Origin of the sequence: Agromyces sp. CF514 (assembly GCF_900113185.1) — a bacterium.
Taxonomy (GTDB): domain Bacteria; phylum Actinomycetota; class Actinomycetes; order Actinomycetales; family Microbacteriaceae; genus Agromyces.
This window is the reverse complement of record NZ_FOZD01000001.1, coordinates 2,058,656-2,116,326: the sequence shown is the minus strand read 5'-3', so window position 1 is coordinate 2,116,326 and position 57,671 is coordinate 2,058,656. Positions and strand designations below refer to the sequence as shown.

The 57,671-nt window shown below is 71.0% G+C and carries 43 protein-coding genes and 3 tRNA genes (2 of these 46 running past the window's edge); 7 read left to right on the top strand and 39 right to left on the bottom strand.

Translation table 11 applies throughout. The features are described 5' to 3' along the window. The 12 genes from leuD to BM342_RS09320 all read right to left on the bottom strand — a co-directional run. A protein-coding gene (gene leuD / locus BM342_RS09375) for a 3-isopropylmalate dehydratase small subunit (protein WP_092965101.1) crosses the window boundary here: on the bottom strand, nucleotides 1–130 show its 5' end (the start). 491 nt of this gene lie to the left of the window's left edge; 130 of the gene's 621 nt are visible here — the first part of the coding sequence; its start codon is at nucleotides 128–130; its stop codon lies beyond the left edge, outside the window. Then, nucleotides 130–1,575 carry a 3-isopropylmalate dehydratase large subunit gene (gene leuC / locus BM342_RS09370; protein WP_092965099.1) on the bottom strand — a complete coding sequence of 482 codons (1,446 nt, stop codon included), beginning with the start codon at nucleotides 1,573–1,575 and terminating at the stop codon, nucleotides 130–132. The genes leuD and leuC overlap by 1 nt, the downstream gene beginning before the upstream one ends. Before the next feature lie 122 nt (nucleotides 1,576–1,697). Then, nucleotides 1,698–2,282, bottom strand: a complete 585-nt coding sequence (locus BM342_RS09365) for an FHA domain-containing protein (protein WP_092965097.1) — start codon at nucleotides 2,280–2,282, stop codon at nucleotides 1,698–1,700. 9 nt (nucleotides 2,283–2,291) lie between these two features. Further along, entirely contained in the window at nucleotides 2,292–4,583 is a 2,292-nt protein-coding gene (locus BM342_RS09360; RefSeq protein WP_092965096.1) for a transglutaminaseTgpA domain-containing protein, read from the bottom strand. Beyond that, nucleotides 4,580–5,878, bottom strand: a complete 1,299-nt coding sequence (locus BM342_RS09355; protein ID WP_092965095.1) for a DUF58 domain-containing protein — start codon at nucleotides 5,876–5,878, stop codon at nucleotides 4,580–4,582. The genes BM342_RS09360 and BM342_RS09355 overlap by 4 nt, the downstream gene beginning before the upstream one ends. Next, a complete protein-coding gene (locus tag BM342_RS09350; RefSeq protein WP_092965094.1) occupies nucleotides 5,875–6,843 on the bottom strand; it encodes an AAA family ATPase in 969 nt (322 codons plus the stop codon). The genes BM342_RS09355 and BM342_RS09350 overlap by 4 nt, the downstream gene beginning before the upstream one ends. 46 nt (nucleotides 6,844–6,889) lie before the next feature. Then, on the bottom strand, nucleotides 6,890–12,271 hold the full coding sequence (locus BM342_RS09345) for an Ig-like domain-containing protein (protein ID WP_092965093.1): 5,382 nt from the start codon (nucleotides 12,269–12,271) through the stop codon (nucleotides 6,890–6,892). Nucleotides 12,272–12,450: 179 nt separating this feature from the next. Then, nucleotides 12,451–13,173 (bottom strand): FHA domain-containing protein, encoded by a 723-nt coding sequence (locus BM342_RS09340; protein WP_092965092.1) that lies wholly within the window; start codon nucleotides 13,171–13,173, stop codon nucleotides 12,451–12,453. Next, nucleotides 13,161–14,912, bottom strand: a complete 1,752-nt coding sequence (locus BM342_RS09335) for a serine/threonine-protein kinase (protein WP_092965091.1) — start codon at nucleotides 14,910–14,912, stop codon at nucleotides 13,161–13,163. Before BM342_RS09335 ends, BM342_RS09340 begins: the two co-directional genes overlap by 13 nt. Next, nucleotides 14,912–16,237 (bottom strand): FHA domain-containing protein, encoded by a 1,326-nt coding sequence (locus tag BM342_RS09330; protein ID WP_092965090.1) that lies wholly within the window; start codon nucleotides 16,235–16,237, stop codon nucleotides 14,912–14,914. The genes BM342_RS09335 and BM342_RS09330 overlap by 1 nt, the downstream gene beginning before the upstream one ends. Next, the gene (locus BM342_RS09325) at nucleotides 16,218–17,102 is read right to left on the bottom strand and encodes a PP2C family protein-serine/threonine phosphatase (RefSeq protein WP_255368641.1); all 885 of its coding nucleotides are present in this window, start codon (nucleotides 17,100–17,102) and stop codon (nucleotides 16,218–16,220) included. Before BM342_RS09325 ends, BM342_RS09330 begins: the two co-directional genes overlap by 20 nt. A 104-nt stretch (nucleotides 17,103–17,206) precedes the next feature. Then, nucleotides 17,207–18,229, bottom strand: coding sequence for a TerC family protein (locus BM342_RS09320; RefSeq protein ID WP_255368769.1), 1,023 nt, complete (start codon nucleotides 18,227–18,229; stop codon nucleotides 17,207–17,209). A gap of 222 nt (nucleotides 18,230–18,451) precedes the next feature. Between BM342_RS09320 and BM342_RS09315 the strand changes: the two genes are divergently transcribed. Next, nucleotides 18,452–19,159: a TIGR00645 family protein gene (locus tag BM342_RS09315; protein WP_255368640.1), complete on the top strand. Its 708-nt coding sequence runs from the start codon at nucleotides 18,452–18,454 to the stop codon at nucleotides 19,157–19,159. A 363-nt stretch (nucleotides 19,160–19,522) separates the two neighbouring features. Continuing rightward, nucleotides 19,523–21,208: a YhgE/Pip domain-containing protein gene (locus BM342_RS19475; RefSeq protein ID WP_143109804.1), complete on the top strand. Its 1,686-nt coding sequence runs from the start codon at nucleotides 19,523–19,525 to the stop codon at nucleotides 21,206–21,208. Between the two features lie 139 nt (nucleotides 21,209–21,347). Here the strand turns inward: BM342_RS19475 and BM342_RS09305 are convergent. The 3 genes from BM342_RS09305 to BM342_RS09295 all read right to left on the bottom strand — a co-directional run bounded on the left by BM342_RS09305 (nucleotide 21,348) and on the right by BM342_RS09295 (nucleotide 22,562). Further along, nucleotides 21,348–21,420: transfer RNA gene (locus tag BM342_RS09305), tRNA-Glu, on the bottom strand. Nucleotides 21,421–21,498: 78 nt separating this feature from the next. Next, nucleotides 21,499–21,571 (bottom strand) — tRNA-Glu (locus BM342_RS09300). Nucleotides 21,572–21,656: 85 nt separating this feature from the next. Beyond that, the gene (locus tag BM342_RS09295) at nucleotides 21,657–22,562 is read right to left on the bottom strand and encodes a diacylglycerol/lipid kinase family protein (protein ID WP_092965088.1); all 906 of its coding nucleotides are present in this window, start codon (nucleotides 22,560–22,562) and stop codon (nucleotides 21,657–21,659) included. A gap of 62 nt (nucleotides 22,563–22,624) precedes the next feature. Between BM342_RS09295 and BM342_RS09290 the strand changes: the two genes are divergently transcribed. Next, entirely contained in the window at nucleotides 22,625–23,263 is a 639-nt protein-coding gene (locus BM342_RS09290) for an MBL fold metallo-hydrolase (protein WP_092965087.1), read from the top strand. 91 nt (nucleotides 23,264–23,354) lie between these two features. Here BM342_RS09290 and BM342_RS09285 read toward each other — a convergent pair whose 3' ends face one another. From BM342_RS09285 to BM342_RS09275, 3 genes are all read right to left on the bottom strand, one after another. After that, nucleotides 23,355–25,769: a transglycosylase domain-containing protein gene (locus BM342_RS09285; protein ID WP_092965086.1), complete on the bottom strand. Its 2,415-nt coding sequence runs from the start codon at nucleotides 25,767–25,769 to the stop codon at nucleotides 23,355–23,357. 143 nt (nucleotides 25,770–25,912) lie between these two features. Then, nucleotides 25,913–26,209: a DUF2277 domain-containing protein gene (locus tag BM342_RS09280; RefSeq protein ID WP_092965085.1), complete on the bottom strand. Its 297-nt coding sequence runs from the start codon at nucleotides 26,207–26,209 to the stop codon at nucleotides 25,913–25,915. 126 nt (nucleotides 26,210–26,335) lie between these two features. After that, nucleotides 26,336–26,407, bottom strand: a tRNA-Gln gene (locus BM342_RS09275). Nucleotides 26,408–26,582: 175 nt separating this feature from the next. Here BM342_RS09275 and BM342_RS09270 point away from each other — a divergent pair. After that, nucleotides 26,583–27,356 (top strand): NYN domain-containing protein, encoded by a 774-nt coding sequence (locus BM342_RS09270; protein ID WP_092965084.1) that lies wholly within the window; start codon nucleotides 26,583–26,585, stop codon nucleotides 27,354–27,356. A gap of 70 nt (nucleotides 27,357–27,426) precedes the next feature. Here BM342_RS09270 and gltX read toward each other — a convergent pair whose 3' ends face one another. Further along, nucleotides 27,427–28,941 carry a glutamate--tRNA ligase gene (gltX, locus tag BM342_RS09265; RefSeq protein WP_092965083.1) on the bottom strand — a complete coding sequence of 505 codons (1,515 nt, stop codon included), beginning with the start codon at nucleotides 28,939–28,941 and terminating at the stop codon, nucleotides 27,427–27,429. Nucleotides 28,942–29,031: 90 nt separating this feature from the next. Further along, a complete protein-coding gene (locus BM342_RS09260) occupies nucleotides 29,032–29,976 on the bottom strand; it encodes a LysR substrate-binding domain-containing protein (RefSeq protein WP_255368638.1) in 945 nt (314 codons plus the stop codon). An 81-nt stretch (nucleotides 29,977–30,057) separates the two neighbouring features. Here BM342_RS09260 and BM342_RS09255 point away from each other — a divergent pair, with 81 nt between their 5' ends. Beyond that, nucleotides 30,058–31,107, top strand: a complete 1,050-nt coding sequence (locus BM342_RS09255; RefSeq protein WP_092965081.1) for an aminotransferase class V-fold PLP-dependent enzyme — start codon at nucleotides 30,058–30,060, stop codon at nucleotides 31,105–31,107. Between the two features lie 81 nt (nucleotides 31,108–31,188). Here the strand turns inward: BM342_RS09255 and BM342_RS09250 are convergent, their stop codons facing one another. From BM342_RS09250 to BM342_RS09235, 4 genes are read right to left on the bottom strand one after another with little or no spacing between them, the layout of a single operon-like run. Next, nucleotides 31,189–31,959, bottom strand: coding sequence for a fumarylacetoacetate hydrolase family protein (locus BM342_RS09250; RefSeq protein ID WP_092965080.1), 771 nt, complete (start codon nucleotides 31,957–31,959; stop codon nucleotides 31,189–31,191). 10 nt (nucleotides 31,960–31,969) lie between these two features. Continuing rightward, the gene (locus BM342_RS09245; RefSeq protein ID WP_369823125.1) at nucleotides 31,970–32,431 is read right to left on the bottom strand and encodes a GNAT family acetyltransferase; all 462 of its coding nucleotides are present in this window, start codon (nucleotides 32,429–32,431) and stop codon (nucleotides 31,970–31,972) included. 4 nt (nucleotides 32,432–32,435) lie between these two features. Continuing rightward, nucleotides 32,436–33,551 carry a branched-chain amino acid aminotransferase gene (locus BM342_RS09240; protein ID WP_092965079.1) on the bottom strand — a complete coding sequence of 372 codons (1,116 nt, stop codon included), beginning with the start codon at nucleotides 33,549–33,551 and terminating at the stop codon, nucleotides 32,436–32,438. Nucleotides 33,552–33,574: 23 nt separating this feature from the next. Continuing rightward, the gene (locus BM342_RS09235) at nucleotides 33,575–34,636 is read right to left on the bottom strand and encodes a 3-isopropylmalate dehydrogenase (protein WP_092965078.1); all 1,062 of its coding nucleotides are present in this window, start codon (nucleotides 34,634–34,636) and stop codon (nucleotides 33,575–33,577) included. 125 nt (nucleotides 34,637–34,761) lie between these two features. Between BM342_RS09235 and BM342_RS09230 the strand changes: the two genes are divergently transcribed. After that, entirely contained in the window at nucleotides 34,762–35,022 is a 261-nt protein-coding gene (locus tag BM342_RS09230) for a DUF6458 family protein (RefSeq protein ID WP_092965077.1), read from the top strand. Nucleotides 35,023–35,104: 82 nt separating this feature from the next. Here BM342_RS09230 and BM342_RS09225 read toward each other — a convergent pair whose 3' ends face one another. Then, nucleotides 35,105–36,706, bottom strand: a complete 1,602-nt coding sequence (locus BM342_RS09225; RefSeq protein WP_092965076.1) for an MFS transporter — start codon at nucleotides 36,704–36,706, stop codon at nucleotides 35,105–35,107. A 115-nt stretch (nucleotides 36,707–36,821) separates the two neighbouring features. Here BM342_RS09225 and BM342_RS09220 point away from each other — a divergent pair, with 115 nt between their 5' ends. Further along, nucleotides 36,822–37,385, top strand: coding sequence for a TetR/AcrR family transcriptional regulator (locus BM342_RS09220; protein WP_092965075.1), 564 nt, complete (start codon nucleotides 36,822–36,824; stop codon nucleotides 37,383–37,385). Nucleotides 37,386–37,524: 139 nt separating this feature from the next. On the opposite strand, the gene serA is transcribed toward BM342_RS09220, so the two are convergent. The 14 genes from serA to BM342_RS09155 form a co-directional block, all read right to left on the bottom strand. After that, entirely contained in the window at nucleotides 37,525–39,114 is a 1,590-nt protein-coding gene (serA, locus tag BM342_RS09215) for a phosphoglycerate dehydrogenase (RefSeq protein ID WP_092965074.1), read from the bottom strand. 183 nt (nucleotides 39,115–39,297) lie between these two features. Then, on the bottom strand, nucleotides 39,298–39,693 hold the full coding sequence (locus BM342_RS09210; RefSeq protein WP_092965073.1) for a hypothetical protein: 396 nt from the start codon (nucleotides 39,691–39,693) through the stop codon (nucleotides 39,298–39,300). Next, nucleotides 39,690–40,220: a hypothetical protein gene (locus tag BM342_RS09205; protein WP_092965072.1), complete on the bottom strand. Its 531-nt coding sequence runs from the start codon at nucleotides 40,218–40,220 to the stop codon at nucleotides 39,690–39,692. Before BM342_RS09205 ends, BM342_RS09210 begins: the two co-directional genes overlap by 4 nt. A gap of 27 nt (nucleotides 40,221–40,247) precedes the next feature. Next, nucleotides 40,248–40,997, bottom strand: a complete 750-nt coding sequence (locus BM342_RS09200; protein WP_255368637.1) for a copper homeostasis protein CutC — start codon at nucleotides 40,995–40,997, stop codon at nucleotides 40,248–40,250. 28 nt (nucleotides 40,998–41,025) lie between these two features. Further along, nucleotides 41,026–42,831: a gluzincin family metallopeptidase gene (locus tag BM342_RS20190; protein ID WP_255368636.1), complete on the bottom strand. Its 1,806-nt coding sequence runs from the start codon at nucleotides 42,829–42,831 to the stop codon at nucleotides 41,026–41,028. A 30-nt stretch (nucleotides 42,832–42,861) separates the two neighbouring features. Next, on the bottom strand, nucleotides 42,862–43,698 hold the full coding sequence (locus BM342_RS09195; protein WP_092965070.1) for a copper chaperone: 837 nt from the start codon (nucleotides 43,696–43,698) through the stop codon (nucleotides 42,862–42,864). Beyond that, the gene (locus BM342_RS09190; RefSeq protein ID WP_092965069.1) at nucleotides 43,695–45,092 is read right to left on the bottom strand and encodes a tyrosinase family protein; all 1,398 of its coding nucleotides are present in this window, start codon (nucleotides 45,090–45,092) and stop codon (nucleotides 43,695–43,697) included. Before BM342_RS09190 ends, BM342_RS09195 begins: the two co-directional genes overlap by 4 nt. Nucleotides 45,093–45,249: 157 nt before the next feature. After that, a complete protein-coding gene (locus BM342_RS09185) occupies nucleotides 45,250–48,648 on the bottom strand; it encodes a lamin tail domain-containing metallophosphoesterase family protein (RefSeq protein ID WP_143109803.1) in 3,399 nt (1,132 codons plus the stop codon). A 178-nt stretch (nucleotides 48,649–48,826) separates the two neighbouring features. Then, complete coding sequence (locus tag BM342_RS09180; RefSeq protein ID WP_092965067.1) at nucleotides 48,827–50,713, bottom strand: 5'-nucleotidase C-terminal domain-containing protein; 1,887 nt, start codon at nucleotides 50,711–50,713, stop codon at nucleotides 48,827–48,829. 175 nt (nucleotides 50,714–50,888) lie between these two features. Continuing rightward, nucleotides 50,889–51,917: a ketol-acid reductoisomerase gene (gene ilvC / locus BM342_RS09175; protein ID WP_092965066.1), complete on the bottom strand. Its 1,029-nt coding sequence runs from the start codon at nucleotides 51,915–51,917 to the stop codon at nucleotides 50,889–50,891. 66 nt (nucleotides 51,918–51,983) lie between these two features. After that, the gene (ilvN, locus tag BM342_RS09170; protein WP_092965065.1) at nucleotides 51,984–52,493 is read right to left on the bottom strand and encodes an acetolactate synthase small subunit; all 510 of its coding nucleotides are present in this window, start codon (nucleotides 52,491–52,493) and stop codon (nucleotides 51,984–51,986) included. 2 nt (nucleotides 52,494–52,495) lie between these two features. After that, on the bottom strand, nucleotides 52,496–54,298 hold the full coding sequence (locus BM342_RS09165) for an acetolactate synthase large subunit (RefSeq protein ID WP_092965064.1): 1,803 nt from the start codon (nucleotides 54,296–54,298) through the stop codon (nucleotides 52,496–52,498). A 44-nt stretch (nucleotides 54,299–54,342) separates the two neighbouring features. Then, on the bottom strand, nucleotides 54,343–56,037 hold the full coding sequence (ilvD, locus tag BM342_RS09160) for a dihydroxy-acid dehydratase (protein WP_092965063.1): 1,695 nt from the start codon (nucleotides 56,035–56,037) through the stop codon (nucleotides 54,343–54,345). Between the two features lie 10 nt (nucleotides 56,038–56,047). Next, a protein-coding gene (locus BM342_RS09155) for a bifunctional alpha,alpha-trehalose-phosphate synthase (UDP-forming)/trehalose-phosphatase (protein WP_369823152.1) crosses the window boundary here: on the bottom strand, nucleotides 56,048–57,671 show its 3' portion. It continues 584 nt past the right edge of the window; 1,624 of the gene's 2,208 nt are visible here — the last part of the coding sequence; its start codon lies off the right edge, out of view — the gene reads right to left on this strand; it ends in the stop codon at nucleotides 56,048–56,050.

The window sequence follows — 57,671 nt, the reverse complement described above, 5'->3', positions numbered from 1 at the left end:
AGAAGAGCGCGTCGTCGAAGCCGGTCTTGGTGACGCGCTTCAGGAACACGGCCGGGATGATCTGGTCGGTGTCGACGTTCGAACGGCGCAGCGGTGCTGCGATGCCCGTGACGGTCGTGAACTTCTCCATCAGCGCGCCTCTCCTTCGGTCTGCAGATCCCACGGGCTCGACAGCGTGCCGCGGATCGCGGTCGCCGCCGCGACGAGCGGCGAGACGAGGTGCGTGCGGCCGCCCTTGCCCTGCCGGCCCTCGAAGTTGCGGTTCGAGGTGGATGCGCAGCGCTCGCCGGGAGCCAGCTGGTCGGGGTTCATGCCGAGGCACATCGAGCAGCCCGCGAAGCGCCACTCGGCGCCGAACGCCTCGAAGACCTTGTCGAGGCCCTCGGCCTCGGCCTCGAGCCGGACCCGGGCCGAACCCGGCACGACCATGACGCGTACGCCCTCGGCCTTCTGCTTGCCCTCGATGATCGAGGCGAACGCGCGCAGGTCTTCGATACGACTGTTGGTGCACGAACCCATGAATACGGCGTCGACGCGGATGTCCTTGAGCGGCGTGCCGGCCTCGAGGTCCATGTACTCGAGGGCGCGCTCGGCGGCGGCGCGCTCGTGCTGGTCCTCGATGGCGGACGGATCGGGCACGGTCTCGGAGAGGGAGACGCCCTGCCCGGGGTTCGTGCCCCAGGTCACGAAGGGCTCGAGCGTGTCAGCGTCGATGAAGACCTCGGCGTCGAACTCGGCGCCCTCGTCGGTGCCGAGGGTCTTCCAGTACTCGACGGCGGCGGTCCAGTCCTCGCCCTGGGGCGCGTGCGCCCGGCCCTCGAGGTAGTCGAACGTGGTCTGGTCGGGCGCGACCATGCCGGCACGGGCGCCGGCCTCGATCGACATGTTGCAGATCGTCATGCGACCGTCCATCGACAGTGCGCGGATCGCGCTGCCGCGGTACTCGAGCACGTAGCCCTGCCCGCCGCCGGTGCCGATCTTCGCGATCACGGCCAGGATGATGTCCTTCGCCGTGACGCCGGGGCGCAAGGTGCCCTCGACGTTGATCGCCATGGTCTTGAAGGCCTTCAGGGGCAGCGTCTGCGTGGCCATGACGTGCTCGACCTCGCTCGTGCCGATGCCGAACGCCATCGCTCCGAACGCGCCGTGCGTCGACGTGTGCGAGTCGCCGCAGACGACCGTGATGCCGGGCTGGGTGAGGCCGAGCTGCGGGCCCACGACGTGGACGATGCCCTGCTCCTTGTCGCCCAGCGAGTGCAGGCGGATGCCGAACTCCGCCGCGTTGCGCCGCAGCGTCTCGATCTGCGTGCGGCTCGTCAGATCGGCGATGGGCTTGTCGATCGCGAGCGTCGGGGTGTTGTGGTCCTCGGTCGCGATCGTGAGATCGGGACGCCGCACCGGGCGGCCGGCCATGCGCAGTCCGTCGAAGGCCTGCGGGCTCGTGACCTCGTGCACGAGGTGGAGGTCGATGTAGATGAGGTCGGGCGTGCCGTCCTCGCCCTTCTTCACCAGGTGGGCGTCCCAGACCTTCTCGGCCAGGGTGCGCGGGCGTGCGGTTGCGTTGCTGTTGTTCATGCGTTCGTCTTCCTCGGGGACAGGGAACGGCCGACGACGGACTCCGCGACGGGAACGGCCTAGATCGAGGCCCCGCCGCGGCACCGAAGGAGAAGACGTCGTGGGGCGCGCATCTTCACAGGCTACACCGTGGTGGCGGTGGTGCGGCGCAAGGTCAGGGCGAGGTCGCCCAGCCGCAGCGTGGATCCGGGCTCGACGTCGGCGGGCGCGCCCGGGTCGAGCACCGTCGGTTCGCCACCGGCGGCTTGCACCGCCACGCCGTTCGTCGAGTGCAGGTCGGTGATCACGACGCGCCCCTGCCGCACCTCGACCAGCGCGTGGGTCTTGGAGACCGTGCGGGTCGGGTCGACCAGGGCGATCGGGCGGGCATCCGGCCGGGTGACGTCGGCGCTCGGGTTGCGACCGACGATGACGCGGCCGGCGAGCTCGACGGTCTCGCCGGCCGCGGAGACGAGTTCGAACAGCGCATTCGCGGCGGGCGCCTCGGCAGGGGCCGGGCGGAGCGATTCGGGCACGGCGACGGATGCCGCGGGCGGGCCGTTCGGCACCGGCGTGAAGGTCGGCAGGGCCCGCCCTGGCAGCGCGCGAACCGTGCTGTCGGTGCGTTCGTCGGCCCGTGCCGGGCGCAGGGCCGGATCGGGCGTGGTTGGCTGCGGCGCGTCGGGGATCAACCCCGGCGGCGGAACGATGAACTCCGGTACGACCACGCAGGCAGTCTACCGACGTCGGTTCAGCCGGTAGCGGGCGATCAGCCGGCGCGAGCGTCCGACGGCAGCGGACACCGCTGCGGCCGCGGCATCCGCCTCGCTCCACCGCTTCACGACGGTGTCGGAGGCGACCTGCTGCCCGTCGAACACGTCGCGGTCGACGCTCGCGGCGAGCGAGGTCAGGCGCAGCGCTCCGGGATCGCTCGTCGGCACGACGCCCTGCTCCGCGACCTGGTGCTCGAGCGCGCGGGCCGTCTGGAGTCGGGACGATCGCTCCGGCGGCTCGAATCCGAGCTCCGCGTAGCGGTCGATGAGCTCGTCCCACGCGGCCGCCGCGGCGATCTCGTTGGCACGCCCTCGACGACGCCGCCGTCGCCGGTCCTTCGCGAGGCCCACGAGGAGCATCGGGACGAACACGATCGCGAGGGGGATGCCGATGGAGGCCGACACGGCCCACACCCAGCCCGGAACCCGGAACGGCCGGTCCTTGTCCTCGTCGTCGGTGTCGTCGATCTCGACCGTCGAGAGCAGGTCGTCTTCGACGGCCTCCGCGCGAGGCGGTTGGCGGACCTGCGGCTGCGGCTCGGACTGGGGCTTCGGCGTCTGCTCCTGCGGGGCGTCGGTCTCATCGGGCGTGGGATCGAACGAGATCCATCCGACGCCCTCGAACGGCACCTCGACCCAGGCCGTGACGTCACCGCCGAGCACGTCCACCGAGTCCTGGCCCTGGGCGATCTCGGGAGCGAAGCCCATCACGACCCGAGCCGGGTAGCCGAGCTGGCGCACCATGAGTGCCATGGCCGCCGCGTACTGCTCCTCGTCGCCGACCATCGACGAGCGCGTGAACAGCTCGATGAGGCGGTCGGCGCCGTGCCCCGCGCGGGAGGCGACGGCATCGGAGGCGAGGCCGTGGCTCAGGAATCCGTTGGTCTTGAGGCCGCGTTCGATGTTGCGGAGTTGTTCGATGGGGGTCGTCGCGTCGCCCACGTACTCCTCGCCCTTGGCGGTGACCACATCGGGCACGTTCTCGATCGGGGGCAGCTCGATCGCCGCGACCGGGACGTCGGCGAGGGCCTCGTCGCTCGGCGTGTCCTGCACCTTCGCGTCGAGCCGGTAGCGAGCACCGTCGGCGAGGCCGCTCGTCAGCACGGCCGTGCCGGCGGCCGCGTTGTAGCGGAGGTCGCCTGCGCGATCGGCGCTGCCTGCGTCTTCGAGCCGCAGTTCGCTGCCGTAGCCCACGGTCGGGAGCCACACGTCGTCGTAGGCGAGCGTCTCGACCTCGATCGAGCGGCGGCTCCCGAGATCGGCGAGCGGCGGCTGCGGCAGCGTCTCGCCCGTGATCGCATAGCCTCCGTCGTCGTCGGAGTCGCCGGGTCCGGCGACGTTCCAGAGGCGTCCGGTGTAGGAGTTCATCGACGCGAGCCTCAGCGTGTCGCCGGGCCCGAGCCCGGTGACGGTGAAGAGGGGCTCCTCGGCGAGGTCCTTCGTGTAGTTGCGGAATCCGGCGAGCGGACTCGAGAACTCCAGGGGGTCGAACGGCGGAACGACCTGGTCGCGCAGCACGAACCGTTCGGGGGCCACCGGGGCGAGGGCCAAGCCCGCGACCGCGCCGATCACCACCGCTCCCGCGACGACGACGATCGATCCGCGGAGCTTCTGCGCCCGGAGCCGTCGGGCGCCGGCCTCGTCGGTCTCGACGTCGGAGCCGCGCCGCCAGGCGAGCCAGACGAGTGCGATCACCGCGAACGCGACGCCTCGCACCCCGGCGTAGAACGCCTCGTCGGTGCCGAGCAGGATGCCCGACACGAACAGCAGGATCGGGCCGATCAGGAGGACGGCGCTGCGCATCACGGTGCGACGGCGCGGCAGCCAGCGCAGGACGAGCATCGACCCGACGAGGGCGACGGCCCAGCCGGCCACGTAGGGCACGACCGCGACGTAATAGGGCGCCTCGACCGGGGTGCCGATGGTCAGGATGTCGGCCCAGCCGTAGACGGCGCCGATCGCGAGGCCGGCGAGCGAGGTCAGACTCGGCAGGACCCCGAAGATGGCGGAGTCGGGCATCGTGAACGGCGTGCCGAGCACGAAGTACATGGCGAGCCCGAGCACCGCCGTGGTGAGCACGCCCAGCCGGAAGAGGGACCCCAGCACCGCGGCAGCAGTGCCCACGACGATGCCGGCGGCCGCAGCGAGCAGGAAGTCGAGGTCGCCGAAGCTGGTCTCGTAACCGAGGATCGCGACGACCGAGAGCACCGAGAGCACGACGAGGTCGGTCACCGCAGAGCGCGGGATGCGGTTCACGGGCGGACCCTCCCCACGAGCCTGGCGAGATCGTCGAGTGATCCGACGGTGACCACCGTCGTGCCGGCGACCTTGGCGATGCGCGACGCGGTGCCGAGCTCGACCCGGAATCCGATGGTCTGCGTATCTGCGCCGAAGACGGTCTCCGCAGCCCGGAACTCCGCGAGCGGCACGGCGGATCCGGCGACGATGATCGCCACGCTCGGCGCCGAGAGTCGCTTGGTGCGCTCGCGGACGAAGGTGCGCACCGAGTCGAAAGCACCGGATGCCGCGGCGATGCGGCTCGTGTCGTCGAGCAGCGCCGTCGGGGTCGCCGTGCGCAGCGAGAGCTCCTCGGTGATGACGTCGACGCGCGTCGCATCGCGGATCACCTGGACGCCGAGCGAGGCGAGCACCGAGACGCCGAGCTCGAACTCGTCGTCGGATGCGTAGTGCGCGCGCTCGGTGCACTGCATGAGGGCGAGCTGGGAGCGCCGGGTCTCCTCGTACTGGCGCACCATGAGCTGGCCGGTGCGGGCCGACGTGCGCCAGTGCACGTTCCGCAGGGCGTCGCCCGGCTGGTAGGCCCGCAGGGCGTGGAACGAGATGTCGTTGTCGGTGATGGTCTTCGTGACCTCGCCCTCGAGGTCGCGCACGAGACCGGCGGCCGAGGGCTTCAGACGCGCCGTCACGGGGTGCACGAACAGCTCGACCGGCTCGCCCCATCGCACGATGCGGCGCAGGATGCCGAGCTGATCGCCCCGTACCGAGATGGCCGGACCCGCCACGATGACCGCGCGCCGATTCGTCGGGACCGCGAACAGCTCCTCGTGTTCGTCGTCGGCCTGAAGGGCCGGAACGACGAACTCGGCGAGCCCTGCTCCGACCGGCAGCTCCACGCGCGACGGCGCGGAGACCTTGGCGCCGGTGTTCGTCACGGCGAGCCGACCGAACGCCCGCTCCCCCGCGACCACGCGCGTCGGCTGCAGGTCGATGTCGACACGGTAGCTCATGCGGCCGAGCGTGTAGGGGACGCTCACGAGCACCGCGGCGAGCAGCGTCGCGCCGAGGAAGGCGAGCTCGATCCACCCGAGGGCCCACGCGGCCGCGAACGAGACGAATGCGGCGAGCAGCACGAGCCAGCCGGTGACGGAGATCACGTCGGTGACGGGTGCGCTCCAGTCGGCGACCCGGCGCGCTGCTCCTGCCGCGAGACCCGACGCGGAACGGGCGGATGCCGCGAGCGATCGTCCGACCGCCCGTGCGGCGAAGTGCGCCTGCGACGGGGGTCGGGGCGCACGCGGCTCAGCGCTCATGCGGCGCGGTAGGCGGGCGGTGCGACGTCGACGACGACCGAGGCGACGATGTCCTCGGCCGTGGCGCCGGCGAACTCGGCCTCGGGGTCGACGATGATGCGGTGCGCGAGCACGGGCGTCGCGAGCTCACGCACGTCGTCGGGCGTGACGTAGGTGCGGCCGTGCGCGATGGCCCAGGTCTTCGTCGCGCGGGCGAGCGCGAGCGCGCCTCGCATACTGACGCCGAGCGCCGAGTCCTTGTGCGTGCGGGTGCCCGTGACGAGTTCGTTGAGGTACGAGAGCACCGAGGCGTCGACGTAGACCTCAGAGGCGAGCTGAGCCATGGTCGTCACCGAGCTCGAAGCGATGATCGGCGTGACCTTGGCCGCGCGAGCGCGATTGGCGGAGTCGAGCAGCAGCGTCACCGCCGTCTCGTGATCGGGGTAGCCGAGCGAGGTCTTGATGAGGAACCGGTCGAGCTGCGCCTCGGGCAGCGAGTACGTGCCTGCCTGCTCGACGGGATTCTGAGTCGCGATGACCATGAACGGGCTGCCGACCTCGTAGCCGACGCCGTCGACCGTGACGCGCCCCTCCTCCATGACCTCGAGCAGTGCCGACTGGGTCTTCGGGCTGGCTCGGTTGATCTCGTCGGCGAGCACGATCGACGCGAAGATCGGGCCGCGGTGGAACTCGAACTGCCCCTTGCCCTGGTCGTAGATCGTCACGCCGGTGACGTCGGAGGGCAGCAGGTCGGGCGTGAACTGGATGCGCGAGTGCGTGCCGTCGAGCGTGTTCGCCAGCGCCTTCGCGAGCACCGTCTTGCCCGTGCCGGGGAAGTCCTCGAGCAGCACGTGTCCGTCGGAGAGCAGCGCCGTCACGACGAGCTCGATCACCTGCCGCTTGCCGAGGATCGCCTGGTCGACGTTGTCGACGAGCTTCGAGAAGGCGTCCTGGAACCACTGCGCCTGTTCCTGCGTTACTGCCACGGGTACTCCTTGTATGCGTGAGGTCTGGTCTGTGCGGCGATGGTCGTCACCACGTGTTGTAGCCCTTGGCGTTCCACTGGCTGCCGCTGATGCCGCCGAGCGTTCGGCTGGTGCCACCGCTGATCGCGTCGAACTGCACGTCGATGGTCTCGCTCGCCTGACGGATGCCGAGGTGGTTCTGGAGCTGGAGCTGGCCGCTCGAGCCGATCGTGTAGGTGCCCTTGTAGGAGCCGACGGCTCCGCCGTTCACGCGCGCATAGATCCGATAGGTGCCGGGATCCATGTTCGCGAAGGTGATGCGCACCTCGGCGCAGCCGTTGCCGCCGCTGCCGCAGGCCATGCTGCCGCCCTTGCCGATCGAGCCGGACGGCTGCGGTGGCGGCGCGTTCGAGACGCCCACGCTGGTCGAGTCGGCAGGACCGGTGCTGCCGCTGCCGTTGTTGGTCGCGGTGACCCTCGCCGTATAGCTGCCGGCTCCGACCCCGCCGAAGCTCGCCGACGTGCCGGTCACGGTCTTCGTGGCGCTGCCGAGCGTCACGGTGTACTCGACCGCTCCACCGCCGGTGTCGCTCGGCGGGTTCCAGTTGACCGTGACCGTCGCCGGCGCGTAGCCGCTGGCGCCGGCCGAGACGTTCCGCGGGGCCGACGGTGTTCCGTACGGGATGACCGAGGGGCTGAGGCTCGACCAGGCGCCCCATCCCTTGTCGTTCTTCGCCCGCACCTTGAACGAGTACGTGGTGCCGTTGGCCAGGCCGGTGATCGTCTGCGCGGTTCCCGCCGCACTCGCACCGAACGGCTGGGTACCGCCGCCGCCCTGCGACCAGCTCACCTCGTAGTCGGTGATCGGCGAGTTGTTCGTCGCAGGCGCGGCCCAGCGCACGGACGCCCTCGCGTCGGAAGCCGATGCGGTCGGCGTGTTCGGCGCATCCGGGGCAGCACGCACGACCACGGTGACGCGTCCGGTGGTGCGGCGCAGGGGGTCCTTCGTGCCGTCCTCGACGGTGTAGATCACGCTGAGGGTACCGGTGAACGCCGCACCGGTGTTCACCGTCACGCCGGTCGCTGTGAAGGTGGTCGAGGCGTTCGCGCCGACCGACGCCTGGTCGATCTCCGCCGCGACCACCCGAAGCGGCACGCCGTCTTGAGCGAACGGGTTGAAGTCGTTGGCGAGCACGTCGAAGGTCTCGGAGTCGGTGCGATCCATCTCGAAGTCGCCGTCGTCGACGGTCTTCGGCATGGCGCGGGTGGACGAGACGACCTTGACGTCGACGTAGCCGGGCACAGTGAACTCGTTGAAGTTCACGTCGAACGTGATGCGGGCGTCAGTGCCGGGCTGCACGCCGAGCGGTGCCGAGAACTGCAGCGTCGCGCCGTCGACGATCTCGGCCTGGATGTCGGCGGAGGTGCCCGACAGGTTCGTGTAGGTGATGCGCTCGATGTTGTCGGGGTTCGGCTGGTCGCTCGACTGACGCAGGTCGATCGACGACGGCTTCTCGCCGGCCTCGATGGTCTCGGATCGAGGCGTGAAGGTCGGCGGCGTGTCGTTGAACTCGGGGTCGCCCACGGTGATCGGCAGCGTGAGGATCGCTGTGCGCCCGATCGGGTCGTCGGCGCCCTTGCCGTCGGTCACCTCGAACGTGAGCGTCGCCGGGCCGCGGTAGTCCTTCGTCGGCACGTACTGCAGGTTCGTGCCGTCGACCTGCACCTCGGACTCGGTGCTGCTCGCGTTCGCGGAGAGGATGAGCGCCGGATTGCCCGACGGCACCTCGACCAGGTCGTCGACGCTCCATGCGATCTCGCCGTTCATCGGCACCACGATCGGATCGAGGTCCTTCAGGTACGGCGCCGGGAACTTCGCCTTCTCTTCGGCCTGGAGCTCTTCGGGGGTCTTCGGCTTCTCGGTCTCCTGAGGCGCCTGCGTCTCCTCTGCGGCCTGGCCGCCCGGCACGGGCGGCACGATCACGAAGGCCATGGCCGAGAGGTCGTCGAGATCGTTGGTCAGACGATACGCGACGGCGTACCGCTCGCGCCCGGGCTTCACCGTGATGCGACCGTCGGCGTCGACCTCGGCCTTCGATGCGTTGGGGCCTTCGACGGTCACGACCAGGTCCTCGACCAGGCCGCCCGGATTCGTCGCCTCGGCGAGCGGGACGACGGTGACGGGCTCCCCCTCGAGCACCTCCTCGGGCTCGATGACCTGGTCTTCGGCCGTCGGAGGAAGGATGACGGCGTCTTCGGTCACCGCGATCTGGAGGAACGCGGCGTCGGCACCGCCGTGCCCGTTCGAGATCTCGTAGCGGATCGTGTACGCGCCCTCCTGCTCGGGCGCCTCGACCACCACGCGCCGAAGATCGCGGATCTCGGCCTTCAGGCCCTCGCCGACGTCGGGGAGGCTCGCCACGTGCAGGCTGTAGCCGCTCGGGTCGGAGTCGTTGAGCAGCACCTCGACCGAAGCCGTGCGGCCGGGCTTCATCTCGATCGCGTCGTCGACCGCGGTGGGCGGAAGCTGCACGATCGGTCGCGGGATCACACCGATGCGGATCGTGCCGGTCGCCGTCGCGCCGTACGTGTCGCGGACCTCGTAGGTGAACGTGTCGGTGCCCGCGGATCCCGGCATCGCCGCGTACAGCATGCTCGTGCTCGTGAGGTCGGTGACCTGCCCGAGGGACGGCGCCGTGGTGATGCGCGTGAGGGTGACGGAGTCGCCGTCGGGGTCGAGTCCGTCGAGCGGGATGTCGATCTTGACGCCGGATCCGGCGAACGTGCGCGACGTGATCGGTGTCGGCAGCGGCGGCCGGTTTCCGTCGCTGCTCCTCGGCGTCACGGTGAAGGTCACCTTGGCCTTCGCCGTCTGCTCGGTGTCGTCGGTGATGGCGTAGGAGAGGCTGTAGACGCCCGGCTCGTCGGGAGCCTGGTAGCGGACGGTGTCGTCGTCGACGAATGCGAGCCCCTTGAGGTCGTCGCCGCTCTGCAGTTCGGGCAGCACGTGGAACGCGGCCGCATCGGGGTGGAAGTCGTTCTTCGTGACGGGCACGGTGACGATGTCGCCGGCACGCACGATCGCGGCATCGTCGACGGCGACGGGCGGCTGGTTCTTGACGAGCGGCGGAACGGGCACCACGGTCACCGTGGAGGTCGCCGAGCTCACCCCGTCGGAGACGGTGTAGGCGAACTGCAACTGCCGATCGATCGCGGCCGACGCCGTGACCCGGGCGACCGTGTTGGTGAGCAGTTCGACCGAGACGAGTCCCTCGGTGGCGGTGTCGTCGACCGACTGCACGGCGAGCACCCTGCCCGACGGCGAGACGTCGTTCGCCAGCACCGGGATCGACAAGGGCTCGCCGGGCCGGAGGTAGGCGGTGTCCTTGACCGCGATGGGGGCGAGCACTTCGGCGGGCTGCTCGACCACCTGCACGCGGATGAGTCCGACGCTGACCGCCGCGCCCGCGCCGAGGTTGTAGACGAAGACGTAGTCTCCGGGTTCGGCCGCGGCGAAGGTGATCGATCCGCGTTCGAGGTTCGGCGTGATCTCGACGCCCCCGGGCGCCTCCTCGACTCCGAGCAGCGCGAGCGGTGCCCCTGACGGCGAGAGGTCGTTCACGAGCGGCTCGACGAGCGTCTTCTCGCCGACGAAGACGCGCGCGAAGTCGGGCGTGCCGATGGGGTTGAGCGATCCGGAGGGCTTCACGTCGACCGTGAGGGTTCCGGTCGCGGCGGTCTGCCCGTCGGAGATCGTGAACTGCACCTCCTTCTGACCGAGCTCGGCGGACTTGTGCTGGAACGTGAGGTTGCCGTCGGGGCTGAACCGCACCGAGTCGCCGCCGATCGGCGAGGCGTTCACCAGGTAGAGGTCGTCGCCGTCGGGGTCCCGCCAGTCGGCGAGCACGTTGTACGACACCTGCTGGCCCTGCTCGACGCTGATCGCGCCCGAACGCGAGGAGGCGGGCGCCGTGTTCTCGCTGTCGGGCACGATGCGCACGTTGACGGATGCCTCGGCGACGCCGCCGCGACCGTCGTCGACGCCGTAGCGGAAGGAGACCGTTCCTGCGGCCCCCTCCGCGGGCGAGAACTGGAGGGCGCGACTGCCGTCGATCTGCTCGATGCGTCCCATCGTCTCGGGGATCGCCGTGACCGACGACACCGTGAGCACATCGCCGTCGGGGTCGGTGTCGTTCTCGAGCACCTCGAGGATCGTGGTGCGCCCTGGGCGCGCCCCGAAGTCGTCTTCGCGGGCGACGGGCGGCCGGTTCTGGTCGGTGCGCTCGGCGATGGTGTCCTCGAAGGTCTGCTGGGCGCTCTTCTCGTCGCCCTCGAGCTCCTCGCTCTCTTCTGGCGGCGTCACCTCTTCCCAGTTGTCGACGAGCCGCAGCTCGGAGTCGACGAGCCAGGCGTTGCCGTTGGCGAGGTTGTTCAGCGCGATGACGTCGCGATTGACGCGGAACTCGAGCCTGGCTCCGGCGGTGGGCTGTTCGATGTCGAGCAGTCGCGGCTTCTCGCCGTCGCACGAGGCGAGGTATCGGCCGGCCTCGGCCCACGCACCGTGCACGCAGCCGTCGAGCCAGACGGGTGCCGCGACATCCGCTGCTCCGCTCGAACCGGCGGGTGCCTCGGCGTCGAGCTCGCGGGTCTCGCCGTCGTCGAGCCCGATCTCGATGAGCCCGGTCGCGGTGGCGACGTAGACTGCGTCGTTCTCGGCACTCGACTGCTGCAGGCGCAGGGCCTCGTCGGGAAGCTCGGTGACCCGGCCGTCGACGACGACCGCGTTGCGCTCCTCGTCGAGGACGACCGCTCGCTCGCCGACGGCGGAGAGCTGGTGCTCGCCGAGATCGGCGATCTTCGTCGTCTGGGGGTCGCCGACCGAACCGCGTCCGAACCGCTTCAGGGTGCCCTTCTCGATCGAGGTCGCGAAGATCGTGCCCTCGTCGGACACCGCGACCTCGGCCCCGTCGCCGAGCTTCGCGATCGGATCGGTGCCGCGCCAGTCGAACTGGAGCTCGGCTCCGGCCTGCACGTTCCAGAGCTCTCCCGAGGGCGAGAGCACCGCGAGCACGTCGCCGCCGTAGGCGATCTTCGATGCGGGCGGCACGTCGATGCGCTGCGAGAGCGTCGTGAACGACGGGTCGATGCGCTCGATCGAGCCGGCGGCCGGATCGTAGACGAACGCGTCATCGCCGTTCTGGAAGACGTCGGTGTCGTTCGAGGCGGTCGACACCGCGGCGTCGAGCTCTTCGATCTGGCGGTTGAGGCGGCCGGCCAGCAGGTCTTCGGCATTGGTCACCCAGACCTCGCGCGCACGGAGGTCGGGATCGGTCACCGGGAAGCCTTGATGCAGGACCGCCAGGGTCACCGGCGCGCCGACGAGCACGGCGATCGCGGTGGTCGTCGCCACGGTCTTGCGCGTACGGAACCACGAGGTGAAGCCGGCCAATCTCTACTCCTCGTTGCGTCCGTCGGTCAGGGCGGCGGGGGTCGCGCGTGCGGCGGACCGCGCCCACGCTAACACGAGCGACGGACGCCCCCGAATGGGGAGCACTTCCCATGGTGCTTCGTTGCGGAAGCGATACGGAGATCGACCTCCGCACCGTGGAGCACGCGCTACGGCCCGGATCAGTCGCCTGCCGCGGCAGCCCCTTCAGCCGGACGGTCGAGCAGCGGGAGATCGTCGACGCTGACGAGTCGCGTCGCGACGGCGTACTCGACGAGCCGCATGCGGCGGTTGGTCGCGAGCTTTCCACGGCCGCCCCGGAGCCCGTCGACCCCGAGCCGGTCGAGCTTCTCGCAGACGTTGTCGAGCTTGCGGTTGAACGTGGTCATGCTCCAGCCGAGCCGGGCGGATGCCTCGGCCGAGGTGGGCACGGTCGCACGGCCTGCCGAGGGCTGCACGAGCACGCGCTCGGCGAGCGCGACCACGAGCAGTCGCTGGCTCGAGGTGAGGGTGACGGGCATGATCGTCGTTCCGCCGTCGGCTGCGGTCGCCGTGAGCGAGGTGTTGTAGAAGTCCTCCTCCGCGTGGATCGAGAACTCGTAGGTCGTCGCGCCCGCGCTGAAGAGCACCTGCACCTGCTGGAACACGAGCGGCAGCTTCGCGCCCGGGGCGACCCACGCCTGCACGCTGCCCGTGGCATCCGAGACCGTTGCCGCGAGCAGTTGGCCGACGTTCGAGAGCCACCACAGCCCGTATTCGTCGGACAGGGTGAGGAACGTGCGGTGCAGGTAGGGGTTCTCGTCGATGGTGAGGTCGGATTCGCGCCCGATCGAGAAGGGGCGCCCGGGCTCGACCGTGTACCACTCGCCGCAGTACTCGACCTTGAGCGGCCTCACGGCGTGCACGAGGTCACCGGTTCGGAGGTGCGGCTGCCGCGCTGGGTCTGCACGTCGATGCAGGTCTTCTGGCCGGCGGCGACACCGTCGACCACGATCGGCGAGGCGTCGGCGACCTGCACGGTGCCGCTGCCGTCGGAGCGACGCCAACGCCATCGATCGCCTTCTTCGGGCTCGTCGATCGCGACCTCGAACGACACGCTCGTGCCGTCGGCGGCCGGAACCCCGATCGCGACCTCGGGAACCGGGACGGTCGCCTCGGCGACGGCGTCCTGACCGGCCGACTTCACGGGTGCCTCCGCCTCGGGCTTCGGCAGCGTGCCCGAGAGGACGACGGCTGCCGCGACGGCGATCGCGACCACTGCGCCCGCCACGATGCCCACGACCAGTCCGGTGCGCGAACGCCTCGAGGGCGCCGTGCCGGTCGAGCCGGCGGATGCGGCGTGCGCGGCGTCGGAGCCCGATGCGCCGCCCGCCTCGCGCACGGCCCCGCCCGGGCGCACGATCGTCCCGTCGTCGATCGGTGCGGAAGCCGATCCGACGGGAGCCGGCGAGAGCACCGGCATCGCGGCCGGGCCGCCCGGCCGCATCACGGTCGCGTCGGACAACGGCGGCTGGGCGACGACGCGCTGTGGGGAACGCGCGACCGTGGCGTCGGCGGAACCGGCGACGGGCGCAGGCGACGCGGGCGGCGCGACGACGGCCCGTGCGGATGCGGCGGGCGCGGCGGGCGCCGCCTGGGCGTCGATGGTGCGCACGGCGCGCGCCCTGGTGGCATCCGCCGAGTCGGGCTCGGACTCGCGCTGCTCGGCGACGGCGAGGTTCGGCACCTCGATCGTGGTCGCCGCGTACCCGAGCTCGAGCTCGACCCGCTGGAGTGCACGCGCGAACTCCACCGCGCTCTGGTACCGGTCGTCGCGCGAGGTCGCCATGCCCTTCGCGAGCACGCTGAGCAGGCTGCGCGGCAGGTCGGTGCGGTCCATGGGCGTGATCGCACCGCGCTCGATGCGGCCGATCAGGTCGAGCGTGCCGTTCGAACGCCCGGGGATCTCGAACGGCGAGCGCCCGGCGAGCAGCGTGTACACGGTCGCCGCGAGGGAGAACACGTCGCTGCGCGGGTCGGGGCTCGGGTCGTCCTCGAACATCTCGGCCGGCGACCAGGGCACGCTCATGCCCACCGCCGCGGTGCCGCCCGAACCCGCGGTGCCGGTCGCCTGGTCGCCCGGTCGAACCGTGACGGTGTGCGTCGGCAGCTCGCCGTCGAGGTTCGACGAGATGCCGAAGTCGGTCAGCGCGGGCCAGCCGTAGTCGTTGGTCAGCACGTTCGCCGGCTTGATGTCGCGGTGCAGGATGCCGGCGGCGTGCGCGGTGGCCACGGCACCCGAGATGCGCACGCCCGTGCGCAGCGCGTCTTCGACGGCGAACGGCGAGCGCTTGTACTGCTCGGCGAGGCTCGGACCCGAGCAGTACTCCATCACGAAGTAGGGCCGGCCGTCGGCCGAGACGTCCGCGTGGAAGATCGTCACGATATACGGGTGCGCAGAGAGCTGCGCCATGAGGTTCGCCTCGGCGACGAACTGTGCGCGCGTGTCGCGGCCGAGCTCCTCGGTGAGGAGCACCTTGACGGCCACCTTGCGTCTCGGCAGCCGCTGCTCGTAGAGGAACACGTCGGCGAAGCCGCCCGAACCCAGCAGGCCCTGCGCGGTGTAGCCGGGCAGTTCGGGCGGGGTCGAGGTCGCGCGGCGCATCAGGCGGCCACGACCTGGATCGTCCAGCCGCCGCCGAGGTCGACGACCGTGCCCACGAGCACGGGCGTGGGCTCCCCCGCTCGGAGCCGCACCGGCGCCTTGCCCGGCTGCGCGACGTGCGTGCCGTTGCGCGAATGCAGGTCGGTGATCACGATCGTGTCTCCTTCGACGGTGACGCGCACGTGGTTGCGCGAGATGTCCTGGTCGCCCGCGCCGATCGCGACGACGCGCGGAAGCCGACCGCCGGAGACCTGGCTGACGCTCGGCGCCCGACCGAGCAGCACCTCGTGCGTCACGGGTTCGATCGAGCCGTCGGGCATGCGCAGCGCCAGCCTGGGCGCTGCCACGGCACCGGATGCCGCGGGCGCATGCTCCTGCGCCGACACCGACTGCCCGGCTCGCCGTGCGTCGCGTTCGGCCCGGAGGCGCGCCACGTCGGCACCGACGACCGTCAGGCCGTCGTGATCGCCGCCCAGCGCATCGGCGGACGTGTCGGTAGGCGGCACGATCGTCTGCTCGCCGCCGACCGTCTGCGTGTTCGCGCCCCTGGTCGACATGGTCGCCGCGGAGATGCCGCCGACGGGCGAGACGATGGTCGAGTCGTCGACGGCGTCGAAGCCGAGTGCCGCCGGCGGCGCAGCAGGGGGCGGCGCGGCGGGCGGCGGACCCGCGATGGTGGCGCCGGGGTCGCCGAGCACCGGCGGAACCCACGCGGCGGGCGCGGGCGGCGCGACGGCAGGCTCGGGCGCGGGCGTCGCGACGGCAACCGGCGCAACCGGCGCAACCGGCGCGACGGCGGGCACGACCGGTACGAGCGCTGGCGCAACCGGGGCCTCGGGCACGAGGGCGGGGGCCGCCGTCGCGACGGCCGGTGCGGAAGCTGCGGAGACGGGTTCGACCGCGGTCGAGTCGACGGCCGTCGCGTACACGACGCCCTCGACGATCGGCAACGCGACCGCAAGCGGGTCGGCCGCGGCATCCGTCGCCCGCAGCTCGACCGCGGAACCCTGGACGACGCGTTCGACCCAGGTCGAGACGCCCTCGCCGGTGACGAGTTCGCCGTCGATGCGCACCGAGAACCCGCCGCGCACCACCGTGCGAACCTGGGAGCCGTCGTCGGAGCGCACCGCGAGGCCGAACGGGGGCGTCGCCTGGAACCCGTCGGCCGTGAGCCGGTCGAGCACGACGCGCACGGGATCGGAGTCGACGAGCGCCGGCCAGAGTTCGCTCACCGTGGGAGCCGACGAAGCCGGCAGCAGGAGCACGACACCGCCCCTGACAGCCGCGAGGAACCCGCGGGCGGGATCAGCCGTGTAGTTCGCCACCGGCGCCTCCGTTCACCCGCGGGGTCGTGTCCTCGCTCGCCGCGGCGGCGGTCGGGCGGTCCTTCGTGGTCTCGTCGTCGGCGACGCCCAACTCGGACTCGACGACGATCGCCGTCACGTTGTCGCGACCGCCGTGGGCGAGCGCGAGATCGACGAGCTCCCCCGCGAGACCGGCCGCATGCCCGGTGTCGCCGACGAGCACGTGGGCGATCGCCTCGTCGTCGACCTCCTTGCTGAGGCCGTCGGAGCAGATCAGGAACACCTGACGACCCGTCGCCGGGATGAGCCACACGTCGGGATCGACGACGTCGTCGGCGCCGATCGCCCGGGTGATGACGTTCCGGTCGGGGTGCCGTTCGGCGTCTTCGGGTCGGATGAGGCCGGCATCGACGAGTTCCTGCACGGCCGAGTGGTCGACGCTCAACTGGCTGAGGGTGCGCCCGTCCCACGAGTAGATGCGCGAATCGCCGACGTTGAAGGCCATCCAGTGGAATCCTGCGCCGTCGCCGGCGTCGACGAGCGCGACGCCCGCGAGCGTCGTACCGGCGACCGCCGTGCCCTCGTCGCCCTCGTCGCTCAGGGCCCGCACCGCGTCGTTCGACGAGTGGATCGCATCGAGCACCTGCTCGGGCGACGACGGCGCACCCGGCGCGAGGTGCCGACGGAACGTCTCGACGACCGAACGGCTCGCCGCATCGCCCCTGGCGTGCCCGCCCATGCCGTCGGCCACGAGGAAGACGGGCGCCTCGGCGAGGAACGCGTCCTCGTTCATGCTGCGCACGCGCCCGACATCCGTTCGTGCACTGTGCGCGATCACCGCTGCGCCGCGCTCGAGCTCGACGACGTCTTCGCCATCAGGGGACACGGTGCTCCTCGTCGCCGTCGTTCACCCGGTAGGGACCGGGCGGCGCACCCCGTGCGCCGCCCTGCAAAACTAGCAACTCCGGAGGGGCATCGCCGACCAGACGGTCACCGGGCGCCGTCGTCGGTGAAGTGCGGCACCTCTTCCATGAGGGTGTGACCGCGGCGCTTCGCGTCGACGTTGGCCTTGATGACGCTCGCGACCGTCGCGACGGCCATCGCGGCGATGATCACGCCGAGTGACATCCAGGTCGAGATCTCGGGAGCCCACTCGATGGGCTCGCCGCCGTTGATGAACGGCAGCTCGTTGACGTGCATCGCGTGCAGCACGAGCTTCACGCCGATGAACGCGAGGATGAACGCGATGCCGTACTTGAGGTACTCGAGGCGCTCGAGCAGGCCGCCCAGCAGGAAGTACAGCTGACGCAGGCCCATGAGCGCGAAGACGTTGGCCGTGAAGACGATGAACGGGCTCTGCGTGATGCCGAAGATCGCCGGGATCGAATCGAGTGCGAAGAGCAGGTCGGTCGTGCCGATCGCGATGAAGACGAAGAGGATCGGCGTGAACATGCGGTGGCCGCCCACCGTCGTGCGGATCTTGATGCCGTCGAAATCGTCGGAGATCTTCACGCGCCTGCGGAGCACCCGCACGAGCATGTTGTCCTTGTCGTCGTCGTGCTCGACGAAGGCCTGCTGATAGGCCGTGTAGACCAGCCACGCGCCGAAGAGGTAGAAGATCCAGCTGAAGTTCTCGATGAGCTGCGCACCCAGCAGGATGAAGATGCCGCGGAAGATGAGCGCGAGGATGATGCCCACCATGAGCACCTCCTGCTGGAGCTTCTTGGGCACCGCGAAGCGCGCCATGATGATGACGAACACGAACAGGTTGTCGATCGAGAGGCTGTACTCGGTCAGCCATCCGGCGATGAACTGCCCCGCGTGCTCCGCATCGCCCAGCAGGTACATGAGCAGCGCGAAGATGAGCGCCAGCCCCACGTAGAAGACGACCCAGAGCGTCGACTCGCGGAACGACGGCACGTGCGGTCGCTTGACGACCAACAGCAGGTCGGCGACCAGGATGAGCGTGAGGACCACGAGGGATCCGACTTCGAACCAGACGGGAAGCTGCAGCACGTGCGGCCTTTCGGACGTTTTTGGATAGGGATGAGCCCGAAAGTCTCTCCCCTTCGCACCCGAGGTGCGCTGCCACGCCCGGAGCGGCATCTGCGGCGCTCGTACTGACGGATCGTGGCTCGGAACGCCTGCACGCCCCGCGGGATACTCCCCTTCGCTCCCGGGAGTCTATCGGCTGGGATCCATAGACTCGATCACCCGAACCCGAGAAGGAGACCAGTGAGCGCCCGAACGACGCCCGCACGCCCCCCCAGCCCCGACCCGAGCAATCCCATCTCGCCGCATCGCACCGCGCCCTGGGGGCGCGCGGTCGGCGGACTCATCTTCACGAGCCGGTGGCTGCAGGCCCCGCTCTACCTCGGCCTCATCGTGGCGCAGGGCGTGTACGTCGCCCTGTTCATGAAGGAGCTCTGGCACCTCATCACCGAGTTCGGCCACCTCGACGAGGCCGACGTGATGCTGATCGTGCTCGGCCTGATCGACGTCGTCATGATCGCCAACCTGCTGATCATGGTCATCATCGGCGGCTACGAGACCTTCGTGTCGAAGATCAACCTCAACGGACACCCCGACCAGCCGGAGTGGCTCAGCCATGTCAACGCGAACGTGCTGAAGGTCAAGCTCGCGATGGCGATCATCGGCATCTCGTCGATCCACCTGCTGAAGTCGTTCATCGAGATCGGCAACGTCGGCGGCGACGGGTACAAGGGCGGCCTCACGACCGACGGCGTGATGTGGCAGGTCATCATCCACTGCGTGTTCATCCTCTCGGCGCTCGCGCTCGCGGCGATCGATCGCATGTCGTATCACAAGGTCTCGCCGCACGAGGTGCACGACGGCGTCGCCGTCACGGTTCCGGATGCCGCGCCGACCGCTTCGGCGGACGGACGCGAACTCGTGGGAGCAGCGCCGGCCCGCCTCGGCTGAGCGGCGCTGCGCCTGAACTCGCGCCCTGCCGCACCCTGGAACGCCCCCGCTTCGGCGGGGGCATTCCTCGTCTGTGGGCCATCGACAACGACCAGGGCTCGGTCTGCACATCGCCTTGGATGTTCGCACAGGAAATGGTGAGCACTCGTCGGGGAATCCTCCACCGCTGCTAGCTTCGAGCGACTCTCAGGGGCGTCGAGCCGCCGGAAACCGACAACGTGGTTGGGCCGGCACGATGCCCCGGACGCGTCGGGCACCCTATTCCGAGCCCGCCGCGCCCGACGCCCCGCACCGGTGTCGGTGAGCCGCCCAGCACACACCCTCCCGGGCGCCTTCAGCGCGCCCGCACTCGATGGAGCCTCAATGACGAGAATCGACGCACCTCCCCACCATCACGGCACCGGCCTGAAGATCGCCGCGATCGCGCTCACGGTCGCCCTCATCGCAGCCGTGGTGTTCTTCTTCCTCACGACCTCGAAACTCGCCGACGGCGCGGGAAGGCTCGCAGACGGAGCCGGCAGCGCCGGTGACGGGTCGAGCACGATCGCCGACGGTGCCGACGCACTAGCCGACGGTGCGGCCACCGCGCGCGACGGCTCGAGCGAGCTGTCCACCGGAGCGGTCAAGCTCGAGGCCGGCGCAGCCAGCGCCGCAGCCGGAGCCGCACGCCTCACGGCGGGCGCAGACCGCGCCGCGGCGGGCACCGTCAAGATCGCCGACGGACTCGGCCGCAGCGTCGACGGCACGACCGAGCTCTCGACGGGCGCCAACTCCGCCGCCGACGGAGCGGTGCAGCTCTCCGACGGCATCACGCTCGCCGCGGACGGCGCGACGCAGGTCGCCGACGGCGCAGCGAAGGCGGCGGACGGTGCCGCTCGCCTCGGCGCCGGCGCCGGAGACCTCGACGCCGGCGCGAAGCAGTTGGCAGCAGGCGGGACCTTCCTCGCGGGCAACGCGGCGGGCCTCGCGAAGGGTGCGGCATCCGTGAACGAGAACGCGAAACTGCTCGCAGCCGGCGGCGGTTCGCTCGTGGCCGGAACGACCGAGTTCGGCAAGGGCCTGAGCCCGCTCGAGGCGGGCGGCGACGCACTCGTCGCCGGCGCGGGTCAGGCGAAGGCGGGCGCCGTCAGCGTCGCGGCCGGAGCGGCGGACGTCGCGGCCGGGCTCGCCGGCCTCGAGCAGGCACTGGCAGGAAGCGGCCTGCCCGCCGAGGTGCTGGCGCAAGTCAGCGCCCTTCGCGCCGGCGCGGACGGAGTCTCGGCCGGGGCGCAGGGCCTCAAGGCCGGCACCGAGTCGGTCGCGAACGGCGCATCCGGCGTTCGCGCGGGCATCGCCTCGGTCCGTGCGGGAAGCGACCAGCTCACTGCCGGTGCGACCGGCCTGAAGACCAAGCTCGACGAATTCGTCGCGGTGGGCACCGAACCCCTGGCGACCGGCGCAGGCCAGCTTTCGGGCGGCGCCGCGATGCTCGCGGGCAAGACGGGCGAGCTCGCGAGCGGCGCATCGAAGCTGCACGCGAAGTCGGGCGAGCTCGCGGCGGGCACCGCCCGCGTCGAGGCCGGTTCGGCACGCGTGCAGGCGGGCACGGCCACGCTCGACCAGAAGGTCGACGGGCTGGTCGCAGGCAACGAGAAGATCGCGGCCGGCCTCGAACGCTCGCTCGACGGCACGCTCGAGCTCAAGGCCGGGGCCGACGAGCTGGTGACGGGCACCTCAACGCTGTCGACCGGAGCCGCCGGACTCGCGACCGGCGCGAAGACGCTCGCCGAAGGGGCCACCACGCTGGCGGACGGCACGACGGCGCTCGCCGACGGAACCGCACAGCTCGCCACCGGAGCCGAGACGCTCGCCGCGGGCACCGCGAAGCTGGCCGACGGCAACGGCGAACTCGCCGCCGGGAGCCAGACCCTCGCGTCAGGCGCATCGGGGGTGTCCCCCACCGCACTCGTGCCGTGGCTGCTCATCGTGCTCGGCGTGATCGCGGCGATCCTCGCGTTCTGGGTCGCGCACCGCGTGCGCCACGCTCGCCGGGAGTTCGCGACGGCCTGATCCGCTTCCCTGCACGACGGCGGTCGGGGAAAGTCCCCGGCCGCCTCGTCGTGTCGCGCGACGAACCGACGACGGCGCGGGAACGACGAAGGCCCCGCCGGAGCGGGGCCTTCGTCGTGTTGTCAGGATGTCGGATGCGTGACCCCAGCGGGATTTGAACCCGCGCTGCCGCCGTGAGAGGGCGGTGTCCTAGGCCGCTAAACGATGGGGCCGAGTCTGACAACAGTGCAAACGGAATGCCCCCGCCGAAGCGGAGGCATTCCGGTGTTGCCAGCAAGTTCACGTAACCGTGACCCCAGCGGGATTTGAACCCGCGCTGCCGCCGTGAGAGGGCGGTGTCCTAGGCCGCTAAACGATGGGGCCGAACTGACAACTTGAAGAGTATGACACACGTTCGGGGCGCGCTCCAAATCGAGCCGCCCGCGGCATCCGACCGACGCATCCAACCTCAGGCGAACACCCGGAGCGCCCCCGGGACGATCTCGATCTCGATCGGCAGGGCGCCGACGCGCTCGCCGTCGGCGTACGCCGCGACGTCTCGCGCGTCGAGCGCGACCCGCTGCGCGGAGACGAACTCCACGGCGGGATGATCCGTGTGCTCGCCGCGGAACACCTTCGGGAACACCGCGATCAGGCGGGCGCGGGACAACGGGTGCACGATGAAGACGTCGAGCCTTCCGTCGGTCAGGTCGGCGTGCGGCACGACCTTCATGCCGCCCCCGATCGACGATCCGTTCGCGACCGAGACGAGCATCGCCCGCTGCTCGCGGCGCACTCCGTCGATCGTCATCGTGTAGGTGCGAGGTCGAAAGGTCGCGAGCTCGCGTACCAGGGCGATCGTGTAGCGGCTCGGCCCGCGCGGCCGCGTCATGCGGTTCGCCCGTTCGTTCACGAGGGCGTCGAATCCGGCCGAGACCACGCCCGCGAACCACACCGGCGCCGAGTCGCTCCGACGGATGACGCCCGCGTCGATCGTGCGCGGCTCGCGCTCGAGCGCGCCGAGCAGGGCGTCGACGCCCGCTGCCGGGTCCTCGAATGGAAGACCCAGTCCGCGCGCCAGGTCGTTGCCGGTTCCCGCAGCGACGACCCCGAACGGCACCCCCGTGCCCGCGACGATGTTGACCGCGAGCGACACCATGCCGTCGCCGCCGACGACCACGAGCGCGTCCGTGCCGCGTTGGAAGGCGTGCTCGGTCTCACGGCGCAGGAGCTCGAAGTTCGCCTCCTGCAGGAGCACCACGTCGTGCCCCGCCCCGACGAGGGCGGCGACGGTCGCGGGCCCGACCTCGCGGTGGCGGCCGAACGAGGCCGACGGATTCACCGCGACGATCACGCGCTTCGGGCTTCGGGTCATGCAGAGATTCTGGCAGTCGCACGGGCTTGCATCCGACGCACCTCGCGGTGTTTGCTCGGAGCATGCGCCTGACGAAGCTCGAACATGCCGCACTCGTCATCGAAGACTCGGGCGACCGGCTCTTCATCGATCCCGGCAACTACACGACGCCGATCACGGATGCCACGGGCGCCCTCGCCGTCGTCATCACCCACGAGCACGCAGACCATTGGAGCCCGGACCAGCTCCGTCGCATCATCGAGGCGAGCCCCGAGGTGCGGTTGTTCGGGCCCGCCGGCGTCGCCGCCGCGGCATCCGCATTCCCGGTCGAGGTCGTCGCGCCGGGCGACGAGGTCGAGGTCGGCCCGTTCCACCTCCGGTTCTTCGGCGGCCGTCACGCCGAGATCCACTCCTCGATCGACATCATCGACAACATCGGGGTGATCGTGAACGAGTCGTTCGCCTACGCGGGAGACTCGTTCGTCGTGCCGGAGGGTCTCGACGTCGAGGTGCTCGCCGCCCCCGCGGGCGCACCCTGGATGAAGATCTCCGAGTCGATGGAATACATTCGCGCCGTCGCGCCCAAGCGGGCGTTCGCCACGCACGAGATGGTGCTCTCCCAGGTCGGCAAGGACCTCTCGCACGCTCGCCTCGCGTGGGCCGTCGAGCAGGCGGGCGGCGAGTACGCGCGACTCGAACCGGGCGACACCCTCGACTTCTGAGCTGCCCGGCCCGTGAGCTGCCCGGTTCTCGAGCCGGTCGGCTCTCGAGCTCACCGATGCGGAGCGGAGCGGCTCGGGCCGCCGGACAGGGTCACCGGCCCCTGCCGCCTCCGCGTCCCTCGTCGTCGCGCGGCTCGAGCGTGCGGTCGCCGACGCCGCCCTGGGTCTGGGTCTGCGGCGAAGGAGCGGGAGCCGGGGCGGGAGCCGGCGGCGGCGTCGGGGTCGGCTCGACGTACTTGGGCACGTCGTCGAACGGCGTCGGTGACGTGAACGGCGCCACCGGACCGGGGCCGTCCATGCGGAACGCGCCGCCGCCGTACTTCGCCGACGCTGCGGACATCACGATCGGCCACATGCGATGTCGCGCCGTCGCGGCTGATCCCGAGTCGAACGAGATGCCGCGCTGGTTCGCGTCGCCGTTCACGCTCACGACCGCCACAGCCGTCGCGACCTCGGTGCTCGCACCGACCATCCACGTGTCCTTCGCGCCGTCGGTCGTTCCCGTCTTGCCGATGAGCGGAACCCAGGGCGACGTCGCATTGCTCGACTGCTGACCCGTGCCGCTCGACATGACGCGCGACATCGCGTAGTGCATCGCACCGGCGACCTCGGGTGTCACGGCGGCCGCGCAGGTCGACTTCGGAGGCGTGATGTCCTCGCCGTCGGCACCGACGATCCGGTCGATCGCGACCGGGGTGCAGGCGACCCCGTCGTTCGCGATGCCGGCGAATGCGACTGCCATGCTGAGCGGCGCGACCTCGTTGATGCCCAGCACTGCGGAGGGGAAATGCACGAGTGGATTGCCGTCGGCGCGATGCACGCCGAACGCCTCGGCTTTGCTCGCGATGCCGCACTGGTCGATGAGCTTCGCCATGCCGAGGAAGCCGGTGTTGATCGACCCGATGGTCGACTCGAGCGCGCTGTAGTTGCCGCCCGGCTCGTTCGCGTCGTTCCGCGGGTTCCACCCGGGGTCGGCGTACTGCGTGCCGAGGCAGCTGTCGTTGAAGGCCCCCCAGTTGCTCTTGCGACTCGAGTTGACCCGCTCGGTGAGGGCGTGCCCCTCGGCGAGCCACTCGGCGAGGGTGAACACCTTGTACGAGGATCCGGGCTGGAAGCCGCTCGATCCGCCGTAGTCGTAGTCGGTGTTGTAGTTGATGCCGGTGAAGTTCGGATTGCCGTTCACCACGGCGGGATCCTGGCTGTACTGCTTGTTCTGCGCCATCGCGAGCACGCGCCCCGTGCCGACCTCGACGCTCGAGATCACGCCGCCAAGGTCCCAGCCGGGATAGGTCGACGGCACGTTCTCGGCGATGGCGCGCTCGGCCGCCGCCTGCAGGTCGAGATCGAGCGAGGTGTAGACCTGGTATCCGCCACGGCGGAAGTTCAGCATCCGCGTCTCGTCGTCGTCGCCGAACGTCGGGTCGTTCTGCAGGATGTGCTTGACGTAGTCGCAGAAGTAGGCGGACCCTCCGGCCGTCTGGCAGCCGGTGCTCGGCTCGGTGATCTTCGGTTCGACCGGGGTCGCGATCGCCTCGTCGTACTGCGCCTGCGTGATCTTCTTCTCGTGCAGCATCTGTCGCAGGAGGTAGTCGCGCCGATCGCGATTGGCCGCGTAGCCGTTCGCGGCGCCGTTCGTCTCGCTGTCGGGCTTGTCGAGTTGGAACTTGACGGGGTTGTTCACGATCGCCACGAGCGAGGCGGCCTGCGGCAGCGTGAGATTCGCCGCGGAGGTGGAGAAGTAGTAGTTGGCTGCGGCCTCGATGCCGTAGACCGTGCCGCCGAAACCGGCGATGTTGAGGTAGCCGAGCAGGATGTCGTTCTTGGAGTACCGCTTCTCGACGCCGATCGCGAGCCGCATCTCCTTCAGCTTGCGGTCGATGCTCGTCTCGGTCGCGCTGTCGTAGCAGCTGAGCCGCTCCTCCTCGATGAGCGCGAAGCGCTCGTCGCCGGTCAGCGCGGCGACCTCGTCTTCGGCCATGTCCTCGAACGCCGTGACGTCGGCCTCGCGCTCGCACTGCTGCACGCGCACGTTTTTGACGTACTGCTGGGCGATCGACGACCCGCCCTGCGTGTCGCGGCCCGCCGCGGTCGTGAGCGCAGCACGGATCGTGCCTTGAAGGTCGACGCCGCCGTGGTCGTAGAACCTGGGATCCTCGCCCGCGATCGTCGCGTCCTTCACGAACGGGCTGATCTGATCCCATTCGACCTCGACGCGGTTCTGGTCGTAGAACGAGGCGAGGAGCAGCGGGGATCCGTCTGGCCGGGTCGCGTAGATGTTGCTCTTCTGCGAGAGCTCGCCGATCTGGAGATAGCCGGGCAGCCGTTCGAACGTATCGATGGTGCCCGAAGCGGCCATGCCGACCGTCGCCAGGGCCGGCGTGACGCCCACCACGATCAGGGCCGCCGCCGCCGTGCTCGCCACGACGATGCCGACGAGGCCTCCGAGCACGCCCAATGGCGTTCGCGTCTCCGCGAAATCGCGATTGCGCTTGTTGCGTTCGGTCACTGCACCCCCAAGAGCGGACTCGCTCGTTCGGTAGGGGCGAACGACCGCGGTCCACTCAATCGAACCTCAGGATGCCCCGCATGTCCAGCACCCGGGCCGTCGGGCGCGCCGCGCCTCGCGGGTCGATGCGCAGACGGCCGGCGTCACGCCGTGGCGGTCCGGATCCGAACCTCGCGCTCCATGCGCGCCTCATGCCGCTGCCGGCCCTTGACCGCCTCGAGTTCGCGATTCTTCGGAGGCGCATTGGTGACGAGCCCGTCGAGCAGACGCCTCGTGGCCAGCGCGATCTCGTCGATCGCGCGATCGAACGCCTCCGAGTTCGCGCGCGACGGATGGGTCGAGCCGCTGACCTTGCGCACGAACTGGAGCGCGGCCTCGCGCACCTCGTCGTCGGTCGTCGGCGGCTCGAAGTTGTGGAGGACCCTGATGTTCCGGCACATGCTGCGAGGCTACGCCGGGGAGGCCTCGGCCGCGAGATCGCCGGCGTGGCCGGCCGCGCTCATACGGCCTTCGAGAAGCTGTCTCGAAAACACGAAAACCCCCGCCTGAGCGGGGGTTCTTCACTGCTGGGGTACCTGGACTCGAACCAAGAACAAAGGTACCAGAAACCTCCGTGTTGCCAATTACACCATACCCCAATGGCTTCGAAACCTGCGTTCCGCGCCGAGATACGACTTTAGCGCATGGATCGGCCGCCGCCAAACTGAGCGGATCTCAGCGGACTGGGAGGCCGCTGTGAGCCAGCCCGACGCCATCCGCCACCCCGCCAACGCGGGGCAGCGCGACCGCGCGCTCCGCTGCCACTGTGGCCGCATGCCCGATTCGAACGATCTGCTCGCCGTGCTCATCGACGCCGACAACGTCTCCCCTGCCCGCATCGAGGCGGTGCTCACCGAGGTCGCCCGCTTCGGCACGGCCTCGGTCAAGCGCATCTACGGCGACTGGACGAAACCGAACCTGCGCGGATGGAAGGATGCCGCGAGCGCGCACGTCATCCAGCCGATCCAGCAGTTCGACAACACGACGGGCAAGAACGCGACCGACAGTGCGCTCATCATCGACGCCATGGACCTGCTCTACACCGGTCGGTTCCGAGGCTTCTGCATCGTGTCCTCGGACAGCGACTTCACGCGGCTCGCCGCCCGCATCCGCGAGCAGGGCATCACGGTCTACGGGTTCGGCGAGCGCAAGACGCCCGAGTCGTTCCGCAACGCCTGCGACCGCTTCACCTACCTCGAGGTGATCGATGCGCCGAAGGAGACGGATGCCGCGGAGCCGACCACGCAACCTATCGCAAAGGCGGACCAGCAGCGGCTCCGCACCGACGGCGGCCTGGTCGTCGCGCTCCGCGCGGCCGTGAACACGGCCGCGGACGAGAGCGGTTGGGCGAACCTCTCCCCGGTGGGATCGCTCCTCCGCAAGCAGCGGCCGGACTTCGACTCCCGCAACTGGGGCTATGCCAAGCTCTCCGACCTCATGCGGGCGACGGGGCTCTTCGACGTCAACGTGCAGGCGACCGGTACGGTGGTCGTCGCTCCGAAGTCGAAGGCCGTCACACGGGACCCCGCGGCGACGAGGATCGCCTGACCACCCCGGAGACGACGGATGCCGCGGGCATCGGCCCGCGGCATCCGTTCACCGCATTCGACGAGGACGCTCAGCCGAGCTTCGCCGCAAGCCCGTCGAGCCGCGCGAGCGAGTCGATCTTGCCGAGGATCTGCATGGACTCGAACAGCGGCGGCGAGACGCGCCGGCCGGAGACGGCGGTGCGCACGGGGCCGAAGGCCACGCGGGGCTTCAGTCCGAGACGGTCGATGAGGGCGCCGCGCAGCGCCTCCTCGATCTGGTCGTGGGTCCACGAGTCGGCCGGCAGGCGGTCGAGCGCCTCGCGCGAGGCGGCGAGCACGGCGGCGGCGTCGGCGGGCAGCCCCTTGAACGCGTCGTCGTCGTACGTCAGCCCGGCGGCATCCGTGAAGAGGAAGCCCAGCATGCCGGGCGCCTCGCCGAGCAGGGCGATGCGCTCCTGCACGAGCGGTGCGGCCTCGGCGAGGATCGCGGCCTGGGCGGGCGTCAGCGGCGCGGTGACCACGCCCGCGGCCTCGAGGTAGGGCACGACGCGTGCGGCGAAGTCGGCGGGCTCGAGCAGGCGGATGTGGTCGCCGTTGATCGACTCGGCCTTCTTCTGGTCGAAGCGTGCCGGATTCGGGTTCACATTCTCGACGTCGAAGGCCGCGATGAACTCGTCGCGGCTGAAGACGTCGCGGTCGGCCGAGAAGCCCCAGCCGAGGAGCGCGAGGTAGTTGACGAGGCCCTCGGGGATGAACCCGCGGTCGCGGTGGTGGAACAGGTTCGACTCGGGGTCGCGCTTGGAGAGCTTCTTGTTGCCGTCGCCCATGACGTAGGGCAGGTGGCCGAAGCGAGGCACGAAGGTGGTCACGCCGATGTCGATGAGCGCGTGGTACAGCGCGATCTGGCGCGGCGTCGAGCTCAGGATGTCCTCACCGCGGAGCACGTGCGTGATGCCCATGAGCGCGTCGTCGACCGGGTTCACGAGCGTGTACAGCGGTGCGCCGTTCGGTCGCACGAGCACGAAATCGATCGTCGAGCCCACCGGGAAGTCGATGCGGCCGCGCACGAGGTCGTCGAAGCCGAGGTCGGCCTCGGGCACGCGCAGGCGCAGGGCCGGCTCGCGACCCTCGGCGCGGAAGGCGGCCTTCTGCTCGTCGGTGAGGTCGCGGTCGTAGTTGTCGTAGCCGAGCTGCTTGGGCCGGCCGTTCGCGAGGTTGCGCGCGTCGATCTCTTCGGCCGTCGAGAACGACTCGTAGAGGTGGCCGGCGTCCTTCAGGCGGGCGATGACGTCCTGGTAGATGTCGCTTCGCTGCGACTGGCGGTACGGCTCGTTCGGGCCGCCCTTGTGGATGCCCTCGTCCCAGTCGAGGCCGAGCCAGGTGAGCGCGTCGATGATCTGCTCGAAGCTCTCTTCGCTGTCGCGCGCGGCGTCGGTGTCCTCGATGCGGAACACGAAGGTGCCGCCCGTGTGACGTGCGTACGCCCAGTTGAACAGCGCGGTGCGGACGAGGCCGACGTGCGGCGTGCCGGTGGGCGACGGGCAGAAGCGCACGCGGACGTCGCTGCCGGTGGCCGTGGTCGTGGGGTGGGTTGTCTCAGACATCCCCTCAATCGTACCGAGGGGCGGCGCGTGCCGAGGGGCGGCACGATCCGAGGGGCGGATGTCGGGCGCCTGCGGCGGCACGGTCTGGGCTCAGTGCTCGGCCGCGAGTTCCTCGAGCACCGCGACGGCCGCGGCCACGGCGGGCACCCGAGCCCCGCCGCGTGCGGTCACGAGGTGCAGCGAGCGCACGTCTCCCCCGGCGGTGGGTCGCACGACCACGCCGGCCCGCCGAGGCGAGGCCGCGAGCGCGAGCTCGGGCAGCAGCGCGACGCCGAGCCCCTGCGCGACCATGCTCTCGACCGCCACGAAGTTGTCGGTCTCGAAGCCGATGCGCGGGCGGAATCCGGCGCCGTCGGTGAGCTGGAGCAGGTGTCCGCGGCAGCTGGGGCAGCCGGCGATCCAGGAGTCCTGGGCGAGATCGGCGAGATCGACCGCCTCCGAGGCCGCCGCCCGGTGCCCGTCGGGCAGCACGACGCGCATGGGCTCGGCGCCGATCGAGCGCACGTCGAGCCCGCGCGCGCGTTCGGTGTGCGGGTCGTCGCGGTCGCCCGGGTAGCTGAAGGTGATGGCGAGGTCGGCGCGATCGGCCCGCACGGCGGCGACCGCCTCGGGCGGCTCGGCCTCGACGTAGGTGACGGTGACCCCCGGATGCCGTGCCGCGAGGCCGGCGATGAGCTTCGGCACGAGCGTGGCCGATGCCGATGGGAACGCCGCGAGACGGACGCGTCCTGCGCGGAGGCCCCGGATCTCGGCGAGCTCGCCCGCCGCGGCCTCGAGCGAGGTCGCGACGGCATTGGCATGCCTGGCGAGCACGCGACCCGACTGGGTGAGCCGCACCCCGCGACCCGCCCGCTCGACGAGGGCGATGCCGGTACGACGCTCGAAGCGGCGCAGGTGCTGGCTCACCGCGGGCTGGCTGTAGCCGAGCGACTCCGCCGCGGCGGTGAGCGATCCGTGCTCGGCGATGCGACGCACGACCCGCACGGTCTGCAGGTCGAGCGATTCGGCGAGGGCTTCGATCGAGGCATCCGACATGCCTGAATCATAACCGCAGCGCATGTGTTCGATCACATACCTGCCGTTGTGCAATGGAACGCCTCGGCGGAGGCTGGAGGCATGCACCAGGAACGATCCCGATACGTCGGCGGCCGCGGCTACCTCGCCGCCTGCACCCTCGGCCTGCCGGCCGACGTCACTCGAGACGCCGTGCGACGGGACCTCGACGCCTGGGCCGCAGGCACCGCGACCGCCGCGGACTACTCGGCGAGCCTCGAACGCTCGCGCGCCCACGCCGCGACCCTGCTCGGCGCGACGCCCCGACAGGTCGCCACGGGATCGCAGGTCTCGGTCTTCACGGGCCTCGTCGCGGCATCCGCGCCGCGCGGCGCCGAGGTGCTCTGCGTCGACGGCGACTTCTCGTCGGTCGTCGCCCCGTTCCTCGCCCACGGCGGCCTCCGCGTGCGGCACGTGCCCCTCGATGCGCTCGCCGACGCCGTCACGGCCGACACCGCCTTCGTCTCCTACTCGCTCGTGCAGTCGGCCACGGGCGAGATCGCGGATGCCGCGGCCGTCGCAGAGGCCGCACGATCCGTCGGTGCGTTCACGATCGTCGACACGACGCAGGCGACCGGGTGGATGCCCACCGACGACCTCGATGCCGACCTGCTCGTCTGCCACGCGTACAAGTGGCTGAGCTCGCCGCGCGGCGCCGCGTTCGCCGCGTTCTCGGACCGGGCGATCGAGGAGATCACGCCGTTCACCGCCGGCTGGTACTCGGGCGAGGACCCCTGGACCTCCTGCTACGGCCCCGACCTCCACGTCGCGCCCGACGCCACGCGCTTCGACGTCTCCCCCGCGTGGAACGCGTGGGCCGGCGCCGAGGCCGCGCTCGGACTCACCGCGTCGCTCGACCTGCACGAGGTGCGGCGGCACGACCTCGCCCTTGCGAACTCGTTCCGCGCGGGCCTCGGGCTCGAAGCCTCCGACAGCGCGATCGTCTCGTGGAGCGACCCCGACGGCTGCGACCTCGGAGCCTTGACGGCCGCGGGCCTCACGGCGTCGGGCCGCGCCGGCCGCGCGCGTGCGGCGTTCCACGTCTGGAACGACGAGGAGGACGTCGCGCTCGCGCTCGGCGCCCTGAGCCCGCACGCGGCGTTCGCGATCTGACGGTGCCGGATGCCGCGGGGCCGCCCCGGGGCATCCGCTCGCCACGTCGGCGACGAGCCCGCGCCCGACGTGGAGGCCGGGTCAGGCCCTGCGCACCGGGTTCGACAGCGTGCCGAGGCCGGAGACCGTGACCTCGACCGTGTCGCCGTCGACGATCGGGCCGACGCCGGCCGGCGTGCCCGTGAGGATCACGTCGCCGGGAAGCAGGGTGAACACGCTCGACGCGTAGGCGATGATCGCCGGGATCGAGTGCACCATGTCGGACAGCGGCGCGTGCTGGAGGCGCTCGCCGCCCACGCTCGTGTCGATGGTGCCGTGCTCGAGGTCGAGGTCGGTGTCGATGACGGGGCCGAGCGGGCAGAACGTGTCGAAGCCCTTCGCACGCGACCACTGTCCGTCGCGTCGCTGCAGGTCGCGCGCGGTGACGTCGTTGGCGATCGTGTAGCCGAAGACCACGCCGAGCGCGTCGGCCTCGGCGACGTTCTTCGCGATGCGGCCGATGACGACCGCGACCTCGCCCTCGAACTCGACGCGCTCGCTCTGCGGCGGCAGCACGATCGCGTCCGACGGGCCGATGACCGAGGTGTTGGGCTTCAGGAACAGCAGCGGCTCGGCGGGCACCTCGTTGCCGAACTCGGCGGCGTGGTCGGCGTAGTTGCGGCCCACGGCCACCACCTTCGACCGCGGGATCACCGGTGCGAGCAGCTTCGCGTCGGCGAGCGCGACCCGCTGGCCTGTCGGCTCGTAGCCCGCGAACATCGGGTCGGCCTTCAGCACGACGAGCTCGTGCTCCTCTTCGTCGACGACACCGAACGAGATGGACTCACCATGCGAGAAGCGTGCGATCTTCATGCCTGCAAGCCTACGGCGCGTCGGGGATCAGGCGCTTGCCGAGGCTCGTGACGTCGTCGACGCCGTAGCCGAGGCTGCGGTAGAAGGCGATGACTCCGGCATTGCTCGATCGCACCTGCAGGTTGAGCTTGGGGCATCCGCGCTCGGCGAGCAGCCGCTCGGCCTCGTGCATGAGCGCGCGCCCGAGGCCGGTGCCGCGGAACGGCTCGTCGACCGCGAGGTAGTTCACCCAGCCGCGATGTCCGTCGTAGCCGATCATCGCGGTCGCGACCGGCACGCCGTCGGACTCCCCCACGAGGAAGAGCTCGGGCTGCACGCCGAGCTTGCGCTCGATGTCGAGGTAGGGGTCGTTCCAGGGCACGACGAGTCCCGCGTCTCGCCAGAGCGCGACGACCGGCTCGGTGTCCGCGACGGCGAACGGCCGGATCCGCCAGGATCCGGCCGTCGCGTCGTGCGAAGCGATTCCGCTCACGCGATCACGCGTCGAGGCGCAGCATCCAGCCGTGTCGGTCTTCGCGACGGCCGTACTGGATGTCGGTGAGCTCTTCACGGAGCGAGAGTGCCAGGTCGGACGCCTCGGCGTGCGTGTGCACGATCTCGAAGTCGTCGGCGAGCAGGCGCCCGATCGGCACCACGACCGCCGCCGTTCCGCAGGCGAACGCGCCCACGATGTCGCCGGACTCGACGCCCGCCCGCCACTCGTCGATCGAGAGCGCGCGGCGCTCGACCGTGTGGCCGCGGTCGGCCGCGAGCTGCAGGATCGAGTCGCGCGTGATGCCCTCGAGGATCGAGGCGGACTCGGGGGTCACGAGCGTGCCGTCGCGCTTGACGATGACGACGTTCATGCCGCCGAGCTCTTCGAGGTTTCCTGCGTCGTCGAGGAACGCGACCTGCTGGCAGCCCTTCTCGTAGGCCTCGGCCTGCGGGAGCAGGCTCGACGCGTAGTTGCCGCCGGTCTTGGCGGCACCCGTGCCGCCCTTGCCGGCCCGGGCGTACTTCGTCGAGAGCCAGATGTTCACGGGCGCGACCCCGCCGGGGAAGTACGCGGCGGCCGGGCTCGCGATGAGGTAGTAGGCGACCTTCTTCGCGGGGCGCACGCCGAGGAACGCCTCTTTCGCGAACATGAACGGCCGCAGGTACAGGCTCGTCTCGGGGGCGCCCGGAACCCACTCCGCGTCGACCTCGATGAGCTTCTTCAGCGACTCGATGAAGATCTCGCTCGGCAGCTCGGGCAGCGCGAGACGCTGAGCCGAGCGCTGCATGCGCGCCGCGTTCTCGTAGGGACGGAAGGTGCGGATCGACCCGTCGGCGTGGCGGTAGGCCTTCATGCCCTCGAAGATCTCCTGCGCGTAGTGCAGCACCGCGGCGGCGGGGTCGAGCGAGATCGGGCCGTAGGGCGTCACGCGCGGGCGGTGCCAGCCGCCCTTCTCGGACCAGCAGACGTCGACCATGTGGTCGGTGAAGTGATTGCCGAAGCCCGGGTCGGCGAGGATCTCGGCGCGCGCCTCGGGCGTCTTCGCCTGCTCGTTGCGCACGGTCTGCCAGATGAGTCCGGCTGCGGAGGGAGCCTGGAGCGGAAGGTTGATCGTCATGATGGGGTCCTTCGATCGTTGGTTCAGTCGAGTGAGCCGATGCGGGCGGCGATCGCGTCGCCGACCTCGGAGGTCGAACGTCTCGCGTCGCCGCGCTCGGCGATGTCGGCGGAGACCGCCCGCTCGACCTCGACCGCGGCATCCGGCTCGCCGAGGTGGCGGAGCAGGAGTGCGACGGAGAGGATCGCGGCGGTGGGGTCTGCGATGCCCTTCCCGGCGATGTCGGGTGCGGAACCGTGAACCGGCTCGAACATGCTGGGGAATCGGCCGTCGGGGTTGATGTTGCCCGAGGCTGCGAGCCCGATGCCGCCGCTGATCGCGCCGGCCAGATCGGTGAGGATGTCGCCGAAGAGGTTGTCTGTGACGATGACGTCGAATCTAGCAGGGTCCGTGACGAGGAAGATCGTCGCGGCGTCGACATGCAGGTAGTCGACGGCGACGTCGGGGTACTCGACCGCGACGGCGTCGACCGTGCGCTTCCAGAGCGAGCCCGCGAAGACGAGCACGTTCGTCTTGTGCACGAGCGTGACCTTCTTGCGGGGGCGGGCGGATGCCGCGGCGAACGCGTAGCGCACGACCCGCTCGACGCCGTAGGCGGTGTTCACCGACACCTCGTTCGCGACCTCGGCCGGAGTGCCGACGCGGATCGCGCCGCCGTTGCCGACGTACGGCCCCTCGGTGCCCTCGCGGACGACCACGAAGTCGACCTCGCCCGGGTTCGAGAGCGGGCTCACGACGCCCTGGTGCAGCACCGTCGGGCGGAGGTTCACGTAGTGGTCGAGCTCGAAGCGCAGCTTCAGCAGGAGGCCGCGCTCGATGTTCGCGCCGACGAGGCGCGGGTCGCCCGGGGTGCCGCCGACGGCGCCCAGGAGGATCGCGTCGTGCTGCTTGATGGCATCGAGGTCGTCGTCGGTCAGCACGTCGCCGGTCTCGAGGTAGCGCGCGGCTCCCAGGGAGTACGGCGTCTGCTCGATGACGAGACCAGTGCCCTGTACGGCCGCGTCGAGCGCCTTCAGCGCCTCTGCGACCACCTCGGGACCGATGCCGTCACCGGGGATGACCGCGAGTTTGACCGTACCTACCATGGAGTTCCCTTCGTGCGCCAGCCCTCACAGCGTAACGGCTGGCGGGGCTAGCCTGAGCCCGCAGCCGGTGATCCGGCCGCACAACGGCGCGTGCACCCGGCCCGCCCGAGAAGGGAGTCCCCACCATGAGTATCGGACTCGGCATCGTCCTCTTCGTGATCGGCGCGATCCTCGCGTTCGCACTGAACATCGGCGTCGACTGGATCGACCTCCAGCTCGTCGGTTACATCCTGATGGCCGCAGGCGCGGTCGTCGTGATCCTCGGCCTCGTGCTGATGGCACGGCGCCGTCGCACGATCTCGACGTCGCAGACGAGCGTCGACCCGGCATCCGGCACGCAGGTGCGGCGCGACGAGACCAGCGCGCCCGACTCGACCGCGTACTGAGACACGCAGGAGGGCCCGTGCCGCGGTGCGGCACGGGCCCTCCTCGATGTCGGCGCTCGCACGGCGCCGAGCACCGTGTTCGTCAGTGCTCGCGCGACTCGACCGGGTTGCGCAGGGTCACCGCCGCGATCACGGCAGCGCCGAGCATGAGCGCGACTCCGATGAGCGAGGTGAGCACGACTCCCCCGTCGAATGCGGCGGCCGCGGAGGCGAGCAGTTCGTCGGCGACGCCGGCCGGCAGCTGCCCGGCGACGGCCGACGTGCCCGCGAGCGTCTCGCGGGCGGCATCCGCCTGTGCGGACGTGAGCGACGCCGGAAGCACGAGCGCGGACCGGTAGTGCGCGGCGAGGATGCTGCCCAGCACCGCGGTGCCGAGCACCGCGCCGAGTTCGTACGCGGTCTCGGAGACGGCGGACGCCGCGCCGGCCTTCGCCGGCGGCGCACTCGACAGGATGAGCTCGTTCGAGACGGTCTCGGCTGCGCCGATTCCGACCCCGAGCATGACGAACGCGAGCACGATCGGGGCGATCGACGCGGCATCCGTCAGGAGGGCGATGACGAGGTATCCGCCGGCCGACAGCACGAGCGCGACCGGCACGAGCACGCGGGGGCGCACGCGACGGGCGACGGGCACGACCGCCAGGCCCGCGATGATCATCGCGACGAGGCCAGGCAGCAGGGCGAGTCCGGCGTTCACGGGGCTGAGTCCGGCGATGAGCTGCAGGTGCTGCGACACGAAGTACAGGAACCCGACGAGCGCGATCACGCTGAAGAGGTTCACGAGTACGGCACCGCCGAACGAGCCCTTCGCGAACAGGCGGACGTCGAGCATCGGGTTCTCGCTGCGCAACTGGCGACGCACGAACCAGATCGCGCAGAACGCGCCGAAGAGGATCGACTGGATGCCGATGCCGCCGAGCCCGTCGGTCGCGATCGACTTGATGCCGAACACGATCGGCACCATGGCCGCGAGCGAGAGCACGATGCTGGTCACGTCGATGCGACCCGGGTTCGGGTCGCGGCTCTCGGGGATGAGCAGCGGCACCAGGATCATGAGCGGCACCAGCACGGGCACCGCGAGCAGGAACACCGAGCCCCACGCGAAGTGCTCGAGCAGCACGCCGCCGACGATCGGACCGAAGGCGCTGCCGGCCGCGAAGCCGGTCGCCCAGATCGCGATCGCGAGACGGCGCTGCTCTCGGTCGGTGAACACGGTGCGCAGCAGTGACAGCGTCGACGGCATGAGCATCGCGCCGAAGAACCCGAGCAGGGCGCGTGCGGCGATGAGCGCCTCGGCGGTCGGGGCGAACGCCGCGCCCACCGACACGAGGGCGAAGCCGACCGAGCCGATGAGCAGCATGCGGCGACGCCCGAACCGGTCGCCGGCGCTGCCCATGGCCACGAGCAGGCCCGCGAGCACGAGCGGGTAGGCATCGATGATCCAGAGCTGCTGGGCGGCCGTCGGCGCGAGCGCCAGGGAGATCTCGGGCAGCGCGAAGCTCAACACCGTGTTGTCGATGGAGACGAGCAGCACGGGCAGCATGAGCACCGCGAGGGCGAACCAGGCCCGGCGCGGGGCGCGCGACGAGGGCGCGACGGACGCCACGGGTTCGGGCGCCGCCGGGCGGCGGGACCCGGTCGCGTCGGGGCGGGTGTTCGTGGTGGGCGTGGTGTTCTCGGTCATGCGTTCGCTCGTTCTGTCTCCAGGCGGTTTCTGTACCGTCCAGTTGGTATAGTAACAGCATGACCACGAGCCCGCCAGCAGCGACGACGACCGCGCAGTCCGTCACAATGGGGTCATGAGCCGACCCCCCGCCGCCCGCGAGGCGGTCCTCGACGCCTTCGAACGGCTGATCATCGCCGACGGCGAACGCGCCGCGACCCTCGATGCGACGGCCAAGGCCGCCGGAGTCTCGAAGGGCGGGCTGCTCTACCACTTCGGTTCGCGCCAGGCGCTCATCGCCGGCCTCATCGAACGCCTGCACGAACTCGTCGAAGCCGACGTGACCCGCATCGAGCAGGCGCCCGAAGGTCCGATCGCCTACTTCGTGCGCTCCTCGGTCGAGATCGAGACCTCGCTCGACCGCAGCTTCATCGCGACCGTGCGGCTCGCGCAGGGCGGCGACCGCCAGGCCGGCCGCGCCATCGAGGAGGTTCGCGAACGCTGGCTCGTCGAGCTCGGCCGCCACGTCAGCGATCCGGCGCTCGCCATCGCGATCACCCTCATCGGCGACGGCCTGTACTACCACGCGGCCCTTCGTGCCGAGGCGGTCGACGACGTCGCGACCGCCGGCGACTTCAGCCCCGAGCAGATGGACGCGCTCGTCGCCCTGCTCGAACGCCTCGTCGCCGACGGCCGCTGAGCGGCAGCGGCTGCGACTGCGACTGCGGCTGCGGCTGCGGCATCAGCGTCAGCAGCGGTGTCCGACGCGCCTGCAGACGACGGATGCCGCGGGCGACCGAAGTGGGTCGCCCGCGGCATCCGCGGAACTGGAGCCGTGCCTACTCGGTGATGTCGATCTCGACGAACACCGACGCCTCGATCGCGGTGCGCACCCGCTCGAGCACGTCGGCGGGAACCGGCGAGTCGACCGTGAGCACGCTGAGCGCGTTGCCGCCGGCCTCGCGCCGGGCGATCTGCATGCCCGCGATGTTGATGCCGGCCTCGCCGAACTCGCGGCCGTACACCGCGACGATGCCGGGACGGTCGGCGTACTCCATGACGATGTGCGTGGTCGCGATCGGCACCTCGAGCTCGTAGCCGTTGATGCCGACGAGCTTCTCGATCTGCTTGGTGCCGGTCAGCGTGCCCGAGACCGAGATCTGCCGACCGTCGGCGAGTGCGCCGCTGAGGGTGATGACGTTGCGGAACTCCGACGACTCGGCGTCGACGATGAGGCGCACGTCGATGCCGCGCTGCTCGGCGAGCAGCGGCGCGTTGACGTACGAGACGGACTCGCTCACGACGTTCGTGAACACGCCCTTGAGCGCGGCGAGCTTCAGCACCTTGACGTCGTACTCGGACAGCTCGCCGTGCACCTCGACGTCGAGGCTCGTGAGCGCGCCCTGCGCGAGGCCGGAGAAGAGCTGGCCGAGCTTCTCGACCAGCGGGATGCCGGGACGCACGTACGGGTCGATGATGCCGCCGGCGACGTTCACCGCGTCGGGCACGAGCTCGCCAGCCAGCGCGAGGCGAACGGACTTCGCGACCGAGATGCCGGCCTTCTCCTGGGCCTCGTCGGTCGAGGCGCCCAGGTGCGGCGTGACGATGACGTTCGGCAGGCCCAGCAGCGGCGACTCGCGCGGCGGCTCGGTGACGAACACGTCGAGGCCGGCACCCGCGATGGTGCCCGCGACGAGCGCGTCGTGCAGGGCGTCCTCGTCGATGAGCCCGCCGCGTGCGACGTTCACGATGTAGGCGGACGGCTTCATCTTCGCGAGCTGCTCGGTCGCGATCATGCCGGTCGTCTCGGGCGTCTTCGGCATGTGGATCGTGATGAAGTCGCTGCGCTCGAGCAGTTCGTCGAGCGAGACGGTCTGCACGCCGAGCTGCTGCGCGCGAGCGGCGGTGATGTAGGGGTCGTACGCGATGACGTCGACGCCGAACGCCTGCAGGCGGGCGGTGATGAGCGCGCCGATGCGGCCGAGGCCGATGATGCCGACGGTCTTCTCGTAGAGCTCGGTGCCGGTGTAGTGCGAACGCTTCCACTCGCCCTGCGCGAGCGCGGAGTGCGCCGCCGGGATGTGCCGGGCGAGGCTCAGGATGTGGCCGACCGTGAGCTCGGCCGCCGAGATGATGTTCGACGTGGGCGCGTTGACGACCATGACGCCCGCGGTGGTCGCGGCCTTGATGTCGACGTTGTCGAGGCCCACGCCCGCACGCGCGACGACCTGCAGCTTGGGGGCGGCCGCGATCGCCTCGGCGTCGACCTTCGTCGCGGAGCGCACGAGGATCGCGTTGGCGTCGGAGAGCGCGGACAGCAGCGCGGCCCGGTCGGTGCCGTCGACGTTGCGGACGTCGAAGTCGGGCCCGAGGGCGTCGACGGTGGCGGGCGAGAGTTCTTCGGCGATCAGCACGACCGGCTTTGACACGAGTGATTCCTTCGGGGGTTGCGCGCGCGAAGGCGCAGCACTGTGTGGGTGGGATGCGCCACACACCGTCGGGGCGCAACCCGCTCAGCCTACTTCAGCCGACGCACGTGTTTCGTCCGTGTGACGCGCGCGGCCGCACAAGGCGCCGCGCACCGCGCCGGACGCCGCGAACGGGCGCCGTGGTCAGACGACCACGCCGCCGATCTGGCCGAGCAGCACCGAGAGGCTGAGGAACAGCACGGCCGAGACCGCGAGACCGGTGAAGTACAGCGCGATGCGCGCGAGCAGGCCGCGCTTGCGACCGAGTGCGAACGCGAGGCCGAAGCACGCGAGCGGCGCCAGGAGCGCTGAGATCATGACGGCCCAGCCTGCGCCGCTGAACGAGAGTCCGAGGCCCAGCAGCTGCACGATGGACTCCACGACCTCCCACACGTCGTAGGCGAAGAAGAGCCCGAACAGCACCGCGAGGCTCACGTCGAGCCAGATCGGCAGGGTGCGGGTGTGCACCGGGCCGCCCGCGGCATCCGTGCCGTCGACGATCGGCGCGCCCGATTCGGGCGAGGCGGGAACGGCGCTCATGCGGTGACCCCCAGGACGAACGGCAGCGGGGCGAGCACGAGCGCGCCCGCGATCAGCCAGACGAGCCGGGCGCGGCGCCCGCCCGCCCGGAGCGCGAGCGCGAACCAGCACGGTGCCGCGAGCACGGCGAGCCAGAGGCCCAGTGCGTACATCGTGTCGCTCACGACGCTGATGCCGGGCACCGAGGTGCGCAGTGCCGTGATGAACCAGCCGATCGTGTAGAGCAGGTAGACCCCGGCGAGGATGCCGAGCACGACGAGCTCGACCGAGCCCGTCTGGGCGGCGGAACCCGGCTTCACCTCGTCGGCATCGTCGGCATCTGCATCAACATCGGCATCGACATCGGCGTCGTCAGCCGCGCCCGCGGGTTCGCGGACCCCGGATGCCGCGGCCGACCCTTGCGCGCCGGAGCCAGCATCGGCGGCGGGCGCCTTCACCGTCGGGCCGACCTTCTTCCATCCGGGTGCGAGGGTCGGATCGTCGTCGCCCTCCCACCGCAGGGCGTCGTCATCGGTCTCGCGCGTCATGGCACCAAGCCTACGTCGATCGCGGCTTCAGGCCGTGCGTGCGGGCCCGCCGGCGGCCGCGACCGCAGCGTGCACCGTGGCGGCATCCGTCACGTCGAATCCGTCGACGCCGCCGCCCGGTCCGCTGGGGCCGCCGCGCTCGTCGCGCCCGCGCGCCGAGAGGTGCACGGCGTCGACGCCCGCCGCCGCGAGGTCGGCGATGTCGGACACGCGCACGCCGCCGCCGGACATGACCTCGAGCCGCCCGGCCACGCCCTCGACCATGCGCGCGAGGGTCGGCAGGCCCGCACGGCAGTCGGCCGCGCCGCCCGAGGTGAGCACACGGCGCACGCCGGTGCCGGCGAGGGCGAGCACCGACACGATCGGGTCCGCGCTCGCGTCCACTGCGCGGTGCACCGTCACGTCGATGCCGTCGGCCGCGTCGACGAACGCGGCGATCGCGCCCCGGTCGAGCACGCCCGACTCGGTCAGGGCACCGACGACGACGCCGTCCGCGCCGAGCGAGCGGGCCAGCCGGATGTCGCGCACGATTGTGTCGAGCTCGTCGGCGTCGTAGACGAATCCGCCGCCGCGAGGGCGCACGAGCACGTGGACGAAGCCGGTCGCCCCGGCCGCGGACGCCGCGGCCACGGCCGCCTCGACGAGTCCGGCGGAGGGGGTCAGCCCTCCGAGCCCGAGCGCCTGGCAGAGCTCGATGCGGGCGGCACCTCCCTCGAGGGCGATGCGGACGCCCGCGGCATCCTGGACGGCGATCTCGACCTGCAGCTGACTCGGCACCTGAACACAGTAGCGGGCGGCGGCGGACTCACCGGCCGAGCGCCGAGCGGGCGCGCACGAGGTCGAAGAACGCGCCGGGGTCCACGCCCGGCGGCGGCGCGGCGAGCGGCCGGGCGGCCCGTGCCGGGCGTGCGGCGACGCTCGCGGACCTCGCGCCCCGACCTGCACCTCGCCCGGCCGCGGCGGCGGCATCCGCGTGGAAGAGGTCGAATGCGACATCATCGGCGAGCAGCGTCTCCCCCGCCCCAGCCGCGTCGCCGTCGGGGTCGGCCGGTGTCGACGGCGGACCGTCGCCGCCGGGTGCCGGAAGCCCGCCCTCGGCGGCGACGCTCCGCACGAGCGCGAGGCAGCGTCCGTCGTCCCAGTGGAGGCTGATCGTCGCGCCCACCGGAACCGGCCGCGGGCGGGCTCCGTCGGCACGCGCGGGCGGCACCCGGTCCCAGGCGACCTTGACGAGCAGCTCGCGCTGCGGGACGACCGTCTTCGAGCCGACCCGCTTCGTCGCATCGATGCGCGCGAGCACGGTGAACGGCACGCGCGCCGGGATCCCGATGGCGCGACGGTGCCTGCCGACGTAGTCGTAGGCCGCGAACTCGTGGTCGCGGAGGTCGGCGAGACGCTCGGGCGGCACGTCGAGCGCGCGCGGGCGGCGCGCCCGCAGCTGCGCCGGTGCGGCAACGACGCCGCTCGTCACGAACCGAGCGGCGAACGCGTCGCGGCGTCGGCGCACCTCCGCGGTGCCCCGCCGACCGGCGGCCGCGTCGATCGCCTGGTCGGCCGCGAACGCGGCCCTGCCGACATCCGCGAACCCGAGGTCGCCGGGCGGCAGGTAGTCGATGCCGCGCAGCACGAATCGGCGGAAGACGACGTGCGCGGTGCCGAGGGCGCGGTTCGCGGCCTGCACGGACGAGAGCCGCCGTCGGCCGTCGCGCCTGGGGCCCCGCTCCCGCGCGAACCGCGTCTCGTAGATGTCGCGCAACGTGTCGAAGTAGATCGCCGAGAGCAGCGTGCTGAGCTCGTGCGGGTTCGCCCCCGCGAGGGCTGCGAGGCTCGTGAGCTTCGCGAGATCGCGCAGCGCATGGCGGGCAGCCCCGCCCGGCCCCGGCTTGGCCACCCCGAAGGCCTCCGCGATCGAGCTGAACGCGTTCTGCGCGTCGATGCGGTTGCCGCCGCGCGCGAGCACGCTCGTGCGGAGCCGATCGCTGTCGAGGGCCATGATCACCGCGATCACGTCGGCGACGGCCTCGTGGATCGCGATCGACTCGCGAGTCGGCCGGTCGGCGAGCGAGGGCTGCACCGCATCGAGCAGCGCGTGCCCGCACTCGTGCGCGACGATGTCGCTGCTGAGCGCGGTGTGCACGCGCTCGCCGTCAGCCCCGGTGAACGACGAGAACTGGAGGCTGCGGGTCCTGCGGTCGTAGGCGGCGTTCGCCCGCTCGCCGGCACGGGGCACGACGAGCAGTTGCTCGCCGTCGAACGCCCAGCGCACCCGCCGACCGAGGGCGTCCGGCCCCTCGAACATGCGGATCGTGCGGAATGCGACGCCGAACGCGTTCACGGCGAGCGCGGCGGGCGACGCGGCCTCGGGATCCTCGATCGGGTAGCCGCCGTCGAGGTCGCCCTCACCCTTGGGCTCGAACGCCGCAGGGGGCGGCAACGGCAGCCCGGAGCCGGGCTCGAGGTCGACGACGGCGAGTCGTCGGCACGCGGGGCCGTCGAGGAAGCGGTCGTTCGCGCCCTCCGGCAGCGCGAGCTCGCGCACCTCGCGCTTCGGCACCGGAACACCGTCGACCGTACCCAGGTCGACCGTGTCGTCCTGGATGAGCAGCGACACCGTCGCGACCGGACCCGAACGCGCCACGGGTCACCCCCCGAGCAGTGCTGTTCCGATGGCCGCGAGCGCCGCGACCGCGATGAGCGCGAGCGGCACCGGGTCGCGCCACGCGCGCGGATGCCGGAACTCCCACCAGACCGAGAGGCTCGCCGCGGCGAGCACGAGCACGCCGTGCCCCGGCACCATCGCGAGCATGAGCGGACCGCAGAGGACGGCGCAGCGCCGCCACTCGATCGCTCCGGCACGGGCGGCGGTGCGGATGCCACGGCGACCGCCCGGGGCGATGGGCGGCGTGACGGCGCACCGGGCCAGCAGGCGGGCGCGCCGGGGCGACCACCGGGCGACGCCCGCGACCCCGAGTGCGGCGAGCTGCCACCAGAGGCTGCCCTGCGGCACCCCGGCGAGCTGCGCGACGAGCGCGGCGGCCAGGCCGAACGCGAACCAGAGCAGAGTCGAGACCACGACCGCGACCGCGACGAGGCGGATGCGCCAGCGAGGGAACGAGCCCGCCGCGATGCGGTTCGCGAGCGGCACGAGCAGCGGCCACATCATCGCGACGACCATGAGCAGCCAGCCTGCCGCCCACATCGGCGTGACGGCGACGGATGCCGCGGCGCCCGTCCCTGCGCCCCCGCCCGCGGTGCCGGGCGGCCCGCCGCCGGCATCCGTTCCGCCGTGGTGCGCGCCGAGCCCGAGACCGCCGGCGAGCGGCAGGGAGGCCGCTATCAGCACGGCCCACGCGGCACCCGAGGCGATCGGCAGCGCCTCGCCGACCCGGGTGCCGAGGCTCGATCGGCTTCGGCGCCGTGCGCCCGTCGCGCCCGCTGCGCCCGCTGCGCCCGCAGCGCGACCCGTGACGACGCTCATGGCGCCTGCACGTAGACCGTGACCTGCGCGACGCTGATCGCACGCGCGTCCGCGGCATCGCCACCGCCTTCGCCGCCGTCGCCGGTCGCCCACGCCTCCGCAGGCAGCAGCCGCACCGTGAGCGCGCCGCCCGCCCAGCCCTCGTCGAGCAGGTCGGGCAGCACGCTCGACGCGTCGACGAGGTAGTTGCGCACCTCCTCGTCCGGCGTGCCCGCGAGGCCGAACGTCGAGAACCCGCGCACGACGTGCGGCGCCGCGTCGGGCGTCGAGCGGATCTCGACGTCGTACGCGGAGTGCGGGTCGTGCGCGGTGGCACCGGCGAGCTCGAGCAGGAGCCTCGTCGGCGGTGCCTCGTCGAGCCCGAGCGCCCCGCCCTCGAACGGGATCTCGCGCTCCTCGCCCGACGCCAGGTCGAACGTCGCCGCCACGGGTTGCCACTTCGATGCCTCGTCCACCCCGAACCCTCCCCCGGTCGCCGCGATGATCTCCGCACGTCGATCGGCGACCGCGTCGGCGAGCACGTCGGCGAGCACGATCGACTCGTACCCGTAGTCCATGCGATCGCTCGCGAGGTCCTCGACGGCGGCCATCGCGTAGGTCTCCGGTCGCTGCTCGTCGCCGAACCAGAACGCCGCGGAGTCCCACGCCGACTGCAGCTCGGGCGGCGTGTCGGGGGCATCCGTCAGCCGAACCGAACCCTCGAGCGAGAGCCACACCTCCCACAGTCGGTCGATGTTCGCGTGGTGCAGCCAGAACACGGGGTCGCGGCCCGCCGTCGACGGCGATCGCATGACCCCGCCGATCGCCATGTGCACGTAGTTGTGCGGGCGGTCCTCGACGGTGCCGAACGACTGGTCCGGCAGGGTGCCGCCGAATCCCGCCTCGCGTTCGAGCACGTAGCTGGGCTGGGCGAGCGCCTCGACGATGTCGGCGCTCGCCGCCGGGATCGCCTGCGTCGATCGCGCGGGCGAGAAGAGCGGGTTGTCGACGAGCACGCCGTCGACCGTGCGCCGTTCGACCGCGAACTCGACCGGCAGCCGACGCGTCGAACCGGGCGCCGAGTAGTCCCAGTACGGCAGCGCCCAGTCGTCGTCGCCGGAGGCGTCGCGGATGTGCTGCTCGAACCACGCGAGGTAGGCCCGGTGCCACGGCAGGAAGAACAGCGAGGCGTGCGTGCACTGCGCCCAGGCCGCCCGTCGCGGCGTGAACTGGTCGATGCCGTGCGTGTTGGCCGCCCACATCCACGACTGGGGCGTCGGTGGCCCGGCCGCGTCGACGGCCTTCATGACCTCGACCCCGCGTGCGTAGGCATCCAGGATCGGATGCCACGGGCCGGACTCCGCGGCATCCCGATCGCCGACCGTCAACCCCTCGATATCCCTGCGAACCCGCATGACGACCCCCTCGGTGCGAATGTGCGCGCCATGTCTACCACCGGGTTGGTGGCGCGTCCAGAGTGCTGACGGCACACTTCATGCCCGTCCGCGCACCGTCTTCACACCGCCCGCGCACGCCGTCGAACGGGCGTGCGAGACCGACCCCGGAGCGCGCTCAGCGGCCGACCAGCACCGACTCGGTCACGACCCTCTTCGGGTACTGGAACGCCACGTCGACCGCGAAGTCGTCGTCCTCGGCCGTGTACCGGTCCTGCAGCCCGTCGGCGAGGATCCGCCACGGCCGCGAGTTCGACGGGGTGCCCTCCGAGCCGTTCTCGGGCCGGAACTGCTCGTAGTCGTACGGGAAGCTCGCGGTCGCGCCGAGCGTCGACGAGATCGTGTCGACCGCGATCGTGCCGCCGCCGAGATCGACCTGCAGCAGCCGCTGGAACCCGGTCGCCCGTTCCCCCGTGTGCGTGCGGAACTCCTGGTAGTCGGCGAGCAGTTCGACGACCGTGTGGCCGGCCAGCCCGCCGGCGTCCTCCGTGACGATCCTGCCGAGCCCGTGGAAGTGACCCGAGAGCACGGCGACGACGTTGCGGTTGGGCGCGACGACGCGCTGCCAGAGCTCGCCGCCCCGCGAGAGCCAACGCGACCCGGTCGAACGGCCGGCCGCGGCATCCGCGAGCTCGGGCGTGACGTGCTCGTGCGTCGAGACGACGACGTTGTGGCCGGGGTGCGAGGCGACGACCTGCTCGGCCCACGCGAGCTCGCGCTCGCCGTACGCGTAGGGCAGTGAGAGCATGAGGAACCTGGCGCCGGCCCGCTCGAACGTGCTGAAGTTGGCGCTGTTGTCGTCGGGGGCGATCGACCCGGCGTACCAGGGCATCGCCTCGTATCGCGAAGGACCGAAGTACTCGTTGAAGAGGGCATTGCTCGCGCCGCGCTTGTTGTCGTGGTTGCCGGGCAGCACGCTGTTCGGCACGCCGGCGTCGTCGAGCACGGCCTGCATCGTCGACGCGACCTCGAACTCGCGGCGAGCGCGGTCCTCCTGCTGCCCAGGGTCGACCCAGTTCTGCACGAGGTCGCCCGTGTGCGTCGCGAAGGCGATCTTTCGCGTCTCGGCGTTCGCGGCGATCCATCCGACCACCTCGGCGTACACCTCGGGGTACGCCTCGCTGAGGTACTGCGTGTCGGTGATGTGGCTGATGGCGAGGTCGTAGTCGGCGGGATCCTCGAACTCGCCGTCGGCGCCGTGCGGCGTCGCGTCGCTGCGGCGCGGCGCGCTCTGCACCAGCAGTTCGATGCGATCGTCGGATGCCTCGGCGGCACGCACTCGGCCGGTCAGCATCAGCACGCCGCCGTCCGTCGCCGAACGCGAGTCGAGCCGCCGCCATGCGCCGCCCGAGGGATCCCACACCGACAGCGTCAGTTCCGCGCGATCGTCGCCGTGGCCGGTCCACGCGACCGTTCGCCCGCCGTCCGCGCTGCGGGACGGCCCGACGGCGACCGTCATCCGCACGTACGGGAAGGCGAAGGCGTCATCGGATGCGGCGAGGTCGGCCACCTCGACCGATCCGCCCGCCCCGACCGCGATCGGCTGCTCGCCCGGCGCACGATGCTCGACCAGCGCGCCGGCCGTGGTCGCCCCACGCGCCGCCTCGACGACGACCGCGGCCGCCTCCCCGTTCAGGGTCCGACGCGTGGGCGCGACGGCGCCCGGACCGGCTCCCGCGAGCCGTACGGCGTCATCGCCGAGTTCACGTCGGACCTCCGTGGCGAGCCGCGCCTCCGTCTGCGCGGCGAGCGCCTCGACGGGAGTCCACTCGGCGAGGTCGAGCTCGCCGGGCGACGCCGCGCGCACGACGAAGTCGTCGGCGTCGACGCCCGTGAACCGGCTGCGCTGGTACGTCTCGCCGCGCAACCGGTCGGGCTGGAACGTCGTGAGCGCCACGCCCTTCGTGCAGGGGCTCGGCCGCTCGTTCGGCTCGTCCATCTCGTTCGCGAGGTAGACGCCGACGCTGTCGACCCGGCGCCCCTCGGCGTCCTCGACCCAGACCCCCGTGCCGAGCAGGTCGAACGGCTCCGCGTAGCGGGCATCCGCACCCGCTGCGGCGGCCGTCCCCTCGAGCGCGGCGAGCCAGGTCTCGCCCGGCGCCACGCGCGTGCCGTCGGCGATCGCGAGCAGCGTGTCCTGCTCGCGCGCGCCGTCGACGCCGCATTGCACGAGCCGCCATCCGCCGAGGTCGACGGCGCGGTCGCCGTAGTTGCCGAGCTCGACGAAGTTCTGCGGCGAGGTGCCCTCGATCGATCGCGGATCGGTCGCCAACTCGCTGACGGCGACCTCCGGCGACGCGGGGTACTCGAACGCGCTGCGGAACACGCTCCGTTCGGCCCTGGCGTTCGGCCGCCCCGGTGTCCGCGGCGCGATGACGAACCCGGTCGCGCCGGCACCCGGCTCCTCGACCAGTTGCCAGGACTCCCCCGCGCGGGCGTCGAGCACCGATGCGAGCTTCGAGGCGTCGCGCTGGCACGCGGTGTCCGGCCCGTTCGAGACGCTCACCTCGTCGACGCGGCGGCCCGCGGCATCCGTCAGCAGCACCCCGAACGTGGTGTCGGCGAGGCTCGTCGTGGTGCGCGCATCCGGCTCGGCCTCATCGGCGCCCGGCTCGAAGCCCGGGCCTCCGAGCAGGAACCGCTCCCCCGCATCGAGCCGTGCGCCCGGCGGGAAGGCGTACTGCCGCGTGTCGGGCGAGGCCGTGCCGGAGGCGCTGCAGCGGTGCACCGTCCATCCGCCGACGTCGACGGCGGCCCCGCCGGAATTGCGGATCTCGACGAGGTCGTCGCCGGAGCCCGCCGGACCGGCCGCGGCCACCTCGACGATGCGCACGGATGCCGCGTCGGCCCGGTCCTGCGGCCCCCTCGCATTCTCGGCGCCGGGGGTCGCCTCGGCCCGCACGAAGTCCTCGGCCACGTCGCCCGTGTCGGCGACGCGCTGCCAGCTCTCACCGGGGGCGGAGGTGGATGCGAGCATCTCGGGCAGGTTGGCGCCCTCGGTGCACTCGCTCGCGACCGGCGTCGGCTCGCTCGGGTACACGCCGACCGCGTCGACGCGATCGCCGTCGGCGTCCACGAGCACGAGGCCGAACCCGCCGCGGTCGTAGGGCTGCGTGAACTGCGCGTCCGCACGGCGTCCGCCCGGCAGCGTCGCCCCGATGCGGGCGACCGTGAACCGCTCGCCGGGCTGCAGCACGACGTCGTCGAGTCGCGCCTCGGGGCGGCCGACGTTCGCGCGCAGGCCCTCTGCGCTGCACCGGAACACGTTCCAGCCGTGCAGGTCGACCGCCGCTCGGCCGGTGTTGCGCAGCTCGAAGAAGCTGAACGCCCCGCCGCTGCCGTCGCCGTTCGCGAGTTCGTCGATCACGACGCCGGATGCCGCAGCCGACACCCGGGCGGCGGCGTGCGCGCCCTGCGTCGGCATCACCGTGACGACGAGGGCGAGGATCGCGGCCCCGACGGCCCAGGCCGTCGCCCGAGTGCGAGCAGTTCGAATCGGGCTTGTTCCGCGTCGCACACCGACACGCTCTCGCCATCGGGTGAACGCACGGAGGCGGGCCGAGAAGTCCCGCGTGAACGACGGGCGACGGGATGCCGCGGCGCGCCGCGCGACCGACGTGCGAGCCGCCGGGCGCGGGCGGCGGGCGGATCCGCCCGCCGCCCGCGGCCCGCGTCTCGGGGTCTGCGGGGCGAGGTCAGGGCGTGAAGACCGGCACCCCGTTGCGGACGAGCTTCCAGTTCTCGACGTGGAAGGAGACCGGGTCGATGGTGCCCTGCGCGGACGCGTAGGCCACGATCGCCTCGCGGATCGCGACCTGCGCGTTGTACACGACCGGCGCCGTCGCGATGTGCGGGAACCCGCCGCCGCCGGACTGCCGGTAGTTGTTGACCGCGACGAGGAACTGCTGATCGTCGGACACGGCCGCGCCCTCGAAGGTGAGCGGTGAGATGCGCTGCCCGACCGGCTTCGAGATGTCGACGGTGTACTCGACCCCCGAGAACTGGTCGTAGTTGTAGTCGGGCGTCGACGCCGCGCGCGGGGTCTGGGCGTTCGTCCACGCGGCCGGGTCGACGGGTGCTTCGGGGGCGACCTGCTTGTAGTACTCGGCCGAGAACTCGAGGTACTCCTTGATCTGCTTGCCCGTGAGCACCGACGCCATGAGCGTGTTGTCGTAGATGTAGAGGCCCGCGACATCCTTGATCGTGACCGACCCCGCCGGAAAGCGAGCGGCCCGGTTGAACGGCGCCGCGATCGACACGATCGGCAGGGATGCCTCGGGCGTGCCGGCGACCGCGGCCGCGACGGTCGCGGTCTGCACCTCGTTGACGTAGTCGAGGATCGCGGTGTCCTTCCAGCACGACTCCGCCGCGAGCATCTCGGTCGTCGAGTTCGCGACGGGCGAGTTCATGTACCGCACGACGGCGTCGTGCTGGGACCGCACGATCGCGACGAACTCGGGGTCGTCGACCACCGTGTTCGTGTTCACGAGGTGCGCCGAACTCGTCGCGACGCGCCAGCGTCCGCGCTCGAACTCGAGGGCGAGGTCGAAGACGCTGAGCCGCTGGCCCCAGTTCTTCGGCTCGCTCATGACCACCTTCGCACCCGTCTGCAGGTTCGCGACGATGCGCTCCGGCACCTCGCGGTGCGCATGCCCGAAGAGGATCGCGTCGATGCCGGGCACCTGCTCGGCGACGAGCGCGGCAGCGTTCTCGTTGGGCAGGTCGCCCGAATACGACGAGGTGCCGCTGTCGCCCGAGTGGGCGCTCACGACGACGATGTCGGCGCCCTGTGCCCGCATGACCGGGACCCAGCGCTTGGCCGTCGCGACGAGGTCGAGCACCTCGACCTTGCCCTCGACGTTCGCCTTGTCCCAGATGACGACACCCGGGTTGGTCAGACCCAGCACGCCGACCCGGATCGGCGGGCGCCCCTTAACCTTGATCGTCTTGATCGCGTACGGCCGGAATCGCGGCACCTTCGTGCGGGCGTGCACGGCGTTCGCCGCGAGCACAGGCGCGTCCATCTGCGAGATCCAGTGGTCGAGGAACTCGAGCCCGTAGTTGAACTCGTGATTGCCGAGCGCGACCGCGTCGTAGTCGAGCGCGTTCATCTGGGCCGCCATCGGATGGGTCGCCCCCGTCTCAGTCACGGGCTCGACGGTCGCGTAGTAGAACCCGAGCGGCGTGCCCTGGATCGTGTCTCCGGCGTCGAAGAGCAGGGTGCGGTCTGCGCCACGGTCGGCGCGGATCTGCTTCACGACGCTCGCGACGCGGGCGAGGCCGACGGCGTTGCCGGCGCTGTCGCTGTACGTCGCGTCCTTGTAGTAGTCCCAGTTGACGACGTTCGTGTGCAGGTCGGACGTGCCCATGATCGTGATCGTGACCGACTTGTCGCCCTTGCCTCCCGGAGCGGCGACCGCGGGCCCGGCCCATCCGGCCGCGGCGAGGGCGCTCGCGGCGGTGGCGCCGATGAGGATGTTGCGTCGGGTGATGCCCGTGTCTCCGGACTCGACGAGATCGTCGTCGGGCACGTCGCAGGAGCACCAGCGGGGAACAGGGTCGTGATTCGAGTGTTCGCTCATGGGACCACATGTGACCACAACGGGGGCCGCCGGGACAAGGGGGCTGCGGTGAATTCGCCGTGCTCATTCGCGCACGGATGCGGAACGGCCCGCCCCGGTGTCCCGGGACGGGCCGTTCGATGTCAGCGCACTCGCGCTCGCGTCAGCGAGGCAGTGGGCGGCAGGTCCGCTCGCGTCAGCGAGCGACCTCGCCGTCCACGTAGTCGTCGTCGTCGGACGAGTTCCAGGCGAAGAGCTTGCGCAGGTCGCGACCCGTGGTCTCGATCGGGTGCTGCTCGCCCTTGGCGCGGAGCTCGAGGAACTCCTTCTGGCCGTTGTCCTGGTCGGCGATGAAGCGCGCCGCGAAGGTGCCGTCCTGGATGTCGGAGAGCACCGCCTTCATGTTCTCCTTGACTGACGGGTCGATGACGCGGGGGCCCGAGACGTAGTCGCCGTACTCGGCCGTGTCGGAGACCGACCAGCGCTGCTTGGCGATGCCGCCCTCCCACATGAGGTCGACGATGAGCTTCAGCTCGTGCAGCACCTCGAAGTAGGCGATCTCGGGCTGGTAGCCGGCCTCGACGAGGGTCTCGAAGCCGTACTGCACGAGCTGCGAGGTGCCGCCGCAGAGCACGGCCTGCTCGCCGAACAGGTCGGTCTCGGTCTCTTCGGTGAAGGTCGTCTTGATGACGCCGGCGCGGGTGCCGCCGATGCCCTTCGCGTACGACTTCGCGATCTCCCAGGCCTGGCCCGAGGCGTCCTGCTCGACGGCGATGATGTCGGGGATGCCGCGGCCCGCGACGAACTCGCGACGCACGGTGTGGCCGGGCGCCTTCGGCGCGACGAGGATCACGTCGACGCCGGCGGGTGCCTCGATGTAGCCGAAGCGGATGTTGAAGCCGTGGCCGAAGACGAGCACGTCGCCCTCGGAGAGGTTGTCCTTGACCGACTCGGCGAAGATGTGGCGCTGGTACTGGTCGGGCGCGAGGATCACGACGACGTCGGCCCACGCCGAGGCGTCGGCGACGTTCTTGACCTCGAAGCCGGCCTCTTCGGCCTTCTGGATCGACTTCGAGCCGTCCTTGAGGCCGATGACGACCTCGACGCCCGAGTCGCGCAGGTTCTGCGCATGCGCGTGGCCCTGCGAGCCGTAACCGATGACGGCGACCTTCCGACCCTGGATGATCGAGAGGTCCGCGTCCTGGTCGTAGTACATCTCAGCCATTGCTGTTCTTCTCCTTGGTGTGGGTTTCGGTACGGGATGTCGCGGCTGCGCGCCGCGGCATCCGATTCAGTTCTTGAAGACGCGCTCGGTGATCGACTTGCCGCCGCGACCGATCGCGAGCAGGCCCGACTGGGCGATCTCGCGGATGCCGTAGGGCTCGAGCACCTTGAGGAACGCCGTCGTCTTGCCGGAGTCGCCGGTGACCTCGATCACGAGCGCGTCGGTCGAGACGTCGACGACGCGGGCGCGGAAGAGGTTGACGGCCTCGAGCACCTGCGAGCGGGTGGAGTTGTCGACGCGCACCTTGATGAGCAGGTGCTCGCGCTGCACCGACTGGGCGGGGTCGAGCTCGACGATCTTGATGACGTTGATGAGCTTGTTGAGCTGCTTGGTCACCTGTTCGAGCGGCAACTCCTCGACATCGACGACGACCGTGATGCGCGAGAGGCCCTCGATCTCGGAGTGGCCGACCGCGAGCGACTCGATGTTGAAGCCGCGGCGCGCGAAGAGTCCTGCGACGCGCGTGAGCAGGCCGGGCTTGTCCTCGACGAGGAGTGAGAGCACGTGGGTCGACATGGTCAGTCCTCCTCGCTGAAGGCCGGCGAGTGATCGCGGGCGTACTGGATGTAGCTGTTCGACACGCCCTGCGGCACCATCGGCCACACCATCGCGTCGGCCGACACCACGAAGTCGATGACGACCGGGCGGTCGTTGGTCTCGAGCGCGAGCTTGATGGCCGCGTCGATCTCGTCTTCTCTGGTCACGCGGATGCCGAGCGCGCCGTAGGCTTCGGCGAGCTTGACGAAGTCGGGCACGCGCACACTGTCGTGACCCGTGTTCAGGTCGGTGTTCGAGTAGCGGCCGTCGTAGAAGAGCGTCTGCCACTGGCGCACCATGCCGAGCGACGAGTTGTTGATGATCGCGACCTTGATCGGGATCTCGTTCAACGTGCAGGTCGCGAGCTCCTGGTTCGTCATCTGGAAGCAGCCGTCGCCGTCGATCGCCCACACGACGCGGTCGGGCTCGGCGACCTTGGCCCCCATGGCCGCGGGGACCGCGTAGCCCATGGTGCCGGCGCCGCCCGAGTTCAGCCACGAGTTCGGGCGCTCGTACTTGATGAACTGCGCCGCCCACATCTGGTGCTGTCCGACACCGGCGGCGTAGATGCCCTCGGGTCCGGTCAGCTCGCCGATGCGCTGGATGACCTGCTGGGGTGCGAGCAGGCCGTCGGAGGTCGGCGAGAAGCCGAGGGGGAACTCGGCGCGAAGTCCGTCGAGCGTGGCCCACCATTCGCTGATGTCGGGCGCACCCGCGGCGATCTGCTGGTCGTACGCGGTTCGCAGGTCGACGAGCACGTCTTTCAGGTCGCCCACGATCGGCACGTCGGCGACGCGGATCTTCGAGATCTCAGCGGGGTCGATGTCGACGTGCACGACCTTGGCGTTGGGCGCGAAGAGTGCCGACTTGCCGGTCACGCGGTCGTCGAACCGGGCGCCGAGCGCGATGAGCAGGTCGGACTCCTGCAGCGCGATCACGGCCGGGACCGTGCCGTGCATGCCGGGCATGCCGAGGTGCTGCTGGTGCGAGTCGGGGAACGCGCCGCGCGCCATGAGGGTCGTCACGACGGGAGCGCCCGTGGCCTCGGCGAGCTCGAGGAGCTCTTCGGACGCGCGCGAGCGGATGACGCCGCCGCCCACGTAGAGCACGGGGCGCTTGGCCTCGGCGAGCAGCTGCGCCGCCGCCGTGACCTGCTTGCCGTGCGCCTTGGTGATGGGGCGGTAGCCGGGCAGGTCGACCTTCGGGGGCCACGAGAAGGCGAACTTCGCCTGCTGCGCGTCCTTCGTGATGTCCACGAGCACCGGACCGGGGCGGCCGGTCGACGCGATGTGCGCGGCGGCCGCGATCGTCGCGGGGATCTCCTCCGCCTTCTTCACGAGGAAGGAGTGCTTCGTGATCGGCATCGTGATGCCGACGATGTCGGCCTCCTGGAATGCGTCGGTGCCCATGAGGTTCGAGAACACCTGGCCGGTGATCGCGAGCAGCGGCACCGAGTCCATGTGCGCGTCGGCGATGGCGGTGACGAGGTTCGTCGCGCCGGGGCCCGAGGTCGCGATCGCGACGCCGAGCTTGCCGGTGGACGACGCGTAGCCCTGGGCGGCGTGGCCGGCGCCCTGCTCGTGGCGCACGAGGATGTGGCGCAGCTTCTTGCTGTCGAGCAGCGGGTCGTAGACGGGGAGGATGGCGCCGCCGGGGAGTCCGAACACGTCGGTGATGCCGAGCATCTCGAGCGAGCGGACGACGCCCTCGGCACCGGTGATCTCCACCGGTGCATGCGGGGGCACGAGAGCGGGCGACGGCACGGGACTGGATTCCGTGGTCATTCGGTTCCTGTTCTGGTGAGCGATGTGTGCGGAAAGCGCAGTACTCAGCCCGTCGTGGCGCCTTCAGCGGCCGAGCGCACGAGCTTGGAGTACTTCGCGAGAACGCCTCGGGTGTAGCGCGGGGGAAGCGGAGCCCAGCCTTCACGGCGGGCAGCCAGCTCGGCATCACCGACAAGTAGATCGATGGAACGAGCTGCGATATCGACCCGTATCAGATCACCATCGCGCACGAAGGCGATGGGACCTGCGTCCACCGCTTCGGGTGCCAGATGGCCGATGCACAGTCCGGTTGTGCCGCCTGAGAATCGACCGTCCGTCAAGAGTAGTACATCTTTGCCGAGGCCTGCGCCCTTGATGGCCGCCGTGATGGCGAGCATCTCGCGCATGCCTGGGCCGCCCTTCGGGCCCTCGTAGCGGATGACGACGACGTCGCCGGCCTGGATCTCGCCGTTCGTCAGCGCGTCCATCGCGGCGCGCTCGCGCTCGAAGACACGGGCCGGACCCTCGAAGGTGGCCGCGTCGAAGCCGGCCGTCTTGACGACGGCGCCCTCGGGCGCGAGCGAGCCGTGCAGGATCGTGAGGCCGCCGGTCTCGTGGATCGGGTCGTCGAGCGTGCGAAGCACCTTGCCGTCGAGCGGCGGCAGGTTCAGCTCCTCGAGGTTCTCGCGCATGGTCTTGCCGGTCACGGTCATGACGTCGCCGTGGAGCAGGCCCGCGTCGAGCAGCGCCTTCATGAGCACGGGCACTCCGCCGCGGCGGTCGACGTCGTTCATGACGTACTTGCCGAAGGGCTTGAGGTCGCCGATGTGCGGCACCTTCGAGCCGATGCGGTTGAAGTCGTCGAGCGTGAGGTCGACCTCGGCCTCGCGCGCGATCGCGAGCAGGTGCAGCACGATGTTCGTCGAGCCGCCGAGTGCCATGCCGACGGCGATGGCGTTCTCGAACGCCTCCTTCGTCAGGATCTGGCGCGCCGTGATGCCCTGCTTGAGCAGGTTCACGACGGCCTCGCCCGAGCGGTGCGCGTAGTAGTCGCGACGACGGTCTGCGGATGCCGGCGAGGCCGAGCCGGGAAGCGACAGGCCGAGCGCCTCGGCGACCGAGGCCATGGTGTTCGCGGTGTACATGCCGCCGCAGGCACCCTCGCCGGGTGCGAAGGCGCACTCGATGCGGTGCGCGTCCTCGGCGCTCATGGTGCCGGCCTTGACGGCGCCCACTGCCTCGAACGAGTCGATGATCGTGATGTCCTTCTCGGTGCCGTCGGACAGGCGCACCCAACCGGGGGCGATCGAGCCGGCGTAGAGGAAGACCGACGAGAGGTCGAGGCGGGCCGCGGCCATGAGCATGCCCGGGATCGACTTGTCGCAGCCGGCGAGCAGCACCGAGCCGTCGAGGCGCTCGGCCTGCATGACGACCTCGACGGAGTCGGCGATGACCTCGCGCGAGACGAGCGAGAAGTGCATGCCCTCGTGGCCCATCGAGATGCCGTCGGAGACCGAGACGGTGCCGAACTGCAGCGGGTATCCGCCGCCGCCGTGCACGCCCTCCTTCGCAGCCTGGGCGAGGCGAGCGAGCGAGAGGTTGCAGGGGGTGATCTCGTTCCACGAGCTCGCGATGCCGATCTGGGGCTTGTCCCAGTCGGCATCACCCATGCCGACCGCGCGGAGCATGCCCCGGCTGGTCATGGCCTCGATGCCATCGGTTACGGTACGACTACGCGGTTTGGGATCGAACTCCGACATGGGGTCGAGTCTATTCCCAGCGCGAGCCCCCTTCGGCCGCGTCCTCGCGAGCGGTGGCGAGCAGCTCGAGCAGCTCGGCGACGTCGTCGGGATTGCGCACGCGGAACGGCGCGATCGACTTGCCCTGCCCGACCTTGACCCCGACGTCCTCGGCCTCGAGCGAGGCGAACGCGTCCTCGTCCGTCACGTCGTCGCCCACGTAGATCGCGGCCGTCGCGCCCGCGTGCTGGCGGAGCCTGGCGAACGACTCCCCCTTGTGCGTGGACCGCACCGAGAACTCGAGCACCGACTTGCCCGCGCGCACCGTGACGCCCCCGAGCTCGGCCGCCACGCGAGCCCGTGCGGCCGACTGCGCGGCGGTCGCGGCGCTGGAGGCGAGCCCGCGCGTGTGCAGCGCGAGTCCGGCCGGCTTGACCTCGACCCGGGTCCCGGGATGCGCGGCGGCGACCTCCTCGACGACGCGGGTGAGCTGCGCGAGCTTCAGCACCTCGGCGTCGCGCAGGTCGATCGTGATCGCACCGGTGTCGAGCTTGAGCTCGACGCCGTGCGACCCGCTCAGGAGCACCCCGTGCGGCGGGTCGGCGACCTGGCCGAGGCTCTCGAGGGCGCGCCCGGAGACCAGGGCCACCCTGGTGTCCGGAAGCGCCGTGAGCCGGCGGATCGCGGCGGCCGCCCGATCGGTCGCACGCGCCTCTGCGGGTCGATCGACGAGCGGTGCGACCGTGCCGTCGAAGTCGAGCGCCACGAGCAGTCGCTCGGTGGCGGCGAGTCCGGCGGTCGCCTCGCGCAGCGGGTCCGAGAGGCCCGGCTTGATGATGCCCGATCCGGTGAGGGTCTCGAGGAAGGACGCCGACCACTTCGCGACGTCGTTCTCGCGGACGCGCCGCCGCAGGGCGCGCATGCGACGCGCACGCTCGCGCCGCGGCATCCGCACCGCCTCGACGATCGCGTCCTTCAGTCCCTCGATGTCGTGCGGGTTGACCAGCACGGCCTGCTTGAGCTCGTCGGACGCCCCGGCGAACTCGCTCAGCACGAGCACGCCGTCGCCGTCGAAGCGGCAGGCGACGTACTCCTTGGCGACGAGGTTCATGCCGTCGCGGAGCGCCGTCACGAGCATGACGTCTGCGGCGAGGTAGAGCGCCACCATCTCCTCGCGCGGATAGCCGTGGTGCAGGTAGGCGATGGCCTGGTGGCCGAGGGTCGCGTAGTCGCCGTTCAGTCGGCCGACCGTGAGCTCGATCTCGTCGCGGAGCTGCCGGTAGGTCTCGACGCGTTCGCGCGAGGGGCTCGCGACCTGCACGAGCGTCGCGTCCTCGACCGCGAGGCGGCCGTCGCGGAGGAGTTCGCCGAACGCCTTCATGCGATGCCGGATGCCCTTGGTGTAGTCGAGGCGGTCGACGCCGAGCATCACGGTCTCGGGGTTGCCGAGGCTCTCGCGGATCTCGCGGGCACGGGCCTGCACCTCTGGGCGCCGCGCGATCTCCTCGAAGCCCTCGGCGTCGATCGAGATCGGGAAGGCGCGGGCGACCACGCGACGCATCTCGGCCTCGTCGCCCGGGCGCGGCTCGTTCGGCACCTCGATGACGTTGCCCCGGGTCGGGTAGCCCTGCAGCCGGCGCACGGCGCGCGAGAAG

Coding starts and splice junctions, on each gene's coding strand:
- ilvD (WP_092965063.1), bottom strand. CDS start 56,037: ATGTCGGAGTTCGATCCCAAACCGCGTAGTCGTACCGTAACCGATGGC.
- BM342_RS19475 (WP_143109804.1), top strand. CDS start 19,523: ATGACGAGAATCGACGCACCTCCCCACCATCACGGCACCGGCCTGAAG.
- BM342_RS09190 (WP_092965069.1), bottom strand. CDS start 45,092: ATGCGGGTTCGCAGGGATATCGAGGGGTTGACGGTCGGCGATCGGGAT.
- BM342_RS09240 (WP_092965079.1), bottom strand. CDS start 33,551: ATGACGATCAACCTTCCGCTCCAGGCTCCCTCCGCAGCCGGACTCATC.
- BM342_RS09165 (WP_092965064.1), bottom strand. CDS start 54,298: ATGACCACGGAATCCAGTCCCGTGCCGTCGCCCGCTCTCGTGCCCCCG.
- BM342_RS09220 (WP_092965075.1), top strand. CDS start 36,822: ATGAGCCGACCCCCCGCCGCCCGCGAGGCGGTCCTCGACGCCTTCGAA.
- ilvN (WP_092965065.1), bottom strand. CDS start 52,493: ATGTCGACCCACGTGCTCTCACTCCTCGTCGAGGACAAGCCCGGCCTG.
- BM342_RS09290 (WP_092965087.1), top strand. CDS start 22,625: ATGCGCCTGACGAAGCTCGAACATGCCGCACTCGTCATCGAAGACTCG.
- BM342_RS09280 (WP_092965085.1), bottom strand. CDS start 26,209: ATGTGCCGGAACATCAGGGTCCTCCACAACTTCGAGCCGCCGACGACC.
- BM342_RS09270 (WP_092965084.1), top strand. CDS start 26,583: ATGCCCGATTCGAACGATCTGCTCGCCGTGCTCATCGACGCCGACAAC.
- BM342_RS09255 (WP_092965081.1), top strand. CDS start 30,058: ATGCACCAGGAACGATCCCGATACGTCGGCGGCCGCGGCTACCTCGCC.
- BM342_RS09335 (WP_092965091.1), bottom strand. CDS start 14,912: ATGCGCCGCGCGACCTCGACCCCGCCCGAACTGCCCGGCTACACCGCG.
- BM342_RS09210 (WP_092965073.1), bottom strand. CDS start 39,693: ATGAGCGCCGTTCCCGCCTCGCCCGAATCGGGCGCGCCGATCGTCGAC.
- BM342_RS09205 (WP_092965072.1), bottom strand. CDS start 40,220: ATGACGCGCGAGACCGATGACGACGCCCTGCGGTGGGAGGGCGACGAC.
- ilvC (WP_092965066.1), bottom strand. CDS start 51,917: ATGGCTGAGATGTACTACGACCAGGACGCGGACCTCTCGATCATCCAG.
- BM342_RS09195 (WP_092965070.1), bottom strand. CDS start 43,698: ATGAGCGTCGTCACGGGTCGCGCTGCGGGCGCAGCGGGCGCAGCGGGC.
- BM342_RS09230 (WP_092965077.1), top strand. CDS start 34,762: ATGAGTATCGGACTCGGCATCGTCCTCTTCGTGATCGGCGCGATCCTC.
- BM342_RS09250 (WP_092965080.1), bottom strand. CDS start 31,959: ATGAAGATCGCACGCTTCTCGCATGGTGAGTCCATCTCGTTCGGTGTC.
- BM342_RS09225 (WP_092965076.1), bottom strand. CDS start 36,706: ATGACCGAGAACACCACGCCCACCACGAACACCCGCCCCGACGCGACC.
- BM342_RS09180 (WP_092965067.1), bottom strand. CDS start 50,713: ATGAGCGAACACTCGAATCACGACCCTGTTCCCCGCTGGTGCTCCTGC.
- BM342_RS09295 (WP_092965088.1), bottom strand. CDS start 22,562: ATGACCCGAAGCCCGAAGCGCGTGATCGTCGCGGTGAATCCGTCGGCC.
- BM342_RS09355 (WP_092965095.1), bottom strand. CDS start 5,878: ATGAGCGCTGAGCCGCGTGCGCCCCGACCCCCGTCGCAGGCGCACTTC.
- BM342_RS09235 (WP_092965078.1), bottom strand. CDS start 34,636: ATGGTAGGTACGGTCAAACTCGCGGTCATCCCCGGTGACGGCATCGGT.
- gltX (WP_092965083.1), bottom strand. CDS start 28,941: ATGTCTGAGACAACCCACCCCACGACCACGGCCACCGGCAGCGACGTC.
- BM342_RS09260 (WP_255368638.1), bottom strand. CDS start 29,976: ATGTCGGATGCCTCGATCGAAGCCCTCGCCGAATCGCTCGACCTGCAG.
- leuC (WP_092965099.1), bottom strand. CDS start 1,575: ATGAACAACAGCAACGCAACCGCACGCCCGCGCACCCTGGCCGAGAAG.